At 73.6% G+C, this 55237-nt stretch carries 56 protein-coding genes and 1 riboswitch (2 of these 57 only partly in view); of the genes, 27 read left to right on the plus strand and 29 right to left on the minus strand.

Annotated elements, in window-relative coordinates; translation table 11 throughout:
- Positions 1-1095: the 5' portion of a MocR-like pyridoxine biosynthesis transcription factor PdxR gene (pdxR, locus tag BM237_RS07055; protein WP_093848662.1), read on the minus strand. 459 nt of this gene lie to the left of the window's left edge; 1095 of the gene's 1554 nt are visible here — the first part of the coding sequence; its start codon is at positions 1093-1095; the stop codon falls past the left edge of the window.
- A 47-nt stretch (positions 1096-1142) separates the two neighbouring features.
- On the opposite strand from pdxR, the gene BM237_RS07060 reads away from it, so the two are divergent.
- Positions 1143-2126, plus strand: coding sequence for a DMT family transporter (locus tag BM237_RS07060; protein WP_093848663.1), 984 nt, complete (start codon positions 1143-1145; stop codon positions 2124-2126).
- A gap of 64 nt (positions 2127-2190) precedes the next feature.
- Here BM237_RS07060 and BM237_RS07065 read toward each other — a convergent pair whose 3' ends face one another.
- Positions 2191-2940, minus strand: coding sequence for an SDR family oxidoreductase (locus tag BM237_RS07065; protein WP_093848664.1), 750 nt, complete (start codon positions 2938-2940; stop codon positions 2191-2193).
- Between the two features lie 211 nt (positions 2941-3151).
- On the opposite strand from BM237_RS07065, the gene BM237_RS07070 reads away from it, so the two are divergent.
- A complete protein-coding gene (locus tag BM237_RS07070) occupies positions 3152-3895 on the plus strand; it encodes a GntR family transcriptional regulator (RefSeq protein WP_093848665.1) in 744 nt (247 codons plus the stop codon).
- 33 nt (positions 3896-3928) lie between these two features.
- Here BM237_RS07070 and BM237_RS07075 read toward each other — a convergent pair whose 3' ends face one another.
- From BM237_RS07075 to bioB, 13 genes are all read right to left on the minus strand, one after another.
- Positions 3929-5083, minus strand: coding sequence for an ROK family transcriptional regulator (locus BM237_RS07075; RefSeq protein WP_093848666.1), 1155 nt, complete (start codon positions 5081-5083; stop codon positions 3929-3931).
- A gap of 107 nt (positions 5084-5190) precedes the next feature.
- Positions 5191-5778 carry a G/U mismatch-specific DNA glycosylase gene (mug, locus tag BM237_RS07080; protein ID WP_425443659.1) on the minus strand — a complete coding sequence of 196 codons (588 nt, stop codon included), beginning with the start codon at positions 5776-5778 and terminating at the stop codon, positions 5191-5193.
- An 82-nt stretch (positions 5779-5860) separates the two neighbouring features.
- The gene (purB, locus tag BM237_RS07085) at positions 5861-7291 is read right to left on the minus strand and encodes an adenylosuccinate lyase (protein WP_093848667.1); all 1431 of its coding nucleotides are present in this window, start codon (positions 7289-7291) and stop codon (positions 5861-5863) included.
- 11 nt (positions 7292-7302) lie between these two features.
- Positions 7303-8154 (minus strand): SGNH/GDSL hydrolase family protein, encoded by an 852-nt coding sequence (locus tag BM237_RS07090; RefSeq protein WP_093848901.1) that lies wholly within the window; start codon positions 8152-8154, stop codon positions 7303-7305.
- A gap of 96 nt (positions 8155-8250) precedes the next feature.
- Complete coding sequence (locus BM237_RS07095; RefSeq protein ID WP_093848668.1) at positions 8251-9258, minus strand: hemolysin family protein; 1008 nt, start codon at positions 9256-9258, stop codon at positions 8251-8253.
- Positions 9255-10733, minus strand: a complete 1479-nt coding sequence (locus BM237_RS07100; protein ID WP_093848669.1) for a hemolysin family protein — start codon at positions 10731-10733, stop codon at positions 9255-9257. Before BM237_RS07100 ends, BM237_RS07095 begins: the two co-directional genes overlap by 4 nt.
- A gap of 285 nt (positions 10734-11018) precedes the next feature.
- Positions 11019-11501, minus strand: coding sequence for a GNAT family N-acetyltransferase (locus BM237_RS07105; RefSeq protein WP_093848670.1), 483 nt, complete (start codon positions 11499-11501; stop codon positions 11019-11021).
- A 65-nt stretch (positions 11502-11566) separates the two neighbouring features.
- Positions 11567-12457 (minus strand): LLM class F420-dependent oxidoreductase, encoded by an 891-nt coding sequence (locus BM237_RS07110; RefSeq protein ID WP_093848671.1) that lies wholly within the window; start codon positions 12455-12457, stop codon positions 11567-11569.
- A gap of 94 nt (positions 12458-12551) precedes the next feature.
- Positions 12552-13331: an ABC transporter ATP-binding protein gene (locus BM237_RS07115; protein ID WP_245793461.1), complete on the minus strand. Its 780-nt coding sequence runs from the start codon at positions 13329-13331 to the stop codon at positions 12552-12554.
- A 150-nt stretch (positions 13332-13481) separates the two neighbouring features.
- Positions 13482-14150, minus strand: coding sequence for a class I SAM-dependent methyltransferase (locus BM237_RS07120; protein ID WP_093848673.1), 669 nt, complete (start codon positions 14148-14150; stop codon positions 13482-13484).
- Between the two features lie 16 nt (positions 14151-14166).
- A complete protein-coding gene (gene bioD, locus BM237_RS07125; protein ID WP_175540914.1) occupies positions 14167-14901 on the minus strand; it encodes a dethiobiotin synthase in 735 nt (244 codons plus the stop codon).
- A gap of 90 nt (positions 14902-14991) precedes the next feature.
- Positions 14992-16329 carry an adenosylmethionine--8-amino-7-oxononanoate transaminase gene (locus BM237_RS07130; protein ID WP_093848675.1) on the minus strand — a complete coding sequence of 446 codons (1338 nt, stop codon included), beginning with the start codon at positions 16327-16329 and terminating at the stop codon, positions 14992-14994.
- Complete coding sequence (gene bioB / locus BM237_RS07135) at positions 16322-17602, minus strand: biotin synthase BioB (RefSeq protein WP_093848676.1); 1281 nt, start codon at positions 17600-17602, stop codon at positions 16322-16324. The genes BM237_RS07130 and bioB overlap by 8 nt, the downstream gene beginning before the upstream one ends.
- Positions 17603-17752: 150 nt before the next feature.
- On the opposite strand from bioB, the gene BM237_RS07140 reads away from it, so the two are divergent.
- Positions 17753-18925, plus strand: coding sequence for an 8-amino-7-oxononanoate synthase (locus BM237_RS07140; protein WP_093848677.1), 1173 nt, complete (start codon positions 17753-17755; stop codon positions 18923-18925).
- A gap of 53 nt (positions 18926-18978) precedes the next feature.
- Here the strand turns inward: BM237_RS07140 and BM237_RS07145 are convergent, their stop codons facing one another.
- The 3 genes from BM237_RS07145 to argG form a co-directional block, all read right to left on the minus strand.
- Positions 18979-19506, minus strand: a complete 528-nt coding sequence (locus tag BM237_RS07145; RefSeq protein ID WP_093848902.1) for a DUF6328 family protein — start codon at positions 19504-19506, stop codon at positions 18979-18981.
- Between the two features lie 109 nt (positions 19507-19615).
- On the minus strand, positions 19616-20347 hold the full coding sequence (locus tag BM237_RS07150) for a lysophospholipid acyltransferase family protein (RefSeq protein WP_093848678.1): 732 nt from the start codon (positions 20345-20347) through the stop codon (positions 19616-19618).
- Between the two features lie 279 nt (positions 20348-20626).
- Entirely contained in the window at positions 20627-22051 is a 1425-nt protein-coding gene (argG, locus tag BM237_RS07155; RefSeq protein WP_093848679.1) for an argininosuccinate synthase, read from the minus strand.
- 217 nt (positions 22052-22268) lie between these two features.
- Between argG and BM237_RS07160 the strand changes: the two genes are divergently transcribed.
- Positions 22269-22703, plus strand: a complete 435-nt coding sequence (locus BM237_RS07160) for an SSI family serine proteinase inhibitor (protein WP_093848680.1) — start codon at positions 22269-22271, stop codon at positions 22701-22703.
- A gap of 113 nt (positions 22704-22816) precedes the next feature.
- On the opposite strand, the gene BM237_RS29185 is transcribed toward BM237_RS07160, so the two are convergent.
- The 4 genes from BM237_RS29185 to BM237_RS07175 all read right to left on the minus strand — a co-directional run bounded on the left by BM237_RS29185 (position 22817) and on the right by BM237_RS07175 (position 26246).
- A complete protein-coding gene (locus BM237_RS29185) occupies positions 22817-22975 on the minus strand; it encodes a hypothetical protein (RefSeq protein WP_175540915.1) in 159 nt (52 codons plus the stop codon).
- Positions 22976-23080: 105 nt separating this feature from the next.
- Positions 23081-24031, minus strand: a complete 951-nt coding sequence (locus tag BM237_RS07165) for a cytochrome c oxidase assembly protein (RefSeq protein WP_093848681.1) — start codon at positions 24029-24031, stop codon at positions 23081-23083.
- A 137-nt stretch (positions 24032-24168) separates the two neighbouring features.
- Positions 24169-24897, minus strand: a complete 729-nt coding sequence (locus tag BM237_RS07170) for a type 1 glutamine amidotransferase (protein ID WP_093848682.1) — start codon at positions 24895-24897, stop codon at positions 24169-24171.
- Between the two features lie 110 nt (positions 24898-25007).
- Entirely contained in the window at positions 25008-26246 is a 1239-nt protein-coding gene (locus tag BM237_RS07175; protein ID WP_093848683.1) for a MurT ligase domain-containing protein, read from the minus strand.
- A gap of 109 nt (positions 26247-26355) precedes the next feature.
- On the opposite strand from BM237_RS07175, the gene def reads away from it, so the two are divergent.
- A complete protein-coding gene (gene def, locus BM237_RS07180) occupies positions 26356-26892 on the plus strand; it encodes a peptide deformylase (protein WP_093848684.1) in 537 nt (178 codons plus the stop codon).
- A 31-nt stretch (positions 26893-26923) separates the two neighbouring features.
- Here def and BM237_RS07185 read toward each other — a convergent pair whose 3' ends face one another.
- Positions 26924-27565, minus strand: coding sequence for a TetR/AcrR family transcriptional regulator (locus tag BM237_RS07185; RefSeq protein WP_093848685.1), 642 nt, complete (start codon positions 27563-27565; stop codon positions 26924-26926).
- Between the two features lie 161 nt (positions 27566-27726).
- Between BM237_RS07185 and BM237_RS07190 the strand changes: the two genes are divergently transcribed.
- The 6 genes from BM237_RS07190 (at position 27727) to BM237_RS07215 (ending at position 33656) form a co-directional block, all read left to right on the plus strand.
- Entirely contained in the window at positions 27727-28959 is a 1233-nt protein-coding gene (locus tag BM237_RS07190; protein ID WP_093848686.1) for an acyl-CoA dehydrogenase family protein, read from the plus strand.
- Between the two features lie 396 nt (positions 28960-29355).
- A riboswitch (cyclic di-AMP (ydaO/yuaA leader) is annotated at positions 29356-29512 on the plus strand.
- 3 nt (positions 29513-29515) lie between these two features.
- Complete coding sequence (locus BM237_RS07195; protein ID WP_093848687.1) at positions 29516-29989, plus strand: C40 family peptidase; 474 nt, start codon at positions 29516-29518, stop codon at positions 29987-29989.
- Between the two features lie 119 nt (positions 29990-30108).
- Positions 30109-31110: an NAD-dependent epimerase/dehydratase family protein gene (locus tag BM237_RS07200; RefSeq protein WP_093848688.1), complete on the plus strand. Its 1002-nt coding sequence runs from the start codon at positions 30109-30111 to the stop codon at positions 31108-31110.
- Positions 31111-31149: 39 nt separating this feature from the next.
- Positions 31150-31524, plus strand: coding sequence for a hypothetical protein (locus tag BM237_RS07205; RefSeq protein ID WP_093848689.1), 375 nt, complete (start codon positions 31150-31152; stop codon positions 31522-31524).
- Between the two features lie 93 nt (positions 31525-31617).
- Positions 31618-32013 (plus strand): hypothetical protein, encoded by a 396-nt coding sequence (locus BM237_RS07210; protein WP_093848690.1) that lies wholly within the window; start codon positions 31618-31620, stop codon positions 32011-32013.
- 227 nt (positions 32014-32240) lie between these two features.
- Entirely contained in the window at positions 32241-33656 is a 1416-nt protein-coding gene (locus tag BM237_RS07215; protein WP_093848691.1) for an NADP-dependent succinic semialdehyde dehydrogenase, read from the plus strand.
- 43 nt (positions 33657-33699) lie between these two features.
- Here BM237_RS07215 and BM237_RS07220 read toward each other — a convergent pair whose 3' ends face one another.
- Positions 33700-34161 carry an ATP-binding protein gene (locus tag BM237_RS07220; protein WP_093848692.1) on the minus strand — a complete coding sequence of 154 codons (462 nt, stop codon included), beginning with the start codon at positions 34159-34161 and terminating at the stop codon, positions 33700-33702.
- A gap of 366 nt (positions 34162-34527) precedes the next feature.
- Between BM237_RS07220 and BM237_RS07225 the strand changes: the two genes are divergently transcribed.
- The 3 genes from BM237_RS07225 (at position 34528) to BM237_RS07235 (ending at position 38084) form a co-directional block, all read left to right on the plus strand.
- Entirely contained in the window at positions 34528-35385 is an 858-nt protein-coding gene (locus tag BM237_RS07225) for a Sco1979 family transcriptional regulator (protein WP_093848693.1), read from the plus strand.
- Between the two features lie 167 nt (positions 35386-35552).
- The gene (locus BM237_RS07230) at positions 35553-36776 is read left to right on the plus strand and encodes a hypothetical protein (protein WP_093848694.1); all 1224 of its coding nucleotides are present in this window, start codon (positions 35553-35555) and stop codon (positions 36774-36776) included.
- 228 nt (positions 36777-37004) lie between these two features.
- Entirely contained in the window at positions 37005-38084 is a 1080-nt protein-coding gene (locus BM237_RS07235; RefSeq protein ID WP_093848695.1) for a glutamate--cysteine ligase, read from the plus strand.
- A 38-nt stretch (positions 38085-38122) separates the two neighbouring features.
- Here BM237_RS07235 and BM237_RS29740 read toward each other — a convergent pair whose 3' ends face one another.
- Positions 38123-38572 carry a hypothetical protein gene (locus tag BM237_RS29740; RefSeq protein WP_245793462.1) on the minus strand — a complete coding sequence of 150 codons (450 nt, stop codon included), beginning with the start codon at positions 38570-38572 and terminating at the stop codon, positions 38123-38125.
- Between the two features lie 222 nt (positions 38573-38794).
- On the opposite strand from BM237_RS29740, the gene BM237_RS07245 reads away from it, so the two are divergent.
- From BM237_RS07245 to BM237_RS07260, 4 genes are all read left to right on the plus strand, one after another.
- Positions 38795-39433 carry a hypothetical protein gene (locus BM237_RS07245; RefSeq protein ID WP_245793463.1) on the plus strand — a complete coding sequence of 213 codons (639 nt, stop codon included), beginning with the start codon at positions 38795-38797 and terminating at the stop codon, positions 39431-39433.
- A gap of 218 nt (positions 39434-39651) precedes the next feature.
- Positions 39652-41295: a catalase gene (locus BM237_RS07250; protein ID WP_093848696.1), complete on the plus strand. Its 1644-nt coding sequence runs from the start codon at positions 39652-39654 to the stop codon at positions 41293-41295.
- Between the two features lie 114 nt (positions 41296-41409).
- Positions 41410-41682 carry a DUF4235 domain-containing protein gene (locus BM237_RS07255; protein WP_093848697.1) on the plus strand — a complete coding sequence of 91 codons (273 nt, stop codon included), beginning with the start codon at positions 41410-41412 and terminating at the stop codon, positions 41680-41682.
- A 370-nt stretch (positions 41683-42052) separates the two neighbouring features.
- Positions 42053-45277, plus strand: coding sequence for a glycosyl hydrolase 115 family protein (locus BM237_RS07260; RefSeq protein ID WP_425443660.1), 3225 nt, complete (start codon positions 42053-42055; stop codon positions 45275-45277).
- A 76-nt stretch (positions 45278-45353) separates the two neighbouring features.
- Here the strand turns inward: BM237_RS07260 and BM237_RS29745 are convergent, their stop codons facing one another.
- Positions 45354-46334, minus strand: a complete 981-nt coding sequence (locus BM237_RS29745; RefSeq protein WP_245793464.1) for a DUF2637 domain-containing protein — start codon at positions 46332-46334, stop codon at positions 45354-45356.
- A 257-nt stretch (positions 46335-46591) separates the two neighbouring features.
- On the opposite strand from BM237_RS29745, the gene BM237_RS07270 reads away from it, so the two are divergent.
- The 5 genes from BM237_RS07270 to BM237_RS07290 all read left to right on the plus strand — a co-directional run bounded on the left by BM237_RS07270 (position 46592) and on the right by BM237_RS07290 (position 49673).
- Entirely contained in the window at positions 46592-47488 is an 897-nt protein-coding gene (locus BM237_RS07270) for a glycoside hydrolase family 19 protein (protein WP_093848904.1), read from the plus strand.
- A 174-nt stretch (positions 47489-47662) separates the two neighbouring features.
- Positions 47663-48076 carry a site-specific integrase gene (locus tag BM237_RS28950; protein WP_093848699.1) on the plus strand — a complete coding sequence of 138 codons (414 nt, stop codon included), beginning with the start codon at positions 47663-47665 and terminating at the stop codon, positions 48074-48076.
- Positions 48077-48181: 105 nt separating this feature from the next.
- Positions 48182-48532 (plus strand): hypothetical protein, encoded by a 351-nt coding sequence (locus BM237_RS07280; RefSeq protein WP_425443661.1) that lies wholly within the window; start codon positions 48182-48184, stop codon positions 48530-48532.
- 102 nt (positions 48533-48634) lie between these two features.
- Positions 48635-49171: a DUF1360 domain-containing protein gene (locus tag BM237_RS07285; RefSeq protein ID WP_245793465.1), complete on the plus strand. Its 537-nt coding sequence runs from the start codon at positions 48635-48637 to the stop codon at positions 49169-49171.
- A gap of 10 nt (positions 49172-49181) precedes the next feature.
- Positions 49182-49673, plus strand: coding sequence for an AAA family ATPase (locus BM237_RS07290; protein ID WP_245793466.1), 492 nt, complete (start codon positions 49182-49184; stop codon positions 49671-49673).
- A 39-nt stretch (positions 49674-49712) separates the two neighbouring features.
- Here the strand turns inward: BM237_RS07290 and BM237_RS28680 are convergent, their stop codons facing one another.
- Entirely contained in the window at positions 49713-49856 is a 144-nt protein-coding gene (locus tag BM237_RS28680) for a hypothetical protein (protein ID WP_175540916.1), read from the minus strand.
- Positions 49857-50007: 151 nt separating this feature from the next.
- Here BM237_RS28680 and BM237_RS07300 point away from each other — a divergent pair, with 151 nt between their 5' ends.
- The 3 genes from BM237_RS07300 (at position 50008) to BM237_RS07310 (ending at position 52237) form a co-directional block, all read left to right on the plus strand.
- A complete protein-coding gene (locus BM237_RS07300; protein ID WP_217655808.1) occupies positions 50008-50790 on the plus strand; it encodes an alpha/beta hydrolase in 783 nt (260 codons plus the stop codon).
- 91 nt (positions 50791-50881) lie between these two features.
- The gene (locus BM237_RS07305) at positions 50882-51700 is read left to right on the plus strand and encodes an ArsR/SmtB family transcription factor (protein ID WP_093848704.1); all 819 of its coding nucleotides are present in this window, start codon (positions 50882-50884) and stop codon (positions 51698-51700) included.
- Positions 51701-51757: 57 nt separating this feature from the next.
- Positions 51758-52237 (plus strand): phosphatase domain-containing protein, encoded by a 480-nt coding sequence (locus BM237_RS07310; RefSeq protein WP_093848705.1) that lies wholly within the window; start codon positions 51758-51760, stop codon positions 52235-52237.
- A gap of 22 nt (positions 52238-52259) precedes the next feature.
- Here the strand turns inward: BM237_RS07310 and BM237_RS07315 are convergent, their stop codons facing one another.
- Positions 52260-52892 carry a DedA family protein gene (locus BM237_RS07315; protein ID WP_093848706.1) on the minus strand — a complete coding sequence of 211 codons (633 nt, stop codon included), beginning with the start codon at positions 52890-52892 and terminating at the stop codon, positions 52260-52262.
- Positions 52893-53125: 233 nt separating this feature from the next.
- Here BM237_RS07315 and BM237_RS07320 point away from each other — a divergent pair, with 233 nt between their 5' ends.
- Positions 53126-54781: a glycoside hydrolase family 13 protein gene (locus BM237_RS07320; protein ID WP_245793467.1), complete on the plus strand. Its 1656-nt coding sequence runs from the start codon at positions 53126-53128 to the stop codon at positions 54779-54781.
- Positions 54782-54924: 143 nt separating this feature from the next.
- Here the strand turns inward: BM237_RS07320 and BM237_RS28685 are convergent, their stop codons facing one another.
- Positions 54925-55237, minus strand: the 3' portion of a protein-coding gene (locus tag BM237_RS28685) for a hypothetical protein (protein WP_107415208.1). The gene runs 1073 nt beyond the window's last position; only the last 313 of its 1386 coding nucleotides appear in the window; its start codon lies off the right edge, out of view; the stop codon is at positions 54925-54927.

Consider the following 55237-nt stretch of genomic DNA (forward strand, 5'->3'; position numbering starts at 1 on the left):
GCGTCCCACGATCTCCCCGGCCAGATCGTCCGGCGCCACCAGCCAGCCCAGCCGGAGCCCCGGCGCCAGGGACTTGCTGACCGACCCGGTGTAGGCGACCCGCCGGGGGTCGAGCCCCTGGAGGGCGCCGACGGGCGCCCGGTCGTAGCGGAAGTCGCCGTCGTAGTCATCCTCGACCAGCAGGCCGTCCGCGTCGCGGGCCCAGGCCAGCAGCGCCGAGCGGCGCGCGGCGGAGTAGGCGATGCCGGACGGGAACTGGTGGGAGGGGGTGAGCACCGCGGCCCGTGCCCCCGAAGCCGCCAGATCCCCGGGGAGCAGGCCCTCCGAGTCCAGGCCGACCGGCACGGTGCGCAGCCCGGCCGCCGCGAACAGCGCCGCGTGTTCGAAGCTCCCCGGGGACTCCACCGCCACCGTCCGGCTCCCGCGCCCGTCCAGGGTGAGGGCCAGCAGCGTCATCGCCTGCGCCACACCCGAGCAGATCACCACCCGCCCGGGTGTGGCGGCCACCCCGCGCCGCCGCGTCAGCAGGGCGGCCACCGCCGAGCGCAGTTCGGGCAGCCCGCGCGGATCGGGGTAGCCGAGGGCATGGTGCGGCAGGCCGGCCAGCGCCCTGCGGTGGGCGGCCGCCCAGGCCGTGCGAGGGAACAGCGCCGGGTCGGGGGAACCGGGCCGGAAGTCCACGGCGGGCGCGGCCGTACGCTCCCCGTCGGGCGGGGCGCCCACCGGCGCGCCGCGCGCGGTGTCGCCGACCCAGGTGCCCGAGCCCCGGCTGCTGGTGAGATAGCCCTCGGCGGTCAGCTGCTCGTACGCCTCCGTGACCAGCCCCCTGGAGACCCCCAGATCGGCGGCGAGTTCGCGGCTGGAGGGCAGCCGGGCACCGGGCTCCAGCCGGCCCGAGCGCACCGCCTCGCGCAGGCCGGCCTGGAGGACGCGGCCGCGCTGCCGGGGCGGGGCCGCGCAGACGGGCAGCAGCAGCCCCCACGCCGCGCTCCCGCCAGGCCCGGCGCCCGGCTGCGTGCCCGGCGCTCCCCCGTCCCCGCCGCCCCCCGCGCACCCGCCCGCGCTTTCGCCGGAAGTGGTCCCCGTAACCGCCATGGAAGTGGACCTTAAACCGGTCCGCGCTCCTTCCTAACGTCGGCCCCATGATCTCCTCCTTTGGCCCCTCCCGGGCCGAGCACCGCCGCGGCGCCCTGCTCGCCGCCGTCGCCTGCTGCCTGGTCGGCGCCTCCTTCACCGCCAACAGCGTGCTCGGTGACTACCCCCACGCCGGCGGCCAGGCCCTGCGCTACGGCCTGGCGTGCCTGCTGCTCCTGCCGTTGCTCGGGCGCGGGGCGCTCGCGCCCCTGCGTCTGCTGACCGCGCGTCAGTGGGCACGCCTCGCCCTGCTCGCCGCGGTGGGCATGGTCGGCTTCAACCTCGCCGTACTGGCCGCCGAGCGGACCGCCGAACCCGCGGTGCCCGGCGTACTGGTCGGCTGCGCGCCGGTCGTCGTGGCCGTGGTCGTCCCCGCCCTGGACGGCCGCCGGCCCGCGCGTGCGGTGGTGTACGGGGCGCTGCTGGTGGCGGCCGGGGCCATGGCCGTGCAGGGCTGGGGACGCACCGACGCCGCCGGACTGCTGTGGTCGGCCGCCGCGCTGGCGGGCGAGGTGGGGTTCGCGGTGATCGCCGTCCCCCTGGTGCGCCCGCTGGGCGCCCGTCTGCTGTCCACGGCTGCCTGCGCCCTGGCGGCGGTGGAGGCCGCGCTGCTCGGCGCGGTGCTCGACGGCCGGGCCTGGCTGCGGATGCCGGACCCGGCCGAGGCGGCGGCACTGCTGTGGCAGGCGGTCGTCGTCACGGTGATCGGTTTCGTCTGCTGGTACGCCGCCGTCCACCGCATCGGCGCGGAGCGGGCCACGCTTCTCTCCGGACTCATCCCGGTCTGCGCGGCGCTGACCGCCCCGCTGGTGGCCACCGGATCCTACGGCTGGGCGCAGGCGGGCGGCAGCCTGCTGGTCGGGGCGGGCGTGGTGCTGGGCGTCCGCGCCCGGCACCGCCGCCCGGCCGCGTCCGGGGCGCAGGAGACGACGGGGGCACCGGGCGGCGTGCCCGCGCCGGAGCGGGCCGCCGCCCGGCGTCCCGCCGGTTGACCCGCGCCCCGGCACCTGACCACCCCTCACCGGTACGGGCTCCGCGGGGCCCGTACCGGCGCGTCTACAGCCCGCCGCTCACCCGCAGCACGGCCCCGGTCGTGTAGGACGCCTCGGGGGACATCAGCCAGGCGACCGCGCCCGCCACCTCCTCCGGCTCCCCGGGGCGGCCCATCGGGATCACCTCGGCCTTGCGCCAGGGCCGCTGCGGATCGCCCATCGTGGCGTGCATGTCGGTGAGGATCGCCCCGGGCTGTACGGAGTTCACCCGCACACCGTCGGGCCCCAACTCCTTGGAGAGCCCGACCGTCATGGCGTCCAGCGCCGCCTTGGCCGCGGCGTAGTGGACGTACTCGCCGGGGCCGCCGAGCGTGGCCGCGCACGAGGAGACGGTGACGATCGAGCCGCCAGGGCCGCCGTGCCGCGTGGACATCGCCAGGGCCGCGCGCCGGGCGCACAGCAGCGTGCCCATGACGTTGACGTCCACCACCCGGCGCATCACCTCGGTGGAGGTCTCGGTGAACCGGCCCAGCGGGCCGGTGATCCCGGCGTTCAGGACCGCGCCCGTGACCGCGCCCAGTTCCCGGGCCGCCTCCTCGAAGAGGGCGTCGACCTCGCTCCCCACACTGGTGTCCAGCCGCACGGTGACCGCCTCGGTGCCCTCGGCGCGTACCGCCCGCGCCGTCTCCTCGGCCGCCTCGCGGGAGTGCTGGTAGCCGACCGCGACGCGGTGTCCGGCCCGTGCCAGCCGCCGGGCGACAGCCGCCCCGATACCCCGGCTGCCGCCGGTGACGACCGTTACCCGCTGCTCCATGCCCGCCCTCGCCCTCGTGTCGCCCTGTTGTGGTCCTCTTGCCGCTCGCGCAGCCGCCTTCCGGCGGCCCGCCCTGCCGCTTCGGCACGCTAGCGGGCCGGATTGGTCTTGACCAAATGGGTCGCCGCTCCCTAAGGTCGGCATACGCAACAACCTTTAAAAAAGAAGCGCGCATAAATTCCGGCGGGACACGGCGACTGCGGAGGCAAGGGTGGGGACCACGCGACTGGAGACGGTGCCGGAACCGAAGTACCGGCACCTCAAGACCGTGCTGTCGGAGGCGCTCGACTCGGAGTTCACGGTGGGGGAGATCCTGCCGAACGAGCGGGACCTGGCCGCACGTTTCGGTGTCGCCCGTGCCACGCTCCGTCAGGCCCTGGAGCAGCTGGAGCTGGAAGGACGCCTTCAGCGCCGCCGCGGGGTGGGCACCACCGTCGCCCCGCCGCGCGTCGGCGTCGACGTGAACCCCGCCCGGCACAGCTGGCCGGGCGCCCCCGGTGACGCCTGGCAGGCCGAGGACTGCCAGGAGACCGTACCGCCCGCCGCGGTGGCCAGGACCCTCGGAACGGACACCGGCCGGCCGGTGTACGCCGTCCAGCGCGTTCGCATGACCCACGGTCAGGCGGTCGCCACCGAGACGCTGTACGTACCGGCCGCATCGGTACCCGGCATGTCCGGCATCGAGACCGAGGCGGGAGCCGCCCGCGGCCGTGCCGTCCTCCGCGAACTGAACCGCCTCGAACTGGGCGGCCAGGAACGGGCCGTGGAGCTCGGCTCCGCCCGGGCGGAGGACGCCAGACGGCTCGACCGGCTGCCCGGCGCGCCCGTCCTCGTCGTCACCACCCGCTACCTCGCCGCGGGCGGCACCGCCGCGGTCGCGCTCTCCACCTACCGGGCCGACACCTGCCGTCTCACCTTCGGCGACTCCGCCGGGGTCCCGCTGCTGGCGGGCTGAACCGCACGCCGCGCGCCCGCCGGCGACGGGACGTCAGCGGGCGACGGCGCCCTCCACGGTGAACAGTTCCTCCTCGACGTGGTCGAGCGCCAGCCGCAGCGCGCCGGTCGCGATGGCCTCCTCGCCCAGCAGGGACAGCGCGACCCGCGGCGGCCGCAGGCAGTAGCGCTCCAGCTCGCGGCGGAGCGGGTCCAGCACCCCGTCCAGTCCGGTGGCCCAGCCGCCGACGACCACCAGTTCCGGGTCCAGGGCCAGCACCAGCGCGGCCACATCGTGGACCAGGCGCCGTATGAACCGCTCGACGGCCTGCCGCGCCCGCTCCTCCCCCTCGCGCGCCAGCGCGAAGACCCGCGCCACCGCCGCCTCGTCCAGCGGATGCAGCGGCTCGCCGGTCGTGGACAGCAGGTGCTCGGGGGTGGCCTCCCGCCCCAGCAGGTGCAGTGCGCCGATCTCCCCGGCCGCGCCGCCGAATCCGCGGTGCAGCCGCCCGCCGATCAGCGAGCCGGCGCCCGGACTCAGCCCGGCCAGGACGAACACCATGTCGTCGACCCCGGCGGCCGCGCCCTTCCAGTGCTCGGCCAGCGCGGCGGCGTTGGCGTCGTTCTCCACCAGCACCGGGCAGCGGAACGACCGCCGCAGCCGCTCGCCCAGCGGCAGACCGGTCCAGCCCGGCAGCGCCGTGCACAGCCGCACCATGCCGTCGGCCTCCACGATCCCCGGGCTGCCCACCCCCACCGCGCGCAGGGTGCTGCGCGGCACCTCGCAGGTGCGCAGCAGCTCCGCCACCACCGCGCGCGCCCGCTCCAGCCGCTCGTCGGCCGTCGCCTGTTCGGAGACCGCGCGCCCGGCCGTGCCCAGCCGCCGCCCGCACAGGTCGGAGAGGACGGCGGCCACCCGGTGCGGGCCGATCTCGATCCCGAGCAGATGACCGGCCTCGGCCCGGAAGCGGTAGCGGCGCGCGGGCCGCCCCTGCCGCCGGACGTCACCGGTCCCGACGGCGGCCTCGGCCGCCAGCCCGGCCTCCACCAGTTGCTCCACCACGCCCTCCACCGTCGGCCGGGACAACTCCGCGGCCTGGGCCAGATCGGACAGCGTCGGTGGGCCGTCGGCGGCGCGCAGCGCGCGCAGGACGACGGCGGAGTTGATCCTGCGCAGCAGGGAGGGGTCCCTGCCGGTGAGCCGTCCCAACGTCCGCCTCCTGGGAAGTGCGCATGTGTGGCCGGATCGTATCCGATGAGCGCATGGTGGGCGAGAGCCGGGCGGGATGCCCCGGGGGAGGCGGGCCGACTGCCGCGTCAGGGCGGGCCGTCGAGCGCGGCGGCCCGCAGCCGGCCGTACTCCTCGGCCATCGTCTCCAGTGTCCAGTGGGCGTTGAGCCCGCTGGGGTTGGGCAGGACCCACACCCGGGTGTCGCCGATCGCCGCCTCCTGGGGGCCCGTCCGGGCCTTCCGGTCCCCGAAGGCGGCCCGGTAGGCGGTCACACCGACCACCGCGAGCCACTCCGGGCGCAGCCGTGCCACCTTCTCGGCCAGCACCTGCCCGCCCGTGCGGTACTCCTCGGGCGTCAGCTCGTCGGCCCGGGCGGTGGGGCGCGGCGAGATGTTGGTGATGCCCAGGCCGTACGAGAGCAGCTCGTGCTGCTCCGAGGGCCTCAGCCGCCGGGGGGTGAAGCCGGAGGCGTGCAGCACCGGCCAGAAGCGGTTGCCCGGGTGGGCGAAGTGATGGCCCAGCCGGGCGGTCGTCAGCCCGGGGTTGATCCCGCAGAACAGCACGCGCAGCCCCTCGGCGACCACGTCCGGAACCGTGCGGGCACGCAGCGCCTCCAGCTCGTCTGCGGTCATCCCCGTGCCGGACGTCCTCCTGCCGGAGGTCTCCTCGGACATGGCTCTCCTGGACGTGGTTCTCCCTCGTGCTCCTTCCACCGGGCCTTCTGCCCGGGAGCGCCTCCGGCAGTCGGGGAGGCGTTCAGAGGATCGCGCCCGGAGCGTAGGAGGCGGCCTGCGGATGGCGCTTCGCGATCTCCTCGATCCGGGCCACCACCGAGGCGACCTGGTCGCCTGCCGCGCCGGTGAAGGAGAGCCGGTCGGCCAGCAGGGCGTCCAGCCGCTCCCGGTCCAGCGGGATGCGCTCGTCCGCGGCCAGCCGGTCCAGCAGCTCGTTGCGCTCGGCCCCCTCGCGCAGCGCCAGCGCCGAGGCCACCGCGTGCTCCTTGATGGCCTCGTGGGCCGTCTCCCGGCCGACCCCGGCCCGCACCGCGCCCATCAGCACCTTGGTGGTGGCCAGGAACGGCAGATAGCGGTCCAGCTCGCGGGCGACGACCGCGGGGAACGCGCCGAACTCGTCCAGGACCGTCAGGAAGGTCTCCAGCAGGCCGTCGAGGGCGAAGAAGGCGTCCGGCAGCGCGACACGGCGCACCACCGAGCAGGAGACGTCGCCCTCGTTCCACTGGTCGCCCGCGAGCTCGCCGACCATCGAGGCGTAGCCGCGCAGGATGACGGCGAAACCGTTGACACGCTCGCAGGAGCGGGTGTTCATCTTGTGCGGCATCGCCGAGGATCCGACCTGGCCCGGCTTGAAGCCCTCGGTCACCAGCTCGTGCCCGGCCATCAGCCGGATGGTCTTGGCCAGCGAGGAGGGTGCGGCGGCCAGCTGGACCAGCGCGGTCACCACCTCGTAGTCCAGCGAGCGCGGGTAGACCTGGCCGACGGAGGTGAGGGTGTGGCCGAAGCCGAGGTGGGCGGCGATCCGCTCCTCCAGCTCGGCCAGCCCGTCCCCGTCCCCGCCCAGCAGGTCCAGCATGTCCTGGGAGGTGCCCACCGGCCCCTTGACGCCGCGCAGCGGGTAGCGCGCCAGCAGCTCCTCCAGCCGCGCGTGGGCCACCAGCAGTTCGTCGGCGGCGGTCGCGAAGCGCTTGCCCAGGGTCGTGGCCTGTGCGGCGACGTTGTGCGAGCGTCCCGCCATCACCAGCTCGCAGTGCTCGGCCGCCAGCCGGCCCAGCCGCGCCAGCGCGGCCACCGCGCGGTCGCGCACCAGTTCCAGCGACAGCCGGACCTGGAGCTGCTCGACGTTCTCGGTCAGGTCCCGGGAGGTCATGCCCTTGTGCACGTGCTCGTGCCCGGCCAGCGCGTTGAACTCCTCGATCCGCGCCTTCACGTCGTGGCGCGTGACCTTCTCCCGCTCGGCGATCGAGGCGAGGTCGACGTCCCCGAGCACCCGCTCGTAGTCGGCCAGGGCCTGCTCCGGCACCTCGACGCCCAGGTCCTTCTGGGCCCGCAGCACGGCGAGCCACAGCCGCCGCTCCAGTACCACCTTGTGCTCGGGGGACCACAGTCGGGCCAGCTCCGCGGAGGCGTAGCGGCCTGCCAGGACGTTCGGGATGCGCGGCTTGTCAGTCACACCCGGGGATTCTACGGGGTGTCCTCGCAGGCCAGCGGTGCCAGGTCGGGTGCGGGGTACCGGCCCCGGTCCACGGCCGGGTCCAGCGGTGCCAGGTCGGGCCGCTTGGGTGTCAGTCCGTCGCCCGAGGAGCGTCCGGTCAGCCGCCGGCCGATCCACGGGAGCAGATGGCGGCGGGTGAAGCGCAGGTCGGCGACGCGGCGCGCGTACCAGCCGGGCAGGACGGCGGGAGGCAGGGCCGCGTGCCAGTCGGCCTCGGCCTCGTGCCCCAGCCGCTGCCAGACGGCCTCGGCCACCCGCTCGTGCCCCTCGGCGGTCAGGTGCAGCCGGTCGTCGTCCCACATCCTCGGATCGCCCAGCGCCTCGCAGCCGTACAGGTCCACCACCAGGGCGCCGTGCCGATCGGCGAGATCGTCGATGAAGTCGAAGAGGTGCTCCATGCGCGCCCGGTAGCGCTCCAGCACCGGCCCGCGCCGCCCGGGGCTGCGCATCAGCACCAGGTGGCGGCACTCGGGGGCGAGTCTGGCGACCGACTCCTCCAGCAGGCCGCACACCCGGCCCATGTCGCACTTGGGGCGCAGTACGTCGTTGAGGCCGCCGACCAGTGTCACCAGATCCGCGCCCATGGCGGCGGCCGGTTCCACCTGTTCCTCGGCGATCTGCCGGATCAGCTTGCCGCGCACCGCCAGGTTGGCGTAGCGGAAGCCGTCGGTGCGCGCGGCGAGGCGGGCGGCGAGGAGGTCCGCCCAGCCGCGGTAACTGCCGTCCGGCAGCAGGTCCGACATGCCCTCGGTGAAGGAGTCCCCGAGGGCGACGAAGCTGGTGATGGCGGGCGGGGCGGGCGAGTCGGTTGCACTGTCCATGGCGCGGAACATGATAACCGACCGCTTGGTACGTGCCTTCTCCCGGTGCACGTCTCCTTGCGGTGCGCGTCTCCTCGGGGGCGCCCCGCTCCGCCGTCAGCGGCCCACCAGCTCGCGCAGCACGTCCTCCATGGTGACCAGCCCGACCGCGCGCCCGTCCGTGCCGATCACCGCCGCCAGGTGGGTGGCGCTGCCGCGCATCGCGCCCAGCACGTCGTCCAGCGGCGTCGTCGCCCGTACCCGGGCGATCGGCCGCAGCGCCGCGACGGGGAAGGGCGCGTCGCGGTGCACGGCGTCGAGCGCGTCCTTGACGTGCAGATAACCCAGCGCCCTGCCCCGGTCGTCCACCACGGGGAAGCGGGAGAACCCGCTGCGCGCGGAGAGCTGCTCCAGCCCCTCGGGAGTGACGCCGAACGGGGCGAAGACGACGCGGTCGGTGGGCCGTACGACGTCCTCGACCGGGCGCCGGCCCAGTTCCAGCACGTCGCGCAGCCGCTCCGTGGCGCGCTCGTCCAGCAGCCCGGCCTCGCTGGAGTCGGCCACCAGCCGGGCCAGCTCGTCGTCGGAGTAGGTCGCCGAGACCTCGTCCTTGGGCTCCACCCGCAGCAGCTTCAGCAGGCCGTTGGCCAGGGCGTTGACACCGAAGATCACCGGCCGCAGGGCCCGGGTGAGGGCGACCAGCGGCGGTCCCAGCAGCAGCGCCGCGCGCTCGGGCGCCGCCAGCGCGATGTTCTTCGGCACCATCTCGCCCAGCAGCATGTGCAGATACGTCGCCACCGCCAGCGCGATCACGAAGGCGATCGGATGGATCAGGCCCTCCGGCACGCCGGCGAGGTGGAACACCGGCTCCAGCAGATGCGCGATCGCGGGCTCGGCGACCACGCCCAGCACCAGGGTGCACAGGGTGATGCCCAGCTGGGCGGTGGCCATCAGGGCCGACACGTGCTCCAGACCCCACACCACACCGCGCGCCCGCTTCTCGCCGCGCTCGGCGAGCGGTTCGACCTGGCTGCGGCGCACCGAGATCATCGCGAACTCCGCGCCCACGAAGAAGGCGTTGGCGACCAGGGTCAGCAGGCCGATCAGCAGTTGGACGGCGGTCATCGGTCCGCCTCCCCGCTCCGGGCGCCGACCCGGGCGCCGCGGCGCCCGCCGGTGTCCCCGAGGCGCCCGCCGGTGTCCCCAAGGCCGCCATGGCCACCGCCGGCCCGGTCGTGGTCGTCCCGGCCGCCGTCGTGGTCGTCGTGGCCGTCCCCGTCACCGGGTTCGGGCGGGGCGGTCAGCCGTACCCCGGCGGCCCGCCGTCCGGTCGCGTCCACGACCTCCAGCCGCCATCCGGCGACCTCCAGGACGTCGCCCACGACCGGAATACGGCCCAGTTCGGTGGCGACCAGCCCGGCCAGGGTCTCGTAGGGGCCGTCCGGGGCGCGCAGGCCGATCTCCTCCAGCCGGTCGGTGCGGGCCGCGCCGTCCGCGTCGTAGACGGTACGGCCCTCCTCGTCCGCGCCCGCCGGGACCAGATCGGGGGTCTGGAGCGGATCGTGCTCGTCGCGGACCTCGCCCACGACCTCCTCGATGATGTCCTCCAGGGTGACGACCCCGGCGGTGCCGCCGTACTCGTCGATCACCACCGCCATGCTGTTCCTTCCCTGCTTGCCCGACAGCCGGTCCAGCAGCCGGTCCACGGTCAGCGACTCCGGCACGAGCACCGGCTCGCGCAGCAGCCCGGCGACCGGGCAGCCGGCGCGGCGTCCGGCGGGGACGGCGATGACGTCCTTGACGTGGGCGACGCCGACCACGGTGTCGAGGTTGCCGCGGTAGACCGGGAAGCGGGACAGGCCCGTCGCCCGGGCGGCGTTGACCACGTCCTGGGCGGATGTGCTCTCCTCCAGCGCGGTGACCTGGACGCGTGGCGTCATCACGCTCTGCGCGGTCAGCTCGGAGAGCCGGATGGTGCGGACGAACAGTTCCGCGGTGTCCGCCTCCAGGGCGCCCTCCTTCGCCGAGTGGCGTGCGAGCGCGACCAGCTCCTGCGGGGAGCGGGCCGAGGCCAGTTCCTCGGTGGGCTCCAGGCCGAGCCGGTGGAGAACCCGGTTGGCGGTGTTGTTCAGATGGGTGATCAGCGGCCGGAAGGCGGCGCTGAAACCGCGCTGCAGGCCGCCGACCCGGCGGGCGACCGGCAGCGGCCGGGAGATCGCCCAGTTCTTCGGCACCAGCTCGCCGACGACCATCAGCACCACCGTGGACAGCACCGTGCCCGCCACCAGCGCCACCGAGGACGCCGCCGAGTCGGGCAGCCCGGCCGCCCGCAGCGGGCCGGCCAGCAGCCGCGCGGTCGAGGGCTCGGAGAGCATGCCGATGATCAGACCGGTCACGGTGATGCCGAGCTGAGCGCCGGAGAGCTGGAAGGTCAGGGACCGCACCGCCGTCAGAGCGCTGTCGGCGCCCGGTTCACCGCGCTCGGCGGCCCGTTCCAGATCGCCGCGCTCGACGGTGGTCAGCGAGAACTCCGCCGCGACGAACACGGCACAGGCCAGGGTCAGCAGCAGTGCCAGAAACAGGAGGAGCACTTCGGTCACCGGGTCACCCCCGTCCCCTGGTCCGGCGGGACGGAGAGAGCCGCTCGACGGCGGTGTTCGCGGCCGGTTCCACCGCCGCTTCTACTGCCGGCTCTGCTGCCGGTACTACTGGGAGGCTCGCCCATGGGCGGACGCTCACACACCTTTCTCTGGGATGTCGCTCCGGAGCGCGCGCCGTGGACACGGCGGCCGCGATACACGGCTCGAGCGCGCGATGGGCAGTCCATCGTATGCGAGCCGCCGCGCACTGCCCGGGGTCGCCGGTCCGCCTCCGGGCCGCGCCCGTCAGTCCAGCGGCTTCACCCACCGGCTCCACTGCGGCTGCGGCGCGTAGCCGGCCGCACGCCAGGCATGGTGGGCGGAGGTGTTGCGGTCGAGGACCATGGCGTCGGCCCGGCGCCCGCCCAGCGCGGCGAACCGCGCCTCGGCCGCCGCCAGCAGGGCCGAGGCCACACCGCGGCGGCGGTGCGCCGGATGGACCGCGAGCCGGTACAGATGGCAGCGCCAGCCGTCGAAGCCCGCTATCACCGAGCCGATCACCGGCCCGGCATCCGGCGCTCCGGCGGCCGCGGGCTCCCCGGGGCTCCCGCCGGGCACGGCCAGCAGCAGCGCCCCCGGGTCCCGGTCGATCAGCCGGGCCACTCCCGCACGGTCGTCGCTGATGCTCGTCCCCTCCGCGGCCCGGGCCCAGAAGGCCAGGACGGCGTCGATGTCCGGGGCGAGGGCGGTCCGGATCCGGAGGCCGGGGCTGTTCACAAGATCGTCCATGACGGCATCCCAGCACCGGCCGGGCGGCGTACGCGCGGTGTCTCGGCATGTGGTCACCAGGGGCGTCAGCTGCCCCGCAACTCCTCGATCACCGCTCCGAAGGCCTCCATGTACTCGTCGAGCACGCAGATGTAGCTGAAGCCGTACCGCTCGCGGTGGGCGCGCACCTGCTCGGCGATCTGTCCGACGCTGCCGGTGAGCAGGGCCGGGTGCTCCAGGAGTTCGTCCTCCGTCGCGCCCAGGGCGTACGGGACCAGCTCGCGGGCCGCCGCGCGCCGGTCGTCGGTGACGATCACCCGCTGGACGAGGTAGTTCAGCTCGGCGGGCTCCTCCCGGCCGGCGGCGGAGCGGTGGTAGGCGGCCGTCCGATCCTCCAGCTCGTCCGGGCTGACCAGGTGGATGACGCCCTCGGGTGCGCCGGGGGCCTGCCGGGCCCCGGTGAAGGCGGCGATGTCGGCGCGGCGGGCGGCCAGTCGCAGCACCCGGTCGCCGTTGCCGCCGATCAGCAGCGGCGGGCGGGGCCGCTGCCGGGGCGCGGGGACGTGCTCGGGGTCGGTCAGGAGCCGGTCCAGCTCGGCGACGGTGTGCTCCAGGTGGTCCACCCGCTCGCCCGGCGACCCCCACGGCAGCCCGGCCCGCTCGTGCTCGGAGCGCACGTACCCGGTGCCCAGCCCCAGCTCCAGCCGTCCGCCCGTCAGCCGGTCGCAGGTGGCGACCTCGCGGGCCAGCAGAGCGGGGTTCCAGAAGCCCGCGTTGAGCACGAAGGTGCCCACGCGGGGCCGCCGGGTGGCCTCGGCCGCGGCGACCAGCGCCGGGAACGGCGCGGGAGCGCCCAGGTGGTCGGGCACGAGCAGCACGTCGTACCCCAGCTCCTCGGCACGGCGGCACCTGGCACGCCAGGCGTCGCGGGAGTCGAGGGCGACCAGGTTGACGCCGAAACGGAACGGTCGTGTCATACGGCTCTCCTCACGGTTCGGTCTGCGGGAGGGGTTCGGGCCCCGGCCGCGTCCCGGCCGCTTTCCGGGGACGGCGGAGCGGGGCGGGCCGGGGTCAGTACTGCCGCACGGGGTCGAACCGCTTCATCCGCTCAAGGACCGCCTCGGCGGTGGGGCGCGGCATCTCGTCGACGATGCGCCCGTCGGCCAGGAAGAGCACCTGGTCGGCGTGGGCCGCGGCGCCCGGGTCGTGGGTCACCATCACCACCGTCTGCCCCAGGTCGTCGACCGCCCGGCGCAGGAAGTCCAGCAGCTCCAGCCCGGAGCGCGAGTCGAGGTTCCCGGTCGGCTCGTCGGCGAAGACCAGCCTCGGACGGGAGGCCAGCGCACGGGCGCACGCCACCCGCTGCTGCTGGCCGCCGGAGAGCTGGGTGGGCCGGTGGTCGAGGCGGTCCCGCAGCCGGAGCGTGTCGATCACCGTGTCCAGCCACCGTCGGTCCGGCCCGCGGCCCCCGATGTCCATGGGCAGCGTGATGTTCTCCAGGGCCGTCAGGGTGGGCAGCAGGTTGAAGGACTGGAACACGAAGCCGATCTCGTCCCGCCGCAGCCGCGTCAGCTCCGCGTCCCCCAGCCCGGTGACCTCGGTGTCGCCGATCCACACCCTTCCCTCGGTGACGGTGTCCAGCCCGGCCAGGCAGTACATCAGCGTCGACTTGCCCGAGCCGGACGGGCCCATCACCGCGGTGAACCGGCCCTCGGCGATGTCGACGTCCACCGAGTCGAGTGCCACCACGGCCGTCTCGCCGCTGCCGTAGGTCTTGGTCAGCCCGCGGGCCCGGGCGGCGGACCGCTCCGCCTCCGGCGCCTCGCTCGCCTTCCGCGCGTCAGTGGACACCGCACCTCCCGGTTCGGACGGACGGCTCCCCCACGGGAGCCGGGACGACTGACAGGTCCGTACCCGGTGCGGGGCCATCCATCCACGGGGCGGCGGCGGGAGCGCCCCGGAAGCCGCGGCCATGACGCGCACCCGGCCGCCCCGGCGGTGTCACGGCCGCCGCGCACCGCCCAGGACGTGTGCCGAGACCGGTGTCGGAGCGCCCTTCTCCGGAACCCGCAGCCGCCGCAGGGACAGCTCGGTGAAGCCCGCCGCCCCGATCGCGGCCACGGTGTCGCGTGCGGTGTGGCAGCCGCCGAACAGGCGCGGCCACACGGTGCGGTCCAGCGACCGCTGGACGAGGGCCATCGTGGTGCCGTCGGCCCTGACGTGCTCGTAGAAGCACAGCCGGCCGCCCGGCCGCAGCACCCGGCGGATCTCTGCCAGGGCGCGGTCGGGGTCCCTCACCGAGCACAGCACCAGCGACACCACGGCCGCGTCGAACGCCTCGCCGTCCAGCGGGAGCTCCTCCGCGACGCCGGGGACCACACGGACGGGGACGGCGGCGCGCGCCGCGGCGTCCCGTGCCACCCGCCGCAGCAGCGGCTCCGGTTCCACCGCCACCACCTCGCGCACGGCGGCCGGGTAGCGGCCGAAGTTCAGGCCGCTGCCCGCCCCGACCTCGACCACCCGGCCGGACAGCCCGGCCAGCAGCTCGGCGCGGTGCGCGCCGATCCCGGCCCGTTCGTCCACCGCCGGGGCGAAGCGGGCGTAGTAGCGCGCGAAGACGGGGTGGTGCACGGCGTCGGTCGCGGACCTGCGGCGGGGGGCCATGGGCATCCTCCGGGAGGGGCTCTCACCTCGGTGCGGTCTCCCATTCTCCCTCCGCCGGCCGGGTCCCACCCTTCCAGGAGCCCCCCAGCCGAGGGGAGAGCCAGCCCGCCGCCCGCCCGCGGAACACCGGGGGTTCCAGCGAGCCCGCCCCCTGCGGCAGCAGCCCCGCCAGCGGGGCGTCCGCCGCCACCGGGAGGTCCGCCAGATTGCAGCGGGCCGCGAGATCCGGCTCGCGCGGCCAGCTGCCGACCACCACCCCGGCGCACTCCAGGCTCCTGGAGCGCAGTGCCTCGGTCGTCAGCGCCGTCGCGTTCAGGGTGCCCAGCCCGGCGGCGGCGACCACCAGCACCGGGGCGCCCAGCAGCCGGGCCGCGTCGGCGAGGGTCGAGCCCCGCTCGTCGAAGCGGACCAGCAGCCCGCCCGCGCCCTCGACCAGCACCAGGTCGTGCTCCTCCTCCAGAGCCCGCGCCGTCTCCGCCACCGCCTCGGGACGCACCCGGGGCAGACCGGCCCGGCGCGCCGCCGTCTCGGGGGCCAGCGGCTCGGGGTAGCGGGCGAGTTCCACGGCGGTCACGTCCGCGCCGGCCAGACGCCGCACCTCGGCCGCGTCCCCCGGTTCGCCCTCGGCCACCCCGGTCTGCGCGGGTTTGAGCACGGCCACCGAGCGTCCCGCCGCCACCGCCGCGGCGGCCAGCGCCGCCGTGGCCACGGTCTTGCCGACCTCCGTGCCCGTCCCGGTGACGACCAGCACCGACATGTTCGCGCCTCTCCTCGCTCCTTCGGGCACCGGGGCGTTCCCGGCCCGCTTCCGCACCTCCTGCCCGGCCCGTCTGCCCGGCCCGACTGCTCAGCCCGCCCGCGCCGCCGCGCACACCGCGGCCGCGATCCGCGCCACGTCCTCGTCGCCGGTGACGTAGGGAGGCATGGTGTACACCAGGTCGCGGAACGGCCGCAGCCACACGCCGGCGCGTACCGCCGCCTCGGTGGCCGCCGCCATGTCCACCTCGTGGTCGAGCTGGACCACTCCGATCGCCCCCAGCACGCGCACGTCCCGCACCCCCGGCAGCGCGGCGGCCCCGGCGAGCCCGGCGCGCAGCCCCGCCTCGATCCGCTTCACCTCGCCCGCCCAGTCCTGGGCGAGCAGCAGGTCCAGGGAGGCCACCGCGATCGCCGCCGCCAGCGGGTTGCCCATGAACGTGGGGCCGTGGGCCAGCACCGGCACCTCGCCGCGCGAGATGCCCTCCGCCACCCGCGTGGTGCACAAAGTCGCGGCCATCGTCAGATAACCGCCGGTCAGCGCCTTGCCGACGCACATCACATCGGGGGTCACCCCCGCGTGGCCGGCCGCGAACAGGGAGCCGGTACGGCCGAAGCCGGTGGCGATCTCGTCGAACACCAGCAGCACGCCGTGCTCGTCGCACGCCTCGCGCAGCACCCGCAGATAGGCGGGGGAGTGGAAGCGCATCCCGCCCGCGCCCTGGACCACGGGCTCCACGATCACCGCGGCCAGCTCGTCGGCGTGGGAGGCGATCAGCTCCCGCAGGTGCGCCTCGTAGGCCGGGTCGGGGCCGGTGTCGAAACCGCCCGGCGGAGCGTCCGCGAAGACCTGCTCGGGCAGCGCCCCGGACCACAGGTGGTGCATACCGCCCTCGGGGTCGCACACCGACATCGGCTGCCAGGTGTCCCCGTGGTAGCCGCCGCGCCAGGTCAGCAGCCGCCGCTTGCCCGGCCGTCCCAGCGAACGCCAGTACTGCAGGCACATCTTGACGGCGACTTCGACCGACACCGAACCGGAGTCGGCGAGGAAGACGTGCTCCAGCCCCTGCGGGGTGATGTCCACCAGCCGCCCGGCCAGCCGTACGGCGGGTTCGTGGGTGAGCCCGCCGAACATCACATGGCTCATCCGCTCCAGCTGGGCGCTCGCCGCGTCGTTGAGCACCGGGTGGTTGTAGCCGTGGATCGCCGACCACCACGACGACATCCCGTCGACCAGCTCCACACTGCCCCAGGCCGGCCGTGCCAGCCGCAGCCGGACCCCGGAGGCGGAGGAGACGACCAGCGGTTCGGAGCGGCCGGGCATCGGGCCGTAGGGGTGCCAGACGTGGCGGCGGTCGAGTTCGGCGAGTTCCTCGGGTGGGATGCCGGAGGCAGGGGGGAGGGGGAGCGGGGCGTCGGCGTCAGGCATTGGGCGGCAGCTCCGTGCCCGCGCCCCGCCGCCTCACCGCCACCAGATCGGCGCGGGCCCGTCCGGACGCCGCCGCGGCGCCCGCGCCCCCAAAGACCTCCGTCTCCCCGGCCGCGTCCGGGGCCGGCTCGCCCGCGGTGACGTCCGCGCCTGCGGTGACCGCCGTGTCCGCGCCGTCCGCGGCACCGCCGCCGCAGGGCCCGCAGCCCCCGCCGGCTCCCGCGCCGTCGTGTCCGCCGCAGCCCCCGCCGGACGCGGCGAGCGCGTCCGCCCGGTGCTCCGGCAGCGTCCGCTCCCCGGCGCCCTCCACCTCGAAACCGGCGTCGGCGATCATCTCCAGGTCGGCCTTGCCCGCCTGGCCCTCGCTGGTGAGGTAGTCGCCCAGGAAGATGGAGTTGGCCAGATGCAGGGCCAGTGGCTGCATCGACCGCAGATGCACCTCGCGCCCGCCCGCCAGCCGGACCTCCACATCGGGGCAGACGAAGCGGACCATGGCCAGGATGCGCAGGCAGCGCTGGGGCGTGAGGTTCCACTCCTTGGCCAGCGGAGTCCCCTCGAAGGGGATGAGGAAGTTCACCGGTACCGAGTCCGGGTCCAGCTCACGCAGTGAGAAGACCACGTCCACCAGGTCCGCGTCCGACTCGCCCATGCCCGCGATCAGCCCCGAGCAGGCCGACAGCCCGGCCGCCTGCGCCTGATGGACCGTCTCGACGCGGTCGGCGTAGGTGTGAGTGGTGGTGATCTCCCCGTATGTCGCCTCGGAGGTGTTGAGGTTGTGGTTGTAGGCGTCCGCGCCCGCCTCGCGCAGCCGCTCGGCCTGGCCGCCGGAGAGCAGCCCCAGGCAGGCGCACACCTCAACGCCCTCGTTCTGCTCCTTGATGGCGGCGATGGTCTTCGAGACCCGGTCCACGTCCCGGTCGGTGGGACCGCGTCCGCTGGCCACCAGGCACACCCGCTTGGCGCCCCCGGCCACGCCCGCTCCGGCCGCCGCCGCGGCCTCCTGGGGCTTCAGCCAGGTGTACTTGAGGATGTCGGCCTTCGAGCCCAGCCGCTGCGAGCAGTACGAGCAGTCCTCCGGGCACAGTCCGGACTTCAGGTTGACCAGGTAGTTGAGCTTCACCCGCCGGCCGAACCACTGACGCCGCACCCTTCCGGCCGCGGCCACCACATCGAGGAGTTCGTCGTCGGAGGTGGCCAGTACGGCCAGCGCCTCGTCGCGCGTGGGCAGCTCGCGCCGCAGCCCCTTGTCCACCAGCGTCTTCAGCAGGTCCATGGCGTTGATCCTCGCCTACGCGCCCGCCCGCGGCCAAGGACGAACCCCCACAACCGGGCGGGCGGAAGGTGTGTGTATCGCCACACCCTGTGCGGGTCCGTCCGCCACTACCTTTGGGCGGAACCGACAGAAGGCGAGGGACGGCCCGCCATGCCGCAGGAGCACCGCAGCACCCCGGACCCGTTCGACTGGATCGACGAGCACGCCGAACTGCGCCGCCGCGCGGGCCTGGTGCGCTCCCTGCGCCCCCGGCCCGCCGACTCGGACCTGCTCGACCTCGCCGGCAACGACTACCTGGGCCTGGCCCGGCATCCGGAGGTCGCCGCCGCCGCCTCGGCCGCCGCCCGCCGCTGGGGCGCGGGCTCGACCGGCTCCCGCCTGGTCACCGGCACCACCGAGCTGCACACCGAACTGGAGGCGGAGCTCGCCGACTTCTGCGGTTTCGAGGCCGCCCTGGTGTTCTCCTCCGGCTACGCCGCCAACCTCGCCGCGGTCACCGCCCTGACCGACCGCGGCACGCTGCTGGTCTCCGACGCCGCCAACCACGCCTCCCTGATCGACGGCTGCCGGCTGTCCCGGGCGGAGACCGCCGTCGTACCGCACGCGGACCCCGGCGCCGTGCGCAAGGTGCTCGACGGCTTCGCCGGCCGCGCCGTGGCCGTGACCGACACCGTCTTCTCCGTCGACGGCGACGCCGCGCCGCTGGCCTTTCTGGCCGCCGTCTGCCGCGGTCACGGTGCCGCGCTGCTGGCGGACGACGCGCACGGCCTGGGCGTCCTGGGCGACGGCGGGCGGGGCGCCCTCCACGCGGCGGGCCTGGCGGGGGATCCGGACGTGGTGGCCACCGTGACGCTGTCGAAGTCGCTCGGCAGCCAGGGCGGCGCCGTCCTCGGCCCGGCCCGGGTGATCGACCACCTGGTCAACACCGCCCGCACCTTCGTCTTCGACACCGGCCTCGCCCCGGCCGCAGCCGGCGCCGCCCTCGCCGCGCTGCGGCTGCTGCGGTCCGAGCCCGGCCGTGCCGACCGCGTCCGCGAGGTCGCCACCGGACTGTATGAACGGCTCGCGGGCGCCGGCCTGGACGTCACCCGCCCGGACGCCGCCGTGGTGTCGGTACGCGCGCCCTCTGCGGAGGCGGCCGTGCGCTGGGCCGCCGACTGCCGCGGCGCCTCCTTGGCCGCCGGCTGTTTCCGGCCCCCTTCGGTGCCCGACGGGATCTCCCGGCTGCGGCTGACCGCCCGCGCCGATCTGACGGAGGCCGAGCTGGACGCGGCCGCGGCCACCATCGCGCGCACCGCGCCGCCCGTACAGCCGGACCTCTGACCGGGCGCCCGGCCTGCCGTACGGCCGGTGCGTCCGCCCACTCGCCCGGCCGCTCATCCGGGGTCCGGCGGTCGCTCCCGTGGCGGGCCCGCCGCACGGCTCCGCCGCGCCGCGGCCTTCCGGCGCAGTCCGAAGGGCAGCAGCGCCCACACCGCTGCGCAGAACGCCAGTACGCACGCCGCCACCGCGACCCCCGCGGCCCTCCCCAGCACCACGTCCACCACGAGCAGTACGGCCCCGGTCAGCGCCAGGGCGAGGAGGACCAGCCCGGCTCCGGCCAGCCGTGAGGACACGTCGACGAGCAGCCGTTTGACCCCGCGCCGGAACAGCGCCCGGTGCAGGGCCGCCGGGGCCGTGAAGAGGATGGCGGCGGCGCAGGCCAGCAGCAGCGTGGTGACGTAGGTGCCGCGCTGCACCGCGTCGAGACCGGTGAAGCGCTGGGTGAAGGCGAGGGTGAGGAGGAAGGCGAAGAGGATCTGGACGCCCGTCTGGATGACCCTCAGCTCCTGCAGCAGCTCGAGGAAGTTGCGGTCGGCGCGTTCCAGGGGTGTCTCGTGGCGGTCGGTCATGGGGTCGGTCATGGGGTCGGTGTTGCCGCCCGGAGGGCGCGTCACTCGCCGCCGACCCGGTGGGGCTCCGGCGGTGTCCGGCCCGTCTGCCCGCTCACCCCGGCGCGCGCTCGGCGCAGGTCTACGGTGCGGCGTTCCCCGGAGCCGGGTCCGCGTCGTCGCCGCTCCTGGCGGCCTTCGCCTGCGCGGCCTTGGCGTCGGGCGCGTACAGGTCCACGTACTCCTGGCCGGACAGATTCATGATCGTGTACATGATCTCGTCGGTGACCGCGCGCAGCACCGTCCGCTCGCCGTGCTGGTCGGCGAAGCGCGAGAAGTCCAGCGGCTCGCCGAAGCGGATGGTCACCCGTCCGATCTTCGGCAGCCTCCGGCCCGGGGGCTGGAGCTCGAAGGTGCCCACCATGGCGCACGGGACCACCGGAACCCCGGCCCTGAGAGCCATCGAGGCGACGCCGACCCGCCCCCGGTACAGCCGCCCGTCGTGCGACCGGGTGCCCTCGGGGTAGATGCCGAGCAGCTCCTCCCGGCGCAGCACCCGCAGCCCCTCCTCGACCGCCGCCTGCCCGGCGCCGCGGCCCGAGCGGTCGACCGGGATCTGGCCGATGCTGCGGAAGAAAGCGGCGGTCAGCCTGCCCTTCAGCCCCGGCCCCGTGAAGTACTCCGCCTTGGCGAGGAAGGTGATGCGCCGGTGCAGGATCGCGGGCATCAGGAAGTGGTCGGAGAAGGACAGGTGGTTCCCGGCGATGATCGCCGCGCCCTCGTCCGGGACGTTCTCCAGCCCTTCGATCCGGGGTCTGAACAGCAGTCGCAGCAGTGGGCCCAGCAGGACGTACTTGAGCACGTAGTAGAACACGGGGTGGCTCCCTACCGCACCGGACGGGCCTGCGGGCTGCTTCTTCGCCCCGGCCGCTTCTCGGCCGGAGGGCGCCGGAGAGTCGGTCGGGGAGGAATCAGTGTATGTGCGGGCACCGCGGTGTGCGACCATCCGGTGCCCGTACCCGCCGGTTTCCGCGCCGGCCCGGATGTCGCCAACCCGACCTCGGGGCCACTCGGTTGCGGCCCCGGGCGGGGGCGCCCCCGCCCGGGAACTTCGCGGTCCGGGCGGCCGCGGCGGGCCTCACCGCGGCGGCTCTCAGTCGGTACCCGACTCGATCGCCGCGTGGTCGAGCGCGTCGGAGTCCACCGGTGTCTCCCCTCCCTCGTGGCTGCCCGCCGAGATGGCCTCGGCGCCGCCCGGGGGCAGCTCGCCGATGAGCCCGCCCCACGCGGCGAGCTGGCCGTGGGCCGCGTACTGCTCCAGCTTGCTCCGCGAGTCGGCGATGTCGAGGTTGCGCATGGTCAGCTGCCCGATGCGGTCGTCCGGGACGAACGCCGGGTCGTGGCTGCGCTCCATGGACAGCTTCTCGGGGTGGTAGCTCAGGTGCGGGCCCCGGGTGTCGAGGACGGAGTAGTCCTGGCCGCGGCGCAGCCGTACCGTGACGCTGCCGGTGACCGGCCGGCCGACCCAGCGCTGGAGGCTCTCGCGGAGCATGAGCGCCTGCGGGTCGAACCAGCGGCCCTCGTAGAGCAGCCGCCCGAGCCGGCGCCCCTCCACGTGGTACATGGCCACGGTGTCCTCGTTGTGGATGGCGCCCAGCAGCCGCTCGTAGGCCACGTGCAGCAGCGCCATGCCGGGGGCCTCGTAGACGCCGCGGCTCTTGGCCTCGATGATGCGGTTCTCGATCTGGTCGGACATCCCCAGGCCGTGCCGGCCGCCGATGAGGTTGGCCTCCCGCACCAGCTCGACCGCGCTGGGGAAGGCGCGCCCGTTGATCCGCACGGGGCGCCCGTGCTCGAACTCCACGGTGACGTCCTCGGCCGGGATGTCGATCCCGGGATCCCAGAAGGGGACGCCCATGATCGGGGACACGATCTCCATCGAGGTGTCGAGGTACTCCAGGCGCTTGGCCTCGTGAGTGGCGCCCCAGATGTTCGCGTCGGTGGAGTACGCCTTCTCGGCGGAGTCGCGGTAGGGCAGGTCGCGCTGCGACAGCCAGGCGGACATCTCGTGCCGCCCGCCGAGTTCGGCCACGAACGCCCGGTCCAGCCAGGGCTTGTAGATCCGCAGACCGGGGTTGGCGAGCAGACCGTAGCGGTAGAACCGCTCGATGTCGTTTCCCTTGTAGGTGGAGCCGTCCCCCCAGATGAAGACCTCGTCCTCGCGCATCGCCCGCACCAGCAGGGTGCCCACCACCGCACGGCCGAGCGGGGTGGTGTTGAAGTAGGTCTGCGCGGCCGAGCGGATGTGGAAGGCGCCGCACGCCAGGGCGGCCAGCCCCTCCTCGACGAGGGCGTCGCGGCAGTCGACCAGCCGCGCCCGCTCGGCGCCGTACGCCAGGCCCCGCTCCGGAACGTCGGCCAGGTCGGGCTCGTCGTACTGGCCGACGTCGGCCGTATAGGCATAGGGGACGGCGCCGCGCTCGCGCATCCACGCCACCGCGACAGAGGTGTCCAAACCGCCCGAGAACGCGATACCGATGCGCTCACCGACTGGAAGTTTATTCAGTACCTTCGACATGTATGCATCCTAGACCTGTGTACTCCGGACCCGTCGTCCGCGCCGGGGGAGCGGCTCGGGCGCGAAGGCCGCGGGACGGCCGCGGGACGGCTGCGGGCCCCGGCCGGGGGAGCGGTGCCCGCCGACCGGGTGAAGGGCCGGGCGAGGGTCCTTGCCCGGGGTGCTCCGCCACGGTGGTCTTGGGCGCGCAATCGTGCCCAGCTCCCTGGAGGCCCGCATGTTCCCGCGCCCCCGCACCACCGCCGCCGCGGCACTCGCCGCCGCTGCCGTCGCCGCGCTCCTCGCCCCGGCGTCCGCCGCCCGCGCCGAGGCCCCCGGGGCCCCCGGGGCGCCCGAGGCCGAGCAGGCCCGCGGCGAGGTCTTCCTGACCGTCTCCGACGCCGAGGACACCTGGACACGGGGCGTGATGCTGATCTGCCCGGACGACGGCGGCGGCCCCCACCCCCGTGCGGCCGAGGCCTGCGAGGCCATCGACCGGTCCGGGGGCGAACTGCGCCGGCTCTCCGGCCGTCAGCGCGACTGCACCAACGAGCACCGGCCCGTGGTGGCCGAGGTCACGGGCGTCTGGCGGGGAAGCCGGATCCACTGGCGGTCGGAGTTCCCCAACGCCTGCGCCCTGCTCAGGCAGACCGGAGCGGTGTTCGACTTCTGAGTCCGCTCCCGAGTCCGCCACAGGCGTGTGAGTCCCGGCCCGGGCAGTCCCCCGGGCCGGGACTCACACGCTTGCCGGGGCGGGCCGGGGCGCTCGCCCCGGCAAGCGGCGGCTCACCGCTCCCGCGACGTCACCACGCCCAGGGTCACCAGCCCCAGGACCACCCACGCGAACCACAGCCAGCCGCTGCCGCCCAGCGCGACCGTGTAGGCGGTCACCAGTATCAGGGCGGCCACCGTGGTGACGGTCATGGCCTTCGCCGTCTCCGGCATCGCACACACCTTCCTCCCGAGTCGGTCGGAGCGGGGTCGCCGGTCGCACGGCCGCTGCACCGCCGCGGCCGGCTGCCCCGTCCTGTCCGGCCCCGGCCCGGCGCGCTACTGGCCGCGGGCCTGCAGCGACGCCAGGTAGGCGTTGTACGCGGTCAGGTCCTGGTCGCCGTTGCGGTCAGCGGCCCGGTCGTCGCGCCGAGCCTGCCGTTGTTCGGAGAAGTACCACTGGAAGACGAGTGCAATCAGCACGATGACCGTGGGAATCTCACTGAACGCCCAGGCGATGCCGCCCGCGGCGTTCTGGTCGGACAGCGCGGTGACCCCGAGCGAGGCGGAAGGGTTCGCGTACGTCTCGACCATCGGCTCGCCGGCCATCATCAGCGCGATGCCGAAGAAGGCGTGGAAGGGCATGCCCGCGAACAACTCCAGCATCCGCATCACGTAGCCGGGACGGTGTGGCCCCGGGTCCACGCCCATGATCGGCCAGAAAAAGACCAGGCCGACCGCCAGGAAGTGCACCATCATCCCGAGGTGCCCGGCCCTGGACTCCATCAGGAAGTCGAACAGCGGCGTGAAGTACAGCGCGTACAGGCTCGCGATGAACATCGGGATGGTGAATCCCGGGTGCGTGACCACCCGCATGTACCGGCTGTGCAGCACCGCCACCAGGATCTCGCGCGGCCCCCTGCGGCCGCGTCCGGCGGCCGGGAGCGCGCGCAGCGCCAGCGTCACGGGGGCGCCCAGCAGCACCAGGATCGGCGACAGCATGCTGATCACCATGTGCTGCACCATGTGCACGCTGAACAGCACCATGCCGTAGTCGTTGAGCCTGGTGCACATCACCAGCGCGACCGTCAGCACGCCCAGCGCGAAGGAGACCGTGCGGCCGGTCTGCCAGGTGTCGCCGCGCTGCCGCAGCCGGAGAACGCCCCAGCCGTAGAGCGCCAGCGCCAGCAGGCAGCTCACCAGGAAGAACGGCTCGGGGGAGAGCTCCAGACCGCGTCCGAGGGTGAACGGCGGCAGATCCGCCATCGTGCCGTGTCCGTCGTGGTCCATCCGCAGCTCTCCCGATTCGTGCCGATCCGCTCGGAACAGATTAGGACCGCCCCCGGCCGAAGCCCCGGCCGGGGGCGGTTCCGGGAACCGGCCCGAGCGGATGCCGTACGGGCACGGCGGACGCCCGGGCGGGAGCGTCAGGCGGGCTGGGTGGCCGCCGCGATCCGCTCGGCGCGCAGCGCCTCGTACCACCGGTCGTCCGCCGGCGGCAGCGCGTTCACGTCCAGGGCCAGCTTGAGCAGCAGGTCCGCGATCTGCGGGTTCCTGGCCAGCACCGGGCCGTGCATGTAGGTGCCGAAGACGGTGTCGTTCCAGGCGCCCTCGGTGCCGTCGCCGGTCCCGTTGCCCCGGCCCAGCCGTACCCGGGCCAGCGGCCGGGCGGTCGGGCCCAGGTGCGTGACGCCCTGGTGGTTCTCGAAGCCCGTCAGCTGGGGCAGGCCCAGCCGCTCGTCCATGTCGGCCAGCACGTCGCCGACGCACCGCTCGCCCTCGCCGCGGGTGCTGGTGACGTCCAGCAGACCCAGGCCCGGCTCGCGCTGCCCGAGGTCGTTGACGAACTCGTGCCCCAGGATCTGGTAGCCGGCGCACACCGAGAAGACGATGGCGCCGTTGTCCACGGCCCGGTTCAGCCCGCCGTCGCGGCGCAGCCGCTCGGCCGCCAGCCGCTGCGGCCGGTCCTCGCCGCCGCCGACCAGGTAGATGTCCCCGGATGTGGGGATCGGCTGGTCGGAGCGGACGTCGATCCGCTGCACGCCCAGCCTGCGCTGCCGGGCACGCCGCTCCACCACCAGTACGTTGCCCTGGTCGCCGTAGGTGCTCAGCAGGTCCGGGTAGACCCACACCACGCGCAGGCCGCTCTCACTCATGCTCGCTCGCATCCTCGCCGTGTTTTTGGTGTATTCGGCGTCTTCGACGTCTTTGCGTCTTCGGCGCCTCCGGCCGCCCGGCTCCGGCCGGCGCTCCGAAGGGCCCGGGATCAGTTGCCGACCACGCGGCGCAGATCCTGGAAGGCGGTGTAGTTGGCGATCGCCTCGATCCGGCCGGGCGGGCACTGCCGTACCGCCTCGGCGGCGTTCTCGCAGACCTGGAAGTCGACCCCCGCGACCTCCAGCCGGACCGCCAGGTCCAGCTTGCGGTCGCCGATCACGCAGATGGGGTGCCCGGCCAGCCGGGAGTAGTCCACGTCCCACAGCCAGGAGGTGTCGGTGCCGTCCGCGCCGCGCGCGTTGACCGCCAGGATCACGGGCGCCGGCGGGCCGTCGATCAGGGAGAAGGTCTCCAGCCAGCCGGCCGGGTTCTTCGCCAGCAGCAGCCGGATCTCGCGGCCCTGGAAGGACACCACGTCGTAGCGGCCGGCCACCGCGGTCACCGAGTACATCCGCTCCAGCGCCGCCTGGGGCGGCACCCCGAAGGCGGCGGCGACGGCCGCGGAGGTGGTGGCGTTGGCCTTGTTGGCGCGGCCGGGGAGCTGGAGGCGGATCGGCCAGGCCGACCCGTGCGGGTCCAGCACGTGGTCGCCCGAAAGGGCCCAGCTCGGGGTGGGGCGGCGGAAACCGCACTCGCCGCAGAACCAGTCGTCCCCGGGGCGCTGCATCACGCCGCCGCAGGCCGGGCAGGACCAGGCGTCGTCCTTCCACTCCTGGCCCGCCGCCACCCACACCACGTTGGGGGAGGAGGAGGCGGCCCACACCACCAGCGGATCGTCGGCGTTCGCCACGATCACGGCCTTGGAGCCGGACAGCCCCTCGCGCCAGTGCTCGGCGAGCATCCGGGTCTCGGCGGCGCGGTCGAGCTGGTCGCGGGAGAGGTTCAGCAGGGCGATCGCCTTGGGCGTCACATCGCGGGCGACCGCGGCGAGGTACTTCTCGTCCACCTCGATGACGCCGTAGCGCGCGTCGCCGCTCCCGGCGAGCGCCGCGGTGATGCCCGCGGGCATGTTGGCGCCCAGCGCGTTGGAGACGACCGGGCCGGCGGCCCGCAGGGCCTCGGCGATCAGCCGGGTCGTCGTGGTCTTGCCGTTGGTCGCCGACACCAGGACGACGTCCAGGTTCTGGGCGAGTTTGGCCAGCAGGTCGGGGTCGAGCCTGAGGGCCACCTTCCCGCCGATCACCGACCCGCTGCCGCGGCCCGCGGCCCGTGACACCGCCGCGGCTGCCTTGCCCGCCGTCACGGCCAGTTTGGCCCGCGGCGGCAGCGGCTCCGTGTTGCCTGCCATCGTCCTTGTCCCTCCTTGCCCCTGGGTCGGGGATCAGCCTACCGAGGTCCGCTCCCGGCCCCGAACCGCGCCACCCCACAGATGATCAACACGGCGTAGGGTGACACACATGCACCGCGGCACCATTCCCGGAAGTTCCGGTTCTGTCCATCCCCTGCGGTTGTCGGCCGACCCGGCCCTGCGCGCGCGGTGCGCCGAGGTGGTGTCCTTCGGCGCGGAGCTGTCCCGGCTGGTGGAGGACCTGTTCGCGTCGATGTACGCCGCGCACGGCGTGGGGCTGGCCGCCAACCAGATCGGAGTCCTCTCCAGGGTGTTCGTCTACGACTGCCCCGACGACGAGGACCGCCGCCACCTGGGTCATGTGGTCAACCCGCGCCTGGTGGAGACCGGCGGCGTCATCGTACGCGGTCCGGAGAGCTGTCTGTCCCTGCCCGGTGCGGAGGCGGCCGTGGAGCGCCATGACCGGGCCGTGGTGGAGGGGTGGGACAGGACGGGGGCACCGGTGCGGGTCGAGGGAACCGGCTTCTTCGCCCGCTGCCTGCAGCACGAGTGCGACCACCTCGACGGCGGTGTGTACACCGACCGCCTCACGGGGCCGCGCCGCCGCCGGGCGCTGCGCGCGGTACGCCGGGCCTCGGGTGCGTAGGGCCCCGGGCGTGCCCGGCGCCCGGCGTGTTCTACAGACCCGGGCCGCCGGCCAGATCCTGTGCCGTGGCCAGGCCTCCCCACAGCAGATCGGCCAGGTGCCGCACCAGCCGCTCCCGGGGGCAGGGCCGCTCGCCCAGCCACCAGTCGCCCGCCGCGTGCATCATGCCGACGATCCCGTGCCCCCACACCCGGGCCCGCTCCTCGCGGTCGGCGCCGAGGTCGACGCGTTCGGCGATCACCGTGGCCAGCTCCTCGCCCAGCCTGCGCAGCAGCGGGGCCGAGTGCTGGCCGACGTCGAAGCCGCGCTCGCCTCCGGATTCCTCGGCCGGGTGCATCAGGAAGCGGTAGACCTGTGGCCTGGTCTCGATGGCGGCCAGATACGTGTCGAGCGCGGCCTCCACGCGCTCGCGCCGGTCGGTGGGCGCGTCCAGGGCGGCCCGCAGCGCGTCCACCAGGGCGTCTGTGTGCCGCACCGCCAGAGCGCGGTAGAGCCCGCCCTTGTCGCCGAAGTGCCGGTAGAGGATGGGCTTGGTGATGCCCGCCTCGGCGGCGATGGCGTTCATCGAGGCGCCCGGGCCGTCGCGCAGCACCACGCGCTCGGCGGCCTCCAGAAGCTCCCGGCGGCGGCGCTCGGTGGCGCTGCGCTGGTCCTCCCGATGTGTGGTCTCCATGTTCCTCGGCCTCCCCGACCCTGCTGTGACACCTCGGTGCCGCCTGAGCGCAACGTAACACCCGCGGAGCGCACGAGAGGGTGCCGACGGTGGAGGTTGACATCGCACCAGCCGGTAACATATTCACGTTACCGCTAGTAACAACGGATGGAGGGGCTTCCATGGCGGAGTTCGCACTCGACCTCAACGACGACCAGAAGGCCGTACGGGAATGGATCCACGGCTTCGCGGCCGACGTCATGCGCCCCGCCGCCGCGGAGTGGGACGAGCGCGAGGAGACGCCCTGGCCCGTCATCCAGGAGGCGGCCAAGATCGGCCTGTACTCGCTCGACTTCTACGCCCAGCAGTACTTCGACCCCACCGGCCTGAGCATCCCCATGGTCATGGAGGAGCTGTTCTGGGGCGACGCGGGCATCGGCCTGTCGATCGTCGGCACCGCGCTGGCGGCCGTCGGCGTGCTCGCGAACGGGACCGAGGAGCAGATCGGCACCTGGATCCCCCAGATGTACGGCGACGCCAACGACGTGAAGGTCGCCGCCTTCTGCTCCTCCGAGCCGGACGCCGGATCGGACGTCTCGGCCATGCGCACCCGCGCGGTCTACGACGAGGCCAAGGACGAGTGGGTGCTCAACGGCACCAAGACCTGGGCCACCAACGGAGGCATCGCGAACGTCCACGTCGTCGTCGCCGTCGTCGACCCCGAACTCGGCTCCAAGGGGCACGCCTCCTTCGTCGTCCCGCCGGACACCCCCGGCCTGTCCCAGGGGCAGAAGTTCAAGAAGCACGGCATCCGTGCCTCCCACACCGCCGAGGTGGTGCTCGAGGACGTCCGCGTGCCCGGTCACTGCCTGCTGGGCGGCAAGGAGAAGCTCGACGAGCGCCTCGCCCGCGCCCGCGAGCGGGCGAAGGAGACCAGGAAGGGCGAGCGCGTGAAGAACGCGGCGATGGCCACCTTCGAGGCGTCCCGCCCCGCCGTGGGCGCCCAGGCCGTCGGCATCGCCCGCGCCGCCTACGAGGTCGCCCTGGACTACGCCAGGACCCGTGTGCAGTTCGGCCGCCCGATCATCGACAACCAGGGCATCGCCTTCCAGCTCGCCGACATGCGCACCCGCATCGACGCCGCCCGGCTGCTGGTGTGGCGGGCCTCGTGGATGGCGGCGGCCGGCAAGCCCTTCGAGGGCGCCGAGGGCTCGATGTCCAAGCTGTTCGCCGGGGAGACCGCCAAGAGCGTCACGGCCCAGGCGATGCAGATCCTCGGCGGCAACGGCTTCACCCGGGAGTACCCGGTGGAGCGCATGCACCGGGACGCGGCGATCTACACGATCTTCGAGGGCACCAGCGAGATCCAGCGCCTGGTCATCGCCCGCACCGTCTCGGGCGTGCACGTCCGCTGACCCTCCCCCGGCGGGGCATGCCCCGCCCCGGACCGGCCCCGACCCCCGTACTCCGGCCCCCACCGCACCCCGCGCCCCGCCGCGTTCACCCGACACGACCGCACCCATTCGGGCTGATCCCGGCGGCACGCCGAACCGCTGCGCAGACCGGCCACCGAGCCGCCGCACGCCCTCCAAAGAGAGCAACAACCCTCTCACGTAAGCCTTTTGACACTCCGAACGGCCCACCTGGGCAAGAACCCGCCCCCGGCGGACCGGCAGTGAACATGTTCACAAAACATCTCCGATCGACCGATCCGGAGCTTTTCTGACGCAGTATCCGTAGAAGACCGCAAGTCCCCGCCGCAGGGCGGGGCCGCCCGGACGGACGCCCAATCCTGCCGCCGCCCGGGTGATGAACGGACCATGACGAGACGGCAGGAGCGGGAGACCCGAGCAAGGCGGGCCGCGCACGACGCGGTCCTTGGGGTGAAGCCACGCGCCGCGTGGCCGGGCAACTTCGCCGGCCCGAACCCGACAGGTCATCTTTCGCAGGCGTACGACGAAGGGTTCACTCATGTCTGCGCACGCACGCATAGCGGGTCCGGTGTCCCGGGCGGGCATCACCACCGCCGTCACCGCCGCCACCCTGGCGGGGACGATGCTCATCCCGTCCGCCGCACCCGAGGCCGAGGCGGCCACCCCCGCCGGCAAGGCGCTCAGGGTCGCGGCCTCCAAGAAGGGCGCCCCCTACAGCTACGGCGCCGCCGGCCCCGGCCGGTTCGACTGCTCGGGACTCACCCAGTACTCGTACAAGAAGGCGGGCAAGAGGCTGCCGCGCACCGCGGCGGCCCAGTACAACCGCTCGAAGAAGGTCTCCGCCAAGTCGCGCAAGAAGGGGGACCTGGTCTTCTTCCACTCGGGCGGCAGTGTCTACCACGTCGGCATCTACGCCGGCGAGGGACGGATCTGGCACTCTCCCAAGCCGGGCAAGACCGTCCGCAAGGAGAGGATCTGGACCAAGAGCGTGCGCTACGGGCGCGTGAGGTGACACAGCGGCACCCGAACCGGGCCGGGCCCCACAAGGGCCCGGCCCGGTTCGGCTTGTGGCGATTACGCCACGGGCGTGAAGCCGTTCCGTCCGGCAGCGCCGGCGGGCACGCTCGGCCCATGAGACTTCTGGTGCTGGGCGGAACGGAGTTCGTCGGCCGTGCGGTCGCCGAGGAGGCGCTGGCGCGCGGCTGGGAGGTGACCGTCCTCAACCGGGGACGCCACGCCCCGCCGCCCGGCGCCACCGCGCTGCGGGGCGACCGCACGGCCGACGGCGGGCTCGCCGCCCTGAAGGAGCCGGCCGGCGGCTGGGACGTCGTGGTCGACACCTGGTCCGGGGCGCCCGCCGCGGTACGCGACGCCGCCGCCGCGCTGGCGCGGCGCACGGGGCGCTACGCGTACGTCTCCAGCCGTTCGGTGTACGCCTACCCGCCCCCGGCAGGCCTGGACGAGACGGGCCCGCTCGTCGACGCCTCGCCCGACGACGACGGCGCCGCCGACTACGCCAGGGCCAAGCGAGGAGGGGAGATGGCCGTCGAGGCGGCCTTCGGCGACCGGGGCCTGCTGGTGCGGGCGGGGCTGATCCTGGGTCCGTACGAGAACATCGGGCGGCTGCCGTGGTGGCTGCTGCGCGTCGCCCGGGGCGGTGAGGTCCTGGCGCCCGGCCCCCGGGACCTCCCCCTGCAGTACGTGGACGCGCGCGACCTCGCCGTCTGGACGCTGGACGCCGCCGGGCGCGGACTGGGCGGCCCGTACAACCTGGTGAGCCCGCCCGGCCACGCCACCATGGGGGAGCTGCTGGAGAGCTGCGTGCGCGTCACCGGTTCCGGTGCGCGGCTGCGGTGGACCGATCCCGAGCCGATCCTCGCGGCGGGGGTGCGGCCGTGGACGGACCTGCCGGTGTGGATCCCGCCGGGCGAGCTCCACGACGCCATGCACCGAGGGGATGTCTCCCGGGCCGTCGCGGCGGGGCTGCGCTGCCGCCCCGTGGAGCGGACCGTGGCCGACACCTGGGCCTGGCTGTGCGGCCTGGGCGGCGAGCCGCCCCTCCGCCCCGACCGCCCACGGGTCGGACCGGCGCCCGGGAAGGAGGAGGAGATCCTCCGCGCGGTGCGGCACTAAGGTGGTGATCGCCGCCGTTTTCGTGAGGGGGAGTCCGCCATGGCGTCGCGCCGGGCGAAGCAGGTACTGGCCGCCGGATGGGCGGTGCTCGCGGTGACGGGCGCCGGGGCCACGCTGGTGCTGAACGACAGCGCCGGGGACGCATCCGAGCGGTACGGCTGGTACGAGCACGCACCGGAGGGGGAACCCCCGGCTCCGCCTGCTTCGGTGGGGGACGGCCGCTGCGCGACGCCCGGACCGGGCGAGGGGCGGGAGCCCAGCCCTCCGGAGGCTTTCCGGGTGTGCTTCCACGCCGTCCTCCGTTCCGCCGAGCCCGGTCCGGGCCCTTTCCGGGAACCGCTGGAGGGATCCGCGCCGCAGCCCTACGGCGAATACCTCCAGACCGCCGGGGCCACCCCGGATCCCGCCGGGTAGCGGCGCGTCCCGCACCCGGTCCCGCGGCGGTGGACCGGGGTGTGTGCCGGAACGGCCTGTGACCATCGTCCGCACCGGGGTACAGGTGGGGCTATGAGCACTGAACAGACCGGAAAGACCAAGGAAGGGGCATGCCTCGTCGAGATCGAGCTGCCCCACTGCACCCCTTCGAACGCGGCGGCCGTCTTCGCCGTCCTGAGGTCGGCGTTCCCCAAGTCGCCCGAGCTGGGCGACGGCAACGGCGCGGGCGGGCCGGGGGCGGACGGCGAGCAGCGGAAGTTCTGGGTGGGCACGGTCGACGTCCGCACCCACGGTGAGGTGGAGTGCACCCTGGAGCTCGGGGAGCCGGTCGAGGCGGACCTCAGCGGCGGCCCCGACGCGGTACGGCAGGTCCAGGAGGCTCTCGCGGGCTTCTACGACGTGACGGCCGAGCCCCGGATCTCGGGCGACCAGGAGGTGGAGGTGCGGCTGAGGCTCGCCCAGCGCTGACCGGCCCCGGCCCCGGCGCCGACCGGCCCGAGGCCGTACCCACCGGCCCGAGGCCGTACCCACCGGCCCGAGGCCGGGAGAGGCCGCCATTCGCCGACTGGGACCGCCGCGGGCGGGTACGCGCCCCCGCGAACGCAAGCGAGCGAGGACGAGCGGGAGCGGGGAACGCCCGCCGGCGGTCCCGGCCGGCGGGCCGCACCGTCTCAGACCACCCCCGGGAGGGACCCATGCCCATCTCGACCACCAACCCGGCCACCGGCGAGACCCTGCAGACCTTCGAGGCCCTGGGCGCGGAGGAGATCGAGGAGCGGCTGGAACGCGCCCGCACCGCCTTCGAGGAGTACCGCACCACCGGATCCGCCGAGCGGGCCGAACTGCTGCACCGGGCGGCCGACCTGCTGGAGAAGGAGCGGGACGACATCGCCCGCACCCTGACCACCGAGATGGGCAAGCCCGTCACCGCGGCCCGCGCCGAGGCCGCCAAGTGCGTGAAGGCGATGCGCTGGTACGCCGACCACGCCGGGGAGCTGCTGGCCGACGAGCACCCGTCGGCGGCGGACGTGGAGGACAGCGGCGGCAGCACCGCGTACGTGCGCTACCGCCCGCTGGGCCCGGTCCTGGCGGTGATGCCGTGGAACTTCCCGCTGTGGCAGGTGATCCGCTTCGCGGCCCCCGCGCTGATGGCGGGCAACACCGGCCTGCTCAAGCACGCCTCGAACGTGCCGCGGACCGCGCTGTACCTGGAGGACCTCTTCCGCCGCGCGGGCTACCCGAGGGGCTGCTTCCAGACCCTGCTGATCGGCTCCGACGCGGTGGAGGGGGTCCTGCGCGACGACCGTGTGGCCGCCGCGACGCTCACCGGCAGCGAACCGGCCGGGCGCTCGGTGGCCTCGGTCGCCGGCGACGAGATCAAGAAGACCGTTCTGGAACTGGGCGGCAGCGATCCCTACCTCGTCCTGCCCTCGGCGGACGTGGTGAGGGCGGCCGAGGTCGCGGTGACCGCGCGGACCCAGAACAACGGCCAGTCCTGCATCGCGGCCAAGCGCTTCATCGTGCACCGGGAGGTGTACGAGGAGTTCGCCCGGCTGTTCGTGGACGGCATGAAGGCCCTGAGGGTGGGCGACCCGATGGACGAGTCCACCCAGGTCGGGCCGCTGGCCGGCGAGAGGGGCCGGGCCGACCTGGAGGAGCTGGTCGCCGACGCCCGCGAGCGCGGCGCCACCGTGCTGTGCGGCGGACGGCGGCCCGCGGCGCACCCGGCGGGCTGGTTCTACGAGCCCACCGTCCTGGCGGACGTCACGCCCGGGATGCGTGTCCACCGCGAGGAGACCTTCGGGCCGGTGGCGACCCTCTACCGGGCGGCGGACCTGGAGGAGGCGATCGCGGTGGCCAACGACACCCCCTTCGGCCTGAGCTCCAATGTCTGGACCCGTGACCGGGAGGAACAGGACCGCTGTGTACGCGACCTGCGGGCGGGCGGCGTCTACTTCAACGGCATGACCGCCTCGCACCCGGCGATGCCCTTCGGCGGGATCAAGCGCTCCGGCTACGGCCGGGAGTTGTCGGGGCACGGCATCCGCGAGTTCTGCAACGTCACCACCATCTGGCACGGCACGCCCCCGGACGTGCCCACCGCCGAGTGATGGCGCGCGGCGGCGTGCGACGGCCGGGGCCGTCACGGGACCGTCACATGTCGTCAAGCCTCAGTTCCGCCCATACGACGCGTCCCCGCGTCTGGGCGGCGGGTATGTCCCCCCAGGAATCGGCGAGGGCGTCGACGAGCTGGAGCCCGCGCCCGCTGGTCGCCTCGACGTCCGCCGAGCGGGCCGCGAGCCCGGACGCGCCGGTGCCCTGGTCGCGCACCTCTATGCGCAGCCGCCGGTCGCCGTGCTGGAGAAGACAGGCGATTCTGTCGCTGACGGTGTGGACCACGGCGTTGGTGACGAACTCGGACACGACCAGCTGTGCCGTGTCGACCACGCTCTGCGGGCAGTGCCAGCGGTGCAGCCACTCCGCGAGCAGGTGCCGGGCCACGCACACCGAGGAGCGCTGGGCGGGAACCTCGAATTCCGCCCGTTGCCGCGATCGCTGGGGGTGGACGGCCGGCAGCATGGGGGCCATGTGCGCTGAGCGGGGGAGAAGAGCCATCAGTGGCTCGCCTTTCGTACGCCGGTGGGCGTCGGGTCCGGTGCACCGTGTGCGGGGCACGGTCCGTGCGAGGGGCCGGTGTCCGGGAACGCCCGCTGACCGGCCACCGCGCCCGGTGCGCCACGGTGGGGAGGAACGGCGAGGGCACGGGGCCCGCGGAAGAGGTGGGAGGGCCCGTGTACCGGTACGGTTCGACGCCGGTGTGACCGCGCCGTGAACTGGATCACCCGGCTACTATGCTCATTGGTGTCCGCAAAAGGCAAGAAGAGTTCTGCAAATTGCAAGATTTAAACGACAGCCTGGCCGCGTCGCCGGGGCCGTGGCACACTGCTCTGCCGGTGAGGCGCGAGTGGAGAGGAAGAGACCATGGGCGAGTCCCGGTCGGCACCGACCGTGGGGCAGATCGTCCTGGGGCTACGCCTGCGTGACCTGCGGGAACGTGCCGGGAAGTCGTTCGAGGAAGCCGCCCGGGTCCTGAGCGTCACCACATCCACGGTCCGTCGCATGGAGAAGGCCGAGGTGGGCCTGCGCCCGCTGTACGTCAAGGCGCTGCTGGAGAGCTACGGCGTCGGGGCGGAAGAGACCGACGCCTTTCTCGCGCTGGTGGAGAAGGCCAACAGGCCGGGCTGGTGGCACCGCTTCCGCAGCGTCCTGCCGGACTGGTTCAGCCTCTACGTCAGCCTGGAGAGCGAGGCCGACCTGATCCGCTCCTACGAGCCCCACTGCGTTCCGGGTCTGCTCCAGACCGAGGAGTACGCCCGCGCCCTGCTGCGGACCGGCTTCCCCCGGGCGGACGAGGAGGAGCTCGACCGGCGGGTGGCGCTGCGCATGGGACGGCAGCAGCTCCTGGCCAAGCCCGATGCGCCGCGCCTGTGGGCGGTGCTGGACGAGCAGGTGCTGCGCAGACCGGTCGGCGGCGCCGACGTCATGAGGGCGCAGATCGACCGGCTGGTCGAGGTCTGCGCCGAGCCCGGGATCAGCCTGCAGATCATGCCCTTCAGTGCGGGCCCCCACCCGGGGATGTTCGGCCCCTTCCAGCTCTTCCGGTTCAGCTATCCGGAGCTGCCGGACATCGTCTACACCGAGAGCCTGACCGGCGCCGTCTACATCGACGAGCGCCCCGAGGTCACCACCTATCTGGAAGCCCTCGACCGCATGGTCACCCAGGCCCTGCCGGTCCAGGACACCGAGCGGACGCTGCTCGGGCTGCGCGACTCCTTCTGAGGGCGGCCCGCCCCGCCCCTCCCGAGTCCGGCGTGGCCGATGTCACGGAACAGCCGCCTCCTTCCGTACAACCGTTGTGCGGACGATGTGCGGACATGTAGGAATGGCCCTTCCTGATGATCGATTCACGTCGGAACGTGATCGGAAGAGACAAGGAAGAGCACGTCATGTCTGTCCAGCCGCCCACCCCCGGGAACGACGCGAACGAACCGGGAGGCGGGCGGCCGGACATACCGGACGAGATGTGGGAGCGCTTCGTCGGCGAGTGCGAGACCTCCCCGGGCTCCGCGCCCAAGGAGCCGTCCGCCCGGGCGCGGATGGTGACCGAACGCCTGCGGAAGGCCGACGAGGAGGCCGCCGCAAGGCGGCGGACCCGGCGCTGGGGCAGGAAGCGGCAGCCCGAACCGTGGCAGCCCGAGGGCTGGCGCACCGGCCCCGCCTGGCAGGAGACGGAGGGCGGCCGGCGCGGACGCGGCGGGCGGCTGGGCCGGGCCGGCATGGCGCTCGGCGCCGGTGTCACCGCGCTGGCCTTGCTCTACGCGCTCGATCCGGCGCTTGTGCGCTCCTGGCTGCCCGACGGCGCCGACGGCGCCGGACCGGCCGCGCCCCTGCCCGCGGAGACCGCCGCGCCCGCCGCCGCGCCGGAGGAGGAACTCCTGCCCGGCCGGCCCACGGTGAAGCAGCCGTTCGCCGGCTCGCCCGCCAAACGGTGGGCCGAGGGCGCGGACGCCATCGAGGTGCCGGAGGCCACCGCGGTCGGCGGTGTGCCGGCCGTCGAGATCCGGGCCGCCCTGGAGCGCACCAGGAAGTTCCTGGTCGCCGCCAACCTCGACCGCGACGTGCTGTACGGCGCCGAACCCGCCGAGGCACTGGCCCTGCTGGACCCGCTGATGGGCAAGACCGTCGACCGGATCAGGAAGTCCCTGGACAAGCCCGGCGAGGACAACGACCCCACCTGGCTGTTCACCCGCTTCGACCGGGACGAGGTCCGCCTCGCCGGCGAGGCGGTCAAGGTCCGCGGCCGGATGGAGGTGACCGAGAACGAGCAGGGGGTGCCGCGCATCCGCGCCGACTACACCTTCGTCTACCCCCTGGCCCGCGCGGAGGGGGGCGAGGAGGTCGCCCGCACCGTCGTGCGCCGCGTGGTCGACGTCGACGTCCTGCACGGGCCGCGGTGGGAGCACACCGAGGGCACGCTGTGGATGTACGGCTACAACGGGGACATCGCCAACGACACCTGCGACGAGCACGACGGCTTCATCCACCCGCAGTTCGTCGCCGACCGGTACGCCAACCCCGCCACGGGCGAGGAGAGGGACCCCTACGACCGCAGCAAGCCGGTCGAGGAGTGGACCGGGGAAGGGGAGTGCCTGGCGGCCTCGCGGACCTGAGCCGCTCCCGCACCGGGCCGTTCGGCCTCGGCCCTTGGCGGGCGGCCGGTGCGCGGCATCCGCCGCGCCGCCTCCCCGGCCGCCCCCGGCGGCGGTGGTGCTCGTTCCCCCGTCCGGTCCTTCCATGACCCGTTCGCTTCGCCCGGTCGTGTGACCGGACCGTGGTGCGTACTCGTGCCCGGTCGGGGAAGTCGCTGGACCGGACGACCGCCTGAGGAGGCTGTGGCGATGAGAAGCGTCGGTGTCGAGGAAGAACTGCTCCTGGTGAGCGCGGACAGTGGTGAGCCGCAGGCCGTCTCGGGAGCGGTGCTGGCCTCCGTGGGCGAGGACGAGGAACTGGAGAAGGAACTCCAGGAGGAACAGCTGGAGACCGGGACCCGCCCGCGTACGCAGATGGTGGACCTGGCCGTGGAGGTGCGCCGGTGGCGCGGCGCGGCGTCGCAGCGGGCGCGCGCGGTCGGGGCGGATGTCGCGGCGCTGGCCACCTCGCCGCGGGCGGTCGACCCCTCGCTCAGCCCCGGCGAGCGCTATCTGCGGATGGCCGGCGAGTACGGGCTGACCGCCCAGGAGCAGCTCACCTGCGGGCTCCACGTCCATGTGAGCGTGGAGTCCGACGAGGAGGGGGTCGCCGTCCTGGACCGGATCCGGCCGTGGCTGGCCCCGCTGCTGGCGATGAGCGCCAACTCCCCCTTCTGGCAGGGGGAGGACAGCGGGTACGCCAGTTACCGCAACCGGGTGTGGGGCCGGTGGCCGTCGGCGGGGCCGGTGGAGGTCTTCGGCTCGGCCGGGAACTACCGCGAGCGGGTGCGCTCGATGATCCGGACGGGGGCGCTGCTGGACGAGGGGATGATCTACTTCGACGCCCGGCTGGCGCGGAACTATCCCACGGTCGAGGTGCGGGTCGCCGACGTGTGCCTGGACGCCCGCGACACGGTGCTGCTCGCGGCGCTGGTCCGCGCGCTGGTGGAGACCGCGGCCCGGCAGTGGCGCGAGGGCGACCCGCCCATGCCGGTGGACGTCGGCCTGCTGCGCCTGGCGGCATGGCGGGCGGGCCGCTCCGGACTCTCCGGGGAGCTGGTGCACCCGGTGACCTTTGAGCCGGCCCCCGCGGAGAGCGTCGTGGGCGCCCTGCTCGACCACACCGCCCCGGCCCTGTCGGACGCCGGTGACCTGTCCCTGGCCAAGGAAGGGACCGAGGACCTCTTCCGGCGCGGCAACGGCGCCGCCGCCCAGCGCGCCGTCTTCGAGGAGACGGGCGGCGACCTGAGCGCCGTCGTGGCCGAAGCGGTGCGCAGGACCGTGGCCTGAACGTGGCCTGAACCGGGCCCCGCCCGCACGGGCGGGGCTCAGCGACTGGCCGCGTCCTTGACCATCGCCGCGGCCAGCACCCTCTGCTTGAGCCGGGCGACGCAGTCCTCGCAGGCGGAGAACACGGTCGTCCTCCCGCGGTGGCCGACCTCCGCGAGCGGGCTCAGCGGCACGTCGCCCCGCCCGCACCACAGCCAGCAGGCGGAGCCCCGCCCGGCGGGGGAGGGGCTCTCCATCTGCTCCTCCAGCCGGCTGATGCAGTCCTCGCAGGCGTACAGCGGGGCATGGGTTCCCCAGGAGACCACCGGTCCGAGCCAGGTCACCGCCGTGCCGCTGCGCAGGCACCACAGCCAGCAGTCGCCGACGACCCACGCGCACCGGCCGTCCCCCGCCTGTTGCGCCTGCTCCGGTGGCTTCACGGGCGGCTCGGGGCACGAGGAGCCGGGCGGGGCGACGCACTCCCGGCCGGTGTCCGTCTCGGTGGGCACGGGGCGCCTCCTCTCCACGCGGGGGAGCGGCCGTCCGCTCTGTGGCCCCCCGTCATGCGTACCCCGGATCGACCGGCGGGGACAGCGGACTTCGGGCCAGCCTCACGGGCGCGCCGACTCCCCCTCCGGCAGCGGCCCGGGCGGGGGAACCGGGCCCGCCCACCTGCGCGTCCACTGGTCGCGGCCGTCGGACGGACGGCCATGGACAGGGGGTACACCACTGTGTTTCGGACATCACGGGGAGCGCTGCGCCGGGCAGCGGTCATCGCGGCGGCGGCCGTCGCGGCGCTGACCGCCTGCCAGCCGGAGGACCTGCCGGCGGACGACGTTCCGGCGTCCGCGGTCCCGGGCGCGTCGGCGACCGCCTCCCCGAGCGCGTCGCAGCCGGCCGCGCCGGATGGGGAGCGGTCCCTGGTGGACGCGGTGGAGGCGGGCGGCCTGCGCAAGCAGACCGGGGACGGCGCCGTCGGGGACGTACCGGTCGACCCGGGGGAGATGCGGGACGGTATGCGACTGGTCGTCAGCAACTTCGCCGGCCCGGACGGCGGCGACCCGGTCCTCTTCGAGGGCGTCGACAATGTCCCCGAGGACACGAACAAACGCCGTGAGCACCTCTTCCGCGGCATGCTGGAGTACATCGAGTGGGACCCGGAACTGGGGCAGCCCCAGGCGCGGCCGGTGGCCGACCCGGGGCCGCTGGGCGGCTCGGTGGAGTGCCTGATGGCCTCCCTCGCCGAGAACGGCCAGGTGATCTGCGGCTGGGCGGACGAGAGCACCGCCGCGGTGGCGCTGTTCCCCGACAGCACCCTCGACGAGGCCGGGAAGCTGTTCGTCGCCATGCGCGGCGACCTGGAACGCTGACCCCACACGTGCGTGCCGGCACACGCCACGCACGCCGGTCCGCCCTTGCCCTCCCCGAGAGGGCAAGGGCGGACCGGCGTGTTCGGTCTGCGCCTTCCTAGCGGCGCACCGATGGCCGACGTGAAGGTACGAAAGGGGTGGATCGGGGTACAGGCACACGCGCGCGGCGGTTCCGGACGCCTCCGCCGCGCGAACCCCCGTTCGAAGGAGACCAGTACGTGACCGAGACAGCCAGGCAGCGCGACGACCGGCCGGTGCTCACGAACCGGCAGGGCCACCCGATCCACGACAACCAGAACCAGCGCACGGTCGGCGCCCGGGGTCCCGCCACGCTGGAGAACTACCACTTCCTCGAGAAGATCAGCCACTTCGACCGAGAGCGCATCCCCGAGCGGGTGGTGCACGCGCGCGGTGTGACGGCCTTCGGCTACTTCGAGGCGTACGGCTCCTGGGGCGACGAGCCCATCGCGCAGTACACCCGCGCCAAGCTGTTCCAGGAGCGGGGCAAGCGCACCGACGTGGCCGTCCGGTTCTCCACGGTCATCGGCGGACGCGACTCCGCCGAGACCGCCCGCGACCCCCGCGGCTTCGCGGTGAAGTTCTACACCGATGAGGGCAACTGGGACCTCGTCGGCAACAACCTGGGCGTCTTCTTCATCCGGGACGCCATCAAGTTCCCCGACGTCATCCACGCCCTCAAGCCCGACCCGGTGACCTTCGAGCAGCGGCCCGAGCGGATCTTCGACTTCATGTCGCAGACGCCCGAGTCCATGCACATGCTGGTCAACCTCTTCAGTCCGCGCGGCATCCCCGCCGACTACCGGCACATGCAGGGCTTCGGGGTCAACACCTACAAGTGGGAGAACTCCGACGGCCGCACCATGCTGGTCAAGTACCACTGGATGCCCAAGCAGGGCGTGCGCTCCATGACCGAGGAGGACGCCGCGAACGTCCAGGCCGACAGCCTCGGCCACGCCACCAAGGACCTGTACGAGGCCGTCGAGCGGGGCGAGTACCCCGAGTGGGAACTCCTGGTGCAGATGATGGAGGACCACGAGCACCCGGAGCTGGACTTCGACCCGCTGGACGACACCAAGACCTGGCCGGAGCAGGAGTTCCCGCCCAAGCCGGTAGGCCGCATGGTCCTGAACCGGATGCCGGACGACTTCTTCACCCAGAACGAGCAGATCGCCTTCGGCACCGGCGTGCTGGTCGACGGCCTGGACTTCTCCGACGACAAGATGCTGGTCGGCCGCACCTTCTCCTACAGCGACACCCAGCGCTACCGGGTGGGCCCCAACTACCTCCAGCTGCCGGTGAACCGGGCCAAGGCCCCGGTCCACACCAACCAGAACGGCGGCCCCATGGCCTACGAGGTCGACCCCCGGGGCGAGAACCGGCACGTCAACTACGAGCCGTCCACCCTCGGCGGGCTCCAGGAGGCGGAGGGGCCGGGCTACGGCGAGCAGGGGCCGGAACTCAGCGGCAGGCTGACCCGCAGCCGTATCCCGCGGACCAACGACTACCTGCAGGCCGGGCAGCGCTACCTGCTGATGGAGGACTGGGAGCGCGACGACCTGGTCGCCAACTTCACCGACCAGTTCAGGCAGTGCCCCAGGCACATCCAGGAACGGATGGTGTGGCACCTGCTGCTCGCGGAGAACGACCTCGGACTGCGGGTGGGCGAGGGGCTCGGCATCTCCCCGCAGGACGTGGCGAACCTGGAGCCGCTGCCGGACCAGCAGCTCACCGACGAGGACCGCGAGCGCCTGGCGAACCTCGGCAAGAACCCGCCGCGGGACGTCGAGGGCCTGACGATGACCCACTGCGTCCCCGACGAGCGGCATGTGGTGACCCGTTGACCGGCGCGTACGCGGTGTGGCGCGGCGTGTACGGGGAAGCCGTGGGAAGACCCGGGCGGCCCGCGGCGGGAGCGTCCGGAACAGTCCCGCGGACCCGGTAGGAGAGAACCGGTCATGAAGAAGAGGAAGCAGAAGCTGGTGTACAGGCCCGTTGGGTTCGCGCTCGGCACCCTGGGCGGCCTGGTCGCGAGCACCGCCTTCAAGAAGGCGTGGAAGGCGATCAGCGACGAGGACGACGCGCCCGACCCCGGTGACGAGGACCGCAAGCTGGGCGAGATCCTGCTGGCGGCCGCGATCCAGGGCGTGATCTTCTCGGTGGTCAGGGCGGCGGTGGACCGCGGCGGTGCCGTCGCCGTCCGCAAACTGACGGGTACCTGGCCGGGCTGAGCCCGCACGGCCGCCCCGGCGGGCGGCACACCACGGCGGGGCCGTACGGACGACCGTACGGCCCCGCCGCCGTGTGCGGGGCGGGTCCGGAGCTTTCGGGGCCACCGGCTTCCGCCGGTCCGGGCGGCCGAGGGGGGATGCGGCGGCGCGGCCGCCCGAGGGAGGCGTCACCACGCGGAAGTGTCGTCACCACGGCGAAAGTTTTCGGAAATGCCGGACGGTCCCTTCCTGTGTTGTGTGCCCTCAACTGCTTTGTTAAGCATGGAAGTTACGCAGTGGGGAGCCTTGACCGGAGCATGCCTCGGTGATTCGATTTCCGGAATCGTTCCGGAACGATCAGTGTGCGCTTCCCTCCAGTCCTCTCCCGTCCATGACCTGCGGAGATCGAACAATGAGAAGGCCCGACACCGGTCCACAGGACCCCGGGAACGCCAGTCGGCGGACGTTCCTCGGACTGATTCCGCTGACCGCGGCGGCCACCGCCGTACCCGCCGCCGTCGCGTCCCCGGCCGCCGCCGCGGCGGACCGGGGCGGGGGCGGCGGACACGGGGGAGGCTTCGACGCCTACATCTCCTTCTCCCGCCGGGCCGGGAGCTTCCCCCTGGTCGCGGACGGCCGTGCCGCACCGATCGTGGTCAGCGGCGACGACCACCCGGGCGTACTGCGGGCGGCGGAGGACCTGCGCGAGGACGTCGGGCGCGTCACCGGCGTCGAGCCGACCCTGAGGCGGGCCGATGTCCCGCCGCGGCGCGCCGAGGTCGTGATCGTCGGCACCATCGGGAGGAGCCCGCTGATCGACCGGCTCGTCGCGGCGGGGAAGCTGGACGTCTCCGGCATCGCGGGGAAGTGGGAGACCACCGTCGAGCAGGTGGTGGAGAACCCGGCGCCAGGAGTACGCCGCGCCTTCGTCATCGCCGGCAGCGACCAGCGCGGCACCATCTTCGGCATCTACGAGACCACCCGCCAGATGGGCGTCTCGCCCTGGCACTTCTGGGACGACGTACCGCCGCGCCGCCACGACGAGCTGCATGTGCTGCCCGGCCGCCACACCCAGGGCACTCCGGCCGTGCGGTACCGCGGCTTCTTCATCAACGACGAGAACCCGGCGCTGGGCACCTGGGCGCCCGAGTACTTCGGCCCCGGCCACGCCCCCGGCTTCCCCAACGGCTTCAACAAGGAGTTCTACGCCAAGGTCTTCGAGACCCTCCTCCGTCTCAAGGCCAACTACCTGTGGCCGGCCGTGTGGGGCCGGGCCTTCGCCGAGGACGACCCGGCCAACCACGCCACCGCCAGGGAGTACGGCATCGTGATGGGCACCTCGCACGAGGCCCCCATGATGCGCGGCATCGAGGAGTGGAACCGCCACGCCACCCCCGCGAAACGCGACGCCGAGGGCGACATCACCGAGCCCGGCAGCGACCCCTACGGCGGCACCGGCGAGTGGAGCTTCCGCCGCAACCGGCAGGCGATCGAGGCGTACTGGGCCGACGGCATCCGCCGCATGGTGGAGGAGGACTTCGAGGGAGTGGTCACCCTCGGCATGCGCGGCAACGGCGACGTCAGCCTGCCCGACGGTGACGGCATCGACCTGATGCGGTCCATCCTCGACAGCCAGCGCGAGATCCTGGCCGAGGTCACGGGCGGGGAGGACGTCACCGGCATCCCGCAGGTGCAGACCCTCTACAAGGAGGTCCAGCGCTACTGGGACAAGGGCCTGCGCCCGCCGGACGACGTCACCGTCGTCTTCTGCGACGACAACTGGGGCAACATGCGCAAGCTCCCGGACCAGTCGCTTCCGAAGCGCGCCGGCGGCTACGGCATGTACTACCACTTCGACTACGTCGGAGTCGGCCGCAACTACAAGTGGGTCGACACCGTCAACCTCGTCAGCACCTGGGAACAGCTCCACCTGACCCACACCTACGGCGTGGACCGCCTGTGGGTGGTCAACGTGGGCGATCTGAAGGCCGAGGAGCTGCCCACACAGTTCTTCCTCGACTACGCCTGGGCCCCGGAGCGCTGGCCCCTGGAACGGCTCCACGAGTGGGGGCGCGGCTACGTCGCGCAGAGCTTCGGCCCCGAGCACGCCGACGACATAGCCGAGATCCTGCACACCTACGGCGTCCTGCAGGCCCGCCGCAAGCCGGAACTGCTCAACCGCCGCATCACCCTGGACCCGGCCAAGGACCTGTCCAGGGACGAGGAGGCGGTGGTCCACGACGACCGGGCCAGCCCCTACCACCTCAACCACTACGGTGAGACGGCCCGGGTCACCGAGGAGTGGCGCCGCCTGGCCGGGCGGGCGGAGAAGATCGGCCGCAGGCTTCCGGAGGAGGACAGGGACGCCTACTACCAGCTCGTGCTCTACCAGGTGAAGGCCACCGCCAACCTCTACGAGCTGCGCGAGGCGGAGTTCACCAACCTCCTCTACGCCGAGCAGGGCCGCGCCGCCACCAACCGCTACGCCGATCTCACCGACGAGCGCTTCGCCGACGACCGGGCGATGTCGGACTACTACAACAACATCCTGGCCGGCGGAAAGTGGAAGGGATTTCAGACCCAGCCGAAGATCGGCTACGGGGACGTGGAGCGCTACGGCCCCGACGCGCCCTGGCAGCAGCCCCAGACACCCGACCACGTCGCGCTGCCCGACCAGGTCTTCCCGGCGGTCAGACGCATCGAACTGCCCGACCGTGCCGAGATGGGCGTGGGCATCGACGGATCCGACCTGTGGTGGCCCGAGGCCGGGGCGGAGGCGGTGCTGCCCGCCTTCAGCCCGTACCAGAACTACCCCGAGCAGTACATCGAGGTCTTCAACCGCGGCAGCAGGCCCTTCGGCTACCGCATCACCGCGGCCGAGCCCTGGGTGCGGATCGGGCGTGCGCGCGGGCGGGTCGAGGAGCAGGTGCGCGCCACCGTGCGGGTCGACTGGAGGAGGGCTCCCAAGGGCGTCACCAGAGTGCCCATCACCGTCCACGGCCCCGGCGGCGCCACCGTGGAGGTCCAGGCCGTCGTCGAGAACCACCGGATGCCGCGGCGGGGGCCGCGGGGCTTCGTCGAGGCGGACGGGCACATCTCCATGGAGGCCGCGCACTGCTCCCGGGCCGTCGGGGCCGCGGGCGTCCGCTGGAAGCGCCTGCCGGACATCGGGCGGGCGGAGGACGGGATGGAGCCCTACCCTGTCACCGCTCCCAGCCGGGAACCCGGCGGCCGCGGGCCGCGCCTGGAGTACGAGATGACGCTCACCACGGCCGGCGAGGTCGATGTGTGGGTGTATCTGTCGCCGCGCAACAACGTCCTGCCGACGGAAGGCCTGCGGTACGCCGTCTCGATCGACGACGCCGAACCGCGGACGGTGAACGTCACCACCGCCACCGGCGCCGACGACACCTACATGAACAGGCGGTGGGCGAGGAACACCTCCGACAACGTCAACCGCACCGTCACCCGGCACACGGCCGGCCGGCCGGGCGTCCACGTCCTGAAGCTGTGGATGGTCGACCCGACGGTCATCGTGCACCGGATCGTCGTGGACACCGGCGGTCTGCGGCCGAGCTACCTGGGGCCGCCGGAGAGCCGTCGGGCCGGCCGCTGAGCAGCGGCGCCGCACCATGACGAGCCTGCGGGACGGCCCTTCACGGGCCGTCCCGCAGGCTCCGTTCCCGCGTCTGTCAGTCGCTTTGCCCGGGACGTCCCTCCGGGGAGGGGCGCCCCGGACCGGCCACGCGGTACGTGGTCCGCCCCCGGGGAAGCGGGCCACGCTGCGGCAGCGGCGCGGGCCGGCGGGGCAGGGCGTGCCGGGGCTGGGTGAGGGTGATCTGCCCCACCAACTGGTGGAAGCAGGCCAGGGCGGTGATCGGGGGGAGGCCCGCGGCCGCCACCCCGGTCAGGGTCTTGGGGGCATGGGCCACGCACAGGGCCACCGCCACGGCCGAGAAGAGGATCACCACCGCCCAGGAGTGCCGGACCCGGCGCCGCAGCACGGTGGCGCGCAGAATCGACAGGGAGCCGGTGAGCCAGGGCCCGTAGATCAGCAGGGGCCACCACCGCGCCAGGTCGGCGGGCACGGCGGGCCCGGCCAGCAGGCGCAGGGGGTCGTAGGAGACCAGTCCGCCCAGCACGCTGACCATCGCCACGATGCCGGCGGTCAGTGCCGCCACGGCGTAGCTGAACACATGCAGCAGCGACAGCTCCGGCCGGTGCGGCGTCCGGCGCCTGCGGCGGTGACGGCGTTCGGCGGCCGAGCGCCCCGACCGGCGGGCGGGAGCGGCGGCGCCGCCGGAGCGGCCCGTCTCTCCCGTGTCCCCGGCGTCGAAGCGGCGCAGCACCCGGGTGGTCTCGTCCGCGGACGGTTCCGTCCCGGTCTGCGCCGCGCCCCCGGGGTGCTCGGGGGACCGGGGCCGGGCATGGGGCTGATCGTGCTCCCGGCCGTGGGGCCGGTGCGGTGCGTGGCCGGAGTCCCGCAGCAGCTTGGCGAGTTCGGCCTCGAAGTCCCAGGACGGGTCGAGGACGTCCACGTCGGGCGGGGCGGGGGCTCTCTGCTCCGGCACGAACCACGGATCGAAGTCCGGATGGACACCGGTGCGGTACCAGTCGGGGTCCGAGTCCGCGGGTGTGCCGTACGGATCGAAGTGCGGTCCCTGGTCACTCACGGCGGCTCGATCCGGGAAGGCGGGCCGCGGGCGTGGAAAACGGATCTGGTGGAGTCACGTCCACAACAACGAAGGCAGGACCCGACCGGATGACCGGCATTCGGGTGAAGTCTCAATTCATACGATCACGGTGAATGACCTTCCTTCCGGCCCGGTGGCTCCGGCGGAAACGGATCTGGTCCATACCTTGACTGGTCCATACCAAAGCGCTTGAGTGTTCCCGGTCAACCCCCCACCCCGGAAGGGAAGTTCACGTGCTGAGAAGACGCCTCATGGCGGGTCTCGCCGCCTCCGCCCTCGCAGGCGCCCTGGCGGTCGCCGTCCCCGCGACCTCCGCTTCCGCCGCCGAGTGCGCGACCCCGTGGAACTCCTCGTCGGTCTACCTCGGCGGGACGACCGTCTCCCACAACGGCCACAACTGGACCGCCCGCTGGTGGACCCAGAACGAGGCGCCGCCCGGCACCTCCGGAGTCTGGAGCGACCAGGGCTCCTGCGGTGGCGGTACGACCCCGCCGCCCACGGACCCGGATCCGTCCGGATTCGTGGTCAGTGAGGCGCAGTTCAACCAGATGTTCCCGAACCGGAACTCCTTCTACACCTACCAAGGACTGAAAGCGGCCCTGAGCGCCTACCCGGCCTTCGCCGGCACCGGCGGCGACACGGTGAGGAAGCGGGAGGCCGCCGCCTTCCTCGCCAACGTCAGCCATGAGACCGGCGGCCTGGTCCACATCGTGGAGCAGAACACCGCCAACTACCCGCACTACTGCGACAGCGGGCAGCCCTACGGCTGCCCGGCCGGCCAGGCCGCCTACTACGGGCGCGGTCCGATCCAGCTCAGCTGGAACTTCAACTACAAGGCGGCGGGCGACGCGCTGGGCATCGACCTGCTGCGCGACCCCTATCTGGTGGAGCGGGACGCGGCGGTCGCCTGGAAGACCGCCCTGTGGTACTGGAACACCCAGAGCGGGCCGGGCACCATGACCCCGCACGACGCGATGGTGGGCGGGCACGGCTTCGGCGAGACCATCCGCAGCATCAACGGCTCCCTGGAGTGCGGCGGACGCAATCCGGCCCAGGTGCAGAGCCGGATCGACAACTATCAGCGGTTCGTCCAGATCCTGGGCACCACTCCGGGCGACAACCTCACCTGCTGACAGGGGAGTCGCGGTGGAGGGCGCCATGCGGACCTCCACCGCCGCCCGCCGCCCGTTTCTGCCGCCCGCGCTCGCCGCGGGCGGCAGACACGGGCGTTTCGCGGTACAACCTTCACAGGAAGGATCCTTCCTACCTCTATCCGCGGACGTGTCCGGCCGGAATACTGCCGGGCCATGACGCTCACGGAAGAACGCATCACCGCCGAACGGCTCGAGCAACTGCTCGCCGACGACTCCATCCATACGGCACACCGCGCCCTGTGGCTGCTGCTGTGGGAGGGGGACCTGCGAGTGCTGGACCTGCTCTCCCTGGAGATCCAGGACGTGGATCTGCGGGCGAGGCGGGTGACCGGGGTGTGCGGCCGGGCGGTGCCCGAGGGTGAGGGGAACATCAGCGAGCGGGCGGCCGGACTGCTGCGCGAGGTGGTCGGCGGCCGGGAGAGCGGCCCGCTGTTCGCCACGGGCAACCGCGCACTGGGCTGGGAGCAGGTGATGCTGGCCGCGGGGGAACAGGGCCATGGCATCCACGAGTTCCGCGCGGGTGGCAGGCTCCACCGCCGGGAGGAGCCGGCCGCGGACCCCCGGTAGGCGCGGCCGCCGTACCGCACGGGCGGTGGGCGGGGCCGTGGCCGGGAGGAGGGGAGGGCCGCGGCCGAGCGGCGGACGCGGAGCCCCCGGGAGCTGCGGAAACCGATGAGAAGGAGTGTGGGGACGGCGCTCGGGGAAACCCGTACACCCGTGTCAGTACGCAAGCGATACGCCGTTGCCGCGTCGGGCCGGTGGACCGACGACGAGGACGGCGTCCGGCTGCCCGCGGGCGAGGCGCATGCCTGGGAACAGGGCATGAACCAGACCGTGTGCGGGCTGTCCCTCAGCCGCTCGCGGCTCGACCGCTTCCCGCATGTGACGTGGGCCGACGTCATCCCCGAGTCGGGCGGTGCGGCCGACCGCGTACGGCGGCTGTGCCCGCGGTGCGCCTCGGTCGCGGGGCGGAGAGGAGCCGACGCGCGCCCCCGGTGGCGGCGTACGAACCCCAGGCCGTGACATGGGCGGCCCCGACAGGGGCGTGAGGCGCGGGACGCCCGGTCCGGGATGCCGGGTGCGGAGTGCGGGGTCTTTTTCGGACCGGTGACGAGGAGGAGCCGAATGAGTGGTGCCATGGACCAGGCCGCCGAGACGGTGGGCCGGGTCACCGGCGCGGACGAGTACTCCGAGGAGGGGGAGGTCTCCCTGCGCGGACTCGCCACGCTGGCGGGCGTCTACGCGACCGGTGCCGGTGTGTTCGCCTGGCGTATGAGGGCGTCGGGCCGGCAACTGCCCGAGCGGATTCCCCCGCTGGACCTGCTCCTGATGGGGGTCGCCACCTACCGCAGCTCCCGGCTGCTCACCAAGGACAAGGTCACCAGTTTCCTGCGGGCCCCCTTCACCCGCCGCACCGGCAGTCTCCACGGCGCCGAGGTCATGGACGTGCCCCGCGGACACGGACTGCACCGGTCCGTGGGTGAACTGCTGGCCTGCCCCTTCTGCGTGGCGATGTGGATCGCCGGCGGTCTGACGGCGGGCTACGCCACGGCTCCGCGCGCCACCCGCCTGGTCACCTCCTGTCTGAGCAGCGTGGCCCTGTCCGACTGGCTGCAGTACGCCTGGAGCCTGACCCAGCAGAAGGCCGAGGGCGAGGGCTGAGAGGCAGGCCGTGGCAGCAGCACCGCAGCAGGGGCAGGGGCAGGGGCAGGGGCAGGGACGGGCCCCGGATGAGGGGCCGCGGGGACCTGTGGAGCCGGCCGTGCTGGTGGGCCTCCAGGGCTCGGGGAAGACGACCTTCCGCGTCCGCTGCCTCCCCGCCGGGTACACCGTGGTCAGCAAGGACCTCTTCCCGCGCTCCGCCCGGCACCGGCAGCGGCGCCAGATGCGCCTGGTGGAGGAGGCGCTGGAGCGGGGGCGGCCGGTGGTCGTGGACAACACCAACCCGTCACCGCCGGACGTGCCGAACGCCCTGGCGCGCAACGCCGCGCGCCGGGGCAGGGAGCGCGTGCCCGAGGCGGGCTTCTTCGACACCCTCCGGCGGCTGCGCGAACCCCGCCGGTCGGACGGCTTCGACGCGGTGCGGGAGGTGCGGATCGACGGCCGCGGCGGGTTCGACGTACGGGACGTGCCGCACGTGCCGCGCGTACGGCCCGGGGAGTAGGACCGAGGGGCCCGCGCGCGGCCCGGCCGCCGGGCCGGGTCAGCCGGACGGACGCACGTTCGCGACGACGAAGCCGCCGCGCGGGCGGGAGGGTACGCGGCGCAGTGGAATCCGCAGGTCCTGCCCGGGCACCTCGTACTCCGGCAGGGACAGTCGCGAGGACAGGGCCGTCAGCAGCGCCACGGTGACGTCCTCGCCGGGGCGTCCCCGCCCGCGTTCCTGTCCGTGTCCTTTTTGTCGGCCATGCGGGGTGCGTACCCCCGCAGGAGGCGGGCATGCGCCGTGCCGCCGGGGGTACCACGGCGGCACGGCGCCGCGGGAGAGGGGAGCGGAAGTGACCGGAACGGACGCGGGAGAGGGCGCGGGTGGTGCGCCGGGGCCGGAGCGGGCCCGCCCCCACCCGGAGGCCGGGGACGACGTGCCGCACGGCCGGCTGTCCGCCCGGCCCTCCGCCTCCCCGCCCCCGGTGTCCCCGCCCGGGGCCGGGGAGGGGGGCCCGGGTACGCACCGGCTGGAGGGGAGGGCGCTGCTGCGTGTTCCGCCGCCTTCGGGGGCCGGGGCACCTGCGCGGCCGTACTGGCTGGTGGTGGTGCTGCACGGGGCGGGTGGAACGGCGGAGCAGGCGCTGACCTGGCTGCTCCCGCAGGCCGGATCCGGCCGGCTGCTGCTGCTCGCGCCCCAGGCGACCGGCTCCACCTGGGATGTCGTAGGCGGCGGTTACGGCCCGGACGTGGCCCGGCTGGACGCCGTGCTGCACGGTGTCTTCCGGCGTTTCCCCGTGGACCCGGAGGGGGTGGCGGTGGCGGGCTTCTCCGACGGAGCCTCCTACGCGCTCTCGCTGGGGCTGGCCAACGGGGACCTGTTCGGTGCGGTGCTGGCCTTCTCGCCGGGGTTCATGGCGCCGATGGTCCACCGCGGACACCCCCGGATCTTCGTCTCCCACGGCCGGGACGACCCCGTCCTGCCGGTCGGTACGTGCAGCCGCCGCCTCGTCCCGCGGTTGGCGCAGTCCGGTTACGCGGTCACCTACCGGGAGTTCGGTGGTGGTAACGAGGTGCCGCCCGAGCTGGCCACGGAGGCGCTGCGCTGGTGGGTGGACGGCCCGCGGGCGGCCTGAGGGGTGCTCGCCCACCGAAGGGAGAGCGGTCGCGCCCGGCATTGACGTGCAACCAAATGGTTGCCTATCCTGCGGTGACAGGTGATGAGGCATGGACGCAGTGTTCAGAGCTCTCGCCGACGCGAGCCGCAGGCGGTTGCTCGACCGGCTCCACGTCCGGGGCGGCCAGAGTCTGCGGGAGCTGGGCGAAGGACTGGGGATGAGCAGGCAGGCGGTGAGCAAGCACCTGGCGGTCCTGGAGGAGGCCCGCCTGGTCACCGCGGTGCGCCGCGGCAGGGAGAAGCTCCACTACCTCAATCCCGTGCCGATCCACGAGGTCGCCGACCGCTGGATCGGCAAGTACGAGCGAGGGCGCATGGCCGCGCTCACGCAGCTGAAGCGATCCCTGGAGGGCCCCGCGATGAAGGCGAAGGACGCGATGGACAAGCCCGAGTTCGTGTACGTGATCTACATTCAGGCCACGCCCGAGGAGATCTACCGGGCGCTCACCGACCCCGCGTTCATCAGGATCTATATGGGTGGAACGGGGCCCGAGTCGGACTGGGAGGTCGGATCGCCGGTGCGCTGGAAGAGCACACCGGACGGCGAGTTCGAGGAACTGGGGCAGCGGGTGCTGGAGGCCGAGCCCGGCCGGCGGCTGTCGTACACCTGGCACACCCTCCAGCCGATGCACCGCGCGCTGTTCGACTCCGACGAGGAGTTCGCGAAGGCCTGCGAGGAGCGCAGCAGGGTCACCTTCGACATCGAGCCCGCCGAGGTCCCCGAACTCGGCAGCAAGCTCACCATCACCCACGACGGCTTCACCAGTTCCGACAGCAGGATGCTGGAGGGCACCAGCGGCGGCTGGGTGATGATCCTCTCCGCGCTGAAGACCGTTCTGGAGAAGGGGGAACCGGTCGCACGGCCGTGACCGGCGGGTGCGAGCATGACGCGAGTGCCGCTGCCGTACCGCACCCGGAGGTGACCGATGGCGTCCCGCTCGCTGGCGGTGTTCGACCTGGACGGAACGCTCGCCGACGTCCGGCACCGCCTGCACTTCCTCGACGGGCGCCGCGACTGGGACGCCTTCTTCGCCGCCGCCCCCGACGACCCGCCGCTGGCCGAGGGGGTCGAACTGGCCCTGACCGCCGCCGGGGAGTACGAGATCGCGTACGTGACCGGGAGGCCGGAGCGGTGCCGCCGCGACACCCTGCGGTGGCTGGCCCGGCACGGCCTGCCGGGCGGGCCGCTGCTGATGCGCGGGGGGCGGGACCGCCGCCCGGCCCGCGTCGCCAAGCCCGAACTGCTGCGGAGCCTGGCGCGGGGGCGCGCCGTCGCTGTGGTGGTCGACGACGACCACCGGGTCTGCGACGCCTACGAGGCGGACGGTTTCACGGTGGTGCGGGCCGGGTGGATGACGGCCGGGCCCGTTCTGGAGGAGGCTCAGGAGGACGAGGGGCGCACCTGAGACGAGGTGTGGGCCCGGCGCCCTACCCGTCGCCGCGGCGGTACCGCACCGCGCGGACGGCGACGAAACCCACGACGGCCACGACGATGACGGCCACCACGGCCCTGGAGTACATCGAGACGTAGCCCGACACGGTGTGCCAGTTCTCCCCGAGCGCGTACCCGGTCAGCACGAAGAGGGTGTTCCACAGCAGGCTGCCGAGCGTGGTCAGCGTCAGGAACGTCGCCGCGGGCATGCGCTCGACGCCGGCGGGCACCGAGATCAGACTCCGGAAGACCGGGACCATCCGCCCGAAGAAGACCGCCTTGGTGCCGTGCCTGGCGAACCACGCCTCGGTCCTCTCGATGTCCGAGGGCTTCAGCAGCGGGATCCTCCGTGCGAGGGCCAGGGTCCGCTCCCGGCCCAGCAGCGCGCCCGCCCAGTACAGCAGGAACGCCCCGGCCACCGAGCCGAGCGTGGTCCACAGCAGGGCGGCGAAGAGGCTGATGTCGCCGCGGCTGGCGGTGAACCCGGCCAGCGGCAGGATCACCTCGCTCGGCAACGGCGGGAAGAGGTTCTCCAGGGCGATGGCCAGACCCGCCCCGGGGGCGCCGAGGGTCTCCATCAGGCCGGTGGCCCAGTTCACCAGGCCGTCGGTCTGCTGTGCTGCGGACATGTCTCTCCTCACGCGGCCCGGTGCTGTGGAACGGGCACGGACAGTGTAAGGACGGCTGCCCGGACCTTCCGGGACGAACCGCGTGACGGCGGCGGGAGGACCGGAGCGGTGAGTCAGGACATCACCGGACATGGCATATGTCACGTGCTCGTATCGCGGGCATTTCTTGACCGTGAACCAAGTCGCGGCCCAATAATTCGGCTTGTCTTACAAGTAGGACCCGAGAGGCAGCCGTGACACAGAGCACGTCCCGAGGCGACGACGCCGACTGGTGGCGGGAGTCCGTCGTCTACCAGATATACGTGCCCAGCTTCGCCGACGCCGACGGGGACGGCATGGGCGACCTGAGGGGGGTCACCGACCGCCTCGGCCATGTCGCCGAGCTGGGCGCGGACGCGGTGTGGCTGACCCCCTTCTACCGCTCGCCCTGGGCCGACGGCGGCTACGACGTCAGCGACTACCGCGACGTCGACCCCCGCCACGGCACCCTGGAGGACTTCCGCGAGCTCCTGGAGAGTGCCCACGCCCTGGGGCTGAAGGTCATCGTGGACATCGTCCCCAACCACTGCTCCAGCGAGCACCCCTGGTTCGCCGAGGCCCTGGCCTCCCCGCCCGGCTCACCCGCCCGCGACCGCTTCGTCTTCATGGACGGCCGCGGCCCGGACGGCGGCGAGCCGCCCTCGGACTGGCAGTCCAAGTTCGGCGGCGGGGTGTGGACCCGGGTGCCGGACGGCCAGTGGTACATGCACATCTTCGCCGCCGAGCAGCCCGACCTGAACTGGGAGAACCCCGAGGTCGCGGCCGAGTTCGAGAGCATCCTGCGATTCTGGCTGGACCTGGGCGTCGACGGTTTCCGCATCGACGTGGCGCACGGCATGCGCAAGGACCTCGCCCTGCCGCTGCGCGACACCAACGGATCGGACTCCGCCCCTCTCAACGCGCCGCCCGAGGGGCACGACCACCCCTTCTGGGACCGCGACGAGGTCCACGACATCCACCGGGCCTGGCGGAAGATCCTCGACGAGTACACCCCGCCCCGGATCGCCGTCGCCGAGGCGGGCGTCGGCCAGGCGCGGCTGCCGCTGTACACCCGGCCCGACGAACTCCACCAGGCGTTCAACTTCCCCTATCTACGCTGCCCCTGGGACGCCGGCGCCTACCGCGAGGTCATCGACTCCTCACTGGAGGGCGCCCGTTCGGTCGGCTCGCTGCCCACCTGGGTGCTGTCCAACCACGACGTGGTGCGCCACCTCAGCCGCCACGCCCTGCCCGCCGGCACCGACACCGTCGCCTGGCTGATGTCGGACGGCCGTGAGCCGGCCGCCGACCAGGAGGCGGGCCGCCGCCGGGCCCGCGCCGCCGCCCTGCTCACCCTGGCGCTGCCCGGTACCGCCTACCTCTACCAGGGCGAGGAACTGGGCCTGCCGGAAGTGGCCGACCTGCCGCGCGAGGCGCTGCGCGACCCGATGTGGGAGCGGACCGGGAACACCCGCAGGGGCCGCGACGGCTGCCGCGTACCGCTGCCCTGGGAGCGCTCGGGCCCCTCCTGCGGGTTCGGCCCGGGCGGAAGCTGGCTGCCGCAGCCCGACGGCTGGGGCGAGCACTCGGTGGAGGCCCAGACCGGCCGGCCGGGCTCCTTCCTGGAGCTGTACCGGACGGCCCTGAAGACCCGCCGTTCCTTCACCGGGGACGAGAGCTTCACCTGGCTGCCCGCCCGGGACGGCGAGCTGGCCTTCCGCAAGGGCGCCCTGGAGTGCCGGGTCAACCTCTCCGGCGCCCCGCTGCCCCTGCCGCCCTCCGAGGCCGGGCCGCTGCTGGCCAGTGGCCCGTGCGACGGGCGGACGCTGCCGCCGGACACCGCCGTCTGGCTGGACGCCCAGCCGCGCTGACCACAAGGCCCCGCGAAGGCCCTGTTGCCGGCCGTGCCGGGGCGCCGCCGGGGTGCCACCGGGCCGCTGACGCCGCCGTGCGTCAGCGGCCCGGCACGTTCAGCCGGCGCTGACGCGGGGCCGGAGGGGCCGGGGGAGGGGGCTCAGAAGTCGCCCCCGCCACCGAAGCCGCCCCCGAAATCCCCGCCTCCGAAGCCCCCGCCGAAGTCGCCTCCGCCTCCGCCTCCGAAGCCTCCGCCGAAGTCCCCACCGTTCTCGCCGCCGTAACCCCAGCCGGGCCCGTAGCCGTAGCCCCAGCCGCCCATGCTGCTGCCCAGGACCGTTCCGAAGAGCAGGCCCGGCAGCAGCATCGAGCCGTAGCCTCCGTAGTAGCCGCCCATCCACGGACCGTAGGCCGGGCCCGCGTCCCAGTAGGGCACCCGCTCACCGGTCGCCGTCGGCACGGTCCGCACCGCC

It is taken from the genome of Streptomyces mangrovi (assembly GCF_900114215.1).
GTDB lineage: Bacteria > Actinomycetota > Actinomycetes > Streptomycetales > Streptomycetaceae > Streptomyces > Streptomyces barkulensis.

Bases quoted from the DNA above. Each gene is read 5' to 3' on its own strand.
- BM237_RS07200 (WP_093848688.1), top strand. From the start codon at position 30,109: ATGAGACTTCTGGTGCTGGGCGGAACGGAGTTCGTCGGCCGTGCGGTC.
- def (WP_093848684.1), top strand. From the start codon at position 26,356: ATGCACCGCGGCACCATTCCCGGAAGTTCCGGTTCTGTCCATCCCCTG.
- BM237_RS07140 (WP_093848677.1), top strand. From the start codon at position 17,753: ATGCCGCAGGAGCACCGCAGCACCCCGGACCCGTTCGACTGGATCGAC.
- BM237_RS07090 (WP_093848901.1), bottom strand. From the start codon at position 8,154: ATGGACAGTGCAACCGACTCGCCCGCCCCGCCCGCCATCACCAGCTTC.
- argG (WP_093848679.1), bottom strand. From the start codon at position 22,051: ATGTCGAAGGTACTGAATAAACTTCCAGTCGGTGAGCGCATCGGTATC.
- BM237_RS07190 (WP_093848686.1), top strand. From the start codon at position 27,727: ATGGCGGAGTTCGCACTCGACCTCAACGACGACCAGAAGGCCGTACGG.
- BM237_RS07130 (WP_093848675.1), bottom strand. From the start codon at position 16,329: ATGCCTGACGCCGACGCCCCGCTCCCCCTCCCCCCTGCCTCCGGCATC.
- BM237_RS07230 (WP_093848694.1), top strand. From the start codon at position 35,553: ATGTCTGTCCAGCCGCCCACCCCCGGGAACGACGCGAACGAACCGGGA.
- BM237_RS07305 (WP_093848704.1), top strand. From the start codon at position 50,882: ATGGACGCAGTGTTCAGAGCTCTCGCCGACGCGAGCCGCAGGCGGTTG.
- bioD (WP_175540914.1), bottom strand. From the start codon at position 14,901: ATGTCGGTGCTGGTCGTCACCGGGACGGGCACGGAGGTCGGCAAGACC.
- BM237_RS07220 (WP_093848692.1), bottom strand. From the start codon at position 34,161: ATGGCTCTTCTCCCCCGCTCAGCGCACATGGCCCCCATGCTGCCGGCC.
- BM237_RS07060 (WP_093848663.1), top strand. From the start codon at position 1,143: ATGATCTCCTCCTTTGGCCCCTCCCGGGCCGAGCACCGCCGCGGCGCC.
- BM237_RS07315 (WP_093848706.1), bottom strand. From the start codon at position 52,892: ATGTCCGCAGCACAGCAGACCGACGGCCTGGTGAACTGGGCCACCGGC.
- BM237_RS07215 (WP_093848691.1), top strand. From the start codon at position 32,241: ATGCCCATCTCGACCACCAACCCGGCCACCGGCGAGACCCTGCAGACC.
- BM237_RS07110 (WP_093848671.1), bottom strand. From the start codon at position 12,457: ATGACACGACCGTTCCGTTTCGGCGTCAACCTGGTCGCCCTCGACTCC.
- BM237_RS07310 (WP_093848705.1), top strand. From the start codon at position 51,758: ATGGCGTCCCGCTCGCTGGCGGTGTTCGACCTGGACGGAACGCTCGCC.
- bioB (WP_093848676.1), bottom strand. From the start codon at position 17,602: ATGGACCTGCTGAAGACGCTGGTGGACAAGGGGCTGCGGCGCGAGCTG.
- BM237_RS29185 (WP_175540915.1), bottom strand. From the start codon at position 22,975: ATGCCGGAGACGGCGAAGGCCATGACCGTCACCACGGTGGCCGCCCTG.
- BM237_RS07205 (WP_093848689.1), top strand. From the start codon at position 31,150: ATGGCGTCGCGCCGGGCGAAGCAGGTACTGGCCGCCGGATGGGCGGTG.
- BM237_RS28950 (WP_093848699.1), top strand. From the start codon at position 47,663: ATGACGCTCACGGAAGAACGCATCACCGCCGAACGGCTCGAGCAACTG.
- BM237_RS07210 (WP_093848690.1), top strand. From the start codon at position 31,618: ATGAGCACTGAACAGACCGGAAAGACCAAGGAAGGGGCATGCCTCGTC.
- BM237_RS07255 (WP_093848697.1), top strand. From the start codon at position 41,410: ATGAAGAAGAGGAAGCAGAAGCTGGTGTACAGGCCCGTTGGGTTCGCG.
- BM237_RS07095 (WP_093848668.1), bottom strand. From the start codon at position 9,258: ATGACCGCCGTCCAACTGCTGATCGGCCTGCTGACCCTGGTCGCCAAC.
- BM237_RS07065 (WP_093848664.1), bottom strand. From the start codon at position 2,940: ATGGAGCAGCGGGTAACGGTCGTCACCGGCGGCAGCCGGGGTATCGGG.
- BM237_RS07165 (WP_093848681.1), bottom strand. From the start codon at position 24,031: ATGGACCACGACGGACACGGCACGATGGCGGATCTGCCGCCGTTCACC.
- BM237_RS07175 (WP_093848683.1), bottom strand. From the start codon at position 26,246: ATGGCAGGCAACACGGAGCCGCTGCCGCCGCGGGCCAAACTGGCCGTG.
- BM237_RS07280 (WP_425443661.1), top strand. From the start codon at position 48,182: ATGAGAAGGAGTGTGGGGACGGCGCTCGGGGAAACCCGTACACCCGTG.
- BM237_RS07185 (WP_093848685.1), bottom strand. From the start codon at position 27,565: ATGGAGACCACACATCGGGAGGACCAGCGCAGCGCCACCGAGCGCCGC.
- BM237_RS07235 (WP_093848695.1), top strand. From the start codon at position 37,005: ATGAGAAGCGTCGGTGTCGAGGAAGAACTGCTCCTGGTGAGCGCGGAC.
- BM237_RS07225 (WP_093848693.1), top strand. From the start codon at position 34,528: ATGGGCGAGTCCCGGTCGGCACCGACCGTGGGGCAGATCGTCCTGGGG.
- BM237_RS07195 (WP_093848687.1), top strand. From the start codon at position 29,516: ATGTCTGCGCACGCACGCATAGCGGGTCCGGTGTCCCGGGCGGGCATC.
- BM237_RS07105 (WP_093848670.1), bottom strand. From the start codon at position 11,501: ATGGACGATCTTGTGAACAGCCCCGGCCTCCGGATCCGGACCGCCCTC.
- BM237_RS07260 (WP_425443660.1), top strand. From the start codon at position 42,053: ATGACCTGCGGAGATCGAACAATGAGAAGGCCCGACACCGGTCCACAG.
- BM237_RS07285 (WP_245793465.1), top strand. From the start codon at position 48,635: ATGAGTGGTGCCATGGACCAGGCCGCCGAGACGGTGGGCCGGGTCACC.
- BM237_RS07160 (WP_093848680.1), top strand. From the start codon at position 22,269: ATGTTCCCGCGCCCCCGCACCACCGCCGCCGCGGCACTCGCCGCCGCT.
- BM237_RS07170 (WP_093848682.1), bottom strand. From the start codon at position 24,897: ATGAGTGAGAGCGGCCTGCGCGTGGTGTGGGTCTACCCGGACCTGCTG.
- BM237_RS07145 (WP_093848902.1), bottom strand. From the start codon at position 19,506: ATGACCGACCCCATGACCGACCGCCACGAGACACCCCTGGAACGCGCC.
- BM237_RS07120 (WP_093848673.1), bottom strand. From the start codon at position 14,150: ATGCCCATGGCCCCCCGCCGCAGGTCCGCGACCGACGCCGTGCACCAC.
- mug (WP_425443659.1), bottom strand. From the start codon at position 5,778: ATGTCCGAGGAGACCTCCGGCAGGAGGACGTCCGGCACGGGGATGACC.